Source organism: Ralstonia sp. 25C, from assembly GCF_051904805.1.
Lineage (GTDB): Bacteria > Pseudomonadota > Gammaproteobacteria > Burkholderiales > Burkholderiaceae > Ralstonia.
The window spans coordinates 3123216-3179974 of sequence record NZ_CP196737.1 but is presented as its reverse complement, the minus strand read 5'-3'; the positions used below and the strand labels follow the sequence as shown (position 1 = coordinate 3179974).

At 64.6% G+C, this 56759-nt stretch carries 48 protein-coding genes and 1 pseudogene (2 of these 49 cut by a window edge); 22 read left to right on the top strand and 27 right to left on the bottom strand.

What is annotated here, in order from left to right; all coding sequences use genetic code 11:
* The 5 genes in view from pcaD to ACS7SF_RS14880 are tightly spaced (at most 30 nt apart) and all read right to left on the bottom strand, a layout consistent with a single transcriptional unit that may run on beyond the window.
* A protein-coding gene (pcaD, locus tag ACS7SF_RS14900) for a 3-oxoadipate enol-lactonase (RefSeq protein ID WP_439890491.1) crosses the window boundary here: on the bottom strand, positions 1 to 362 show its beginning. It extends 451 nt beyond the left edge of the window; only the first 362 of its 813 coding nucleotides appear in the window; it begins with the start codon at positions 360 to 362; the stop codon falls past the left edge of the window.
* A 30-nt stretch (positions 363 to 392) separates the two neighbouring features.
* Entirely contained in the window at positions 393 to 1754 is a 1362-nt protein-coding gene (locus ACS7SF_RS14895) for a 3-carboxy-cis,cis-muconate cycloisomerase (protein WP_439890490.1), read from the bottom strand.
* 7 nt (positions 1755 to 1761) lie between these two features.
* Positions 1762 to 2964 (bottom strand): 3-oxoadipyl-CoA thiolase, encoded by a 1203-nt coding sequence (gene pcaF / locus ACS7SF_RS14890; RefSeq protein WP_439890489.1) that lies wholly within the window; start codon positions 2962 to 2964, stop codon positions 1762 to 1764.
* A 23-nt stretch (positions 2965 to 2987) separates the two neighbouring features.
* The gene (locus ACS7SF_RS14885) at positions 2988 to 3662 is read right to left on the bottom strand and encodes a CoA transferase subunit B (protein WP_439890488.1); all 675 of its coding nucleotides are present in this window, start codon (positions 3660 to 3662) and stop codon (positions 2988 to 2990) included.
* On the bottom strand, positions 3659 to 4348 hold the full coding sequence (locus ACS7SF_RS14880; protein WP_439890487.1) for a 3-oxoacid CoA-transferase subunit A: 690 nt from the start codon (positions 4346 to 4348) through the stop codon (positions 3659 to 3661). Before ACS7SF_RS14880 ends, ACS7SF_RS14885 begins: the two co-directional genes overlap by 4 nt.
* Before the next feature lie 334 nt (positions 4349 to 4682).
* On the opposite strand from ACS7SF_RS14880, the gene ACS7SF_RS14875 reads away from it, so the two are divergent.
* From ACS7SF_RS14875 to ACS7SF_RS14850, 6 genes are all read left to right on the top strand, one after another.
* Positions 4683 to 5474 (top strand): IclR family transcriptional regulator, encoded by a 792-nt coding sequence (locus ACS7SF_RS14875; RefSeq protein WP_439890486.1) that lies wholly within the window; start codon positions 4683 to 4685, stop codon positions 5472 to 5474.
* A 98-nt stretch (positions 5475 to 5572) separates the two neighbouring features.
* Positions 5573 to 6160 carry a hypothetical protein gene (locus tag ACS7SF_RS14870; RefSeq protein WP_439890485.1) on the top strand — a complete coding sequence of 196 codons (588 nt, stop codon included), beginning with the start codon at positions 5573 to 5575 and terminating at the stop codon, positions 6158 to 6160.
* A gap of 343 nt (positions 6161 to 6503) precedes the next feature.
* Positions 6504 to 7349 carry an ABC transporter substrate-binding protein gene (locus ACS7SF_RS14865; protein WP_439890484.1) on the top strand — a complete coding sequence of 282 codons (846 nt, stop codon included), beginning with the start codon at positions 6504 to 6506 and terminating at the stop codon, positions 7347 to 7349.
* 56 nt (positions 7350 to 7405) lie between these two features.
* Positions 7406 to 8101, top strand: coding sequence for an amino acid ABC transporter permease (locus tag ACS7SF_RS14860; protein WP_439890483.1), 696 nt, complete (start codon positions 7406 to 7408; stop codon positions 8099 to 8101).
* Positions 8102 to 8103: 2 nt separating this feature from the next.
* A complete protein-coding gene (locus ACS7SF_RS14855) occupies positions 8104 to 8796 on the top strand; it encodes an amino acid ABC transporter permease (protein WP_439890482.1) in 693 nt (230 codons plus the stop codon).
* Positions 8793 to 9542 carry an amino acid ABC transporter ATP-binding protein gene (locus ACS7SF_RS14850; RefSeq protein ID WP_439890481.1) on the top strand — a complete coding sequence of 250 codons (750 nt, stop codon included), beginning with the start codon at positions 8793 to 8795 and terminating at the stop codon, positions 9540 to 9542. The genes ACS7SF_RS14855 and ACS7SF_RS14850 overlap by 4 nt, the downstream gene beginning before the upstream one ends.
* 73 nt (positions 9543 to 9615) lie before the next feature.
* Here the strand turns inward: ACS7SF_RS14850 and ACS7SF_RS14845 are convergent, their stop codons facing one another.
* The 9 genes from ACS7SF_RS14845 to ACS7SF_RS14805 all read right to left on the bottom strand — a co-directional run bounded on the left by ACS7SF_RS14845 (position 9616) and on the right by ACS7SF_RS14805 (position 25122).
* Positions 9616 to 10548, bottom strand: coding sequence for a glutamate/aspartate ABC transporter substrate-binding protein (locus tag ACS7SF_RS14845; protein WP_439890480.1), 933 nt, complete (start codon positions 10546 to 10548; stop codon positions 9616 to 9618).
* 89 nt (positions 10549 to 10637) lie between these two features.
* Entirely contained in the window at positions 10638 to 11906 is a 1269-nt protein-coding gene (locus tag ACS7SF_RS14840) for a D-amino acid dehydrogenase (RefSeq protein ID WP_439890479.1), read from the bottom strand.
* A gap of 224 nt (positions 11907 to 12130) precedes the next feature.
* On the bottom strand, positions 12131 to 13501 hold the full coding sequence (gene pelG / locus ACS7SF_RS14835) for an exopolysaccharide Pel transporter PelG (RefSeq protein ID WP_439890478.1): 1371 nt from the start codon (positions 13499 to 13501) through the stop codon (positions 12131 to 12133).
* Entirely contained in the window at positions 13501 to 15126 is a 1626-nt protein-coding gene (gene pelF, locus ACS7SF_RS14830) for a GT4 family glycosyltransferase PelF (RefSeq protein ID WP_439890477.1), read from the bottom strand. Before pelF ends, pelG begins: the two co-directional genes overlap by 1 nt.
* A gap of 5 nt (positions 15127 to 15131) precedes the next feature.
* Positions 15132 to 16118 (bottom strand): tetratricopeptide repeat protein, encoded by a 987-nt coding sequence (locus tag ACS7SF_RS14825; protein WP_439890476.1) that lies wholly within the window; start codon positions 16116 to 16118, stop codon positions 15132 to 15134.
* A gap of 20 nt (positions 16119 to 16138) precedes the next feature.
* Complete coding sequence (locus ACS7SF_RS14820; RefSeq protein WP_439890475.1) at positions 16139 to 17605, bottom strand: PelD GGDEF domain-containing protein; 1467 nt, start codon at positions 17603 to 17605, stop codon at positions 16139 to 16141.
* Positions 17605 to 18165, bottom strand: a complete 561-nt coding sequence (locus ACS7SF_RS14815) for a penicillin-binding protein activator LpoB (protein WP_439892772.1) — start codon at positions 18163 to 18165, stop codon at positions 17605 to 17607. The genes ACS7SF_RS14820 and ACS7SF_RS14815 overlap by 1 nt, the downstream gene beginning before the upstream one ends.
* Before the next feature lie 95 nt (positions 18166 to 18260).
* Complete coding sequence (locus tag ACS7SF_RS14810; protein ID WP_439890474.1) at positions 18261 to 22313, bottom strand: tetratricopeptide repeat protein; 4053 nt, start codon at positions 22311 to 22313, stop codon at positions 18261 to 18263.
* A complete protein-coding gene (locus ACS7SF_RS14805) occupies positions 22300 to 25122 on the bottom strand; it encodes a bifunctional glycoside hydrolase 114/ polysaccharide deacetylase family protein (protein WP_439892771.1) in 2823 nt (940 codons plus the stop codon). Before ACS7SF_RS14805 ends, ACS7SF_RS14810 begins: the two co-directional genes overlap by 14 nt.
* 486 nt (positions 25123 to 25608) lie before the next feature.
* Between ACS7SF_RS14805 and ACS7SF_RS14800 the strand changes: the two genes are divergently transcribed.
* On the top strand, positions 25609 to 26934 hold the full coding sequence (locus ACS7SF_RS14800; protein ID WP_439892770.1) for a hemolysin family protein: 1326 nt from the start codon (positions 25609 to 25611) through the stop codon (positions 26932 to 26934).
* Here the strand turns inward: ACS7SF_RS14800 and ACS7SF_RS14795 are convergent.
* From ACS7SF_RS14795 to ACS7SF_RS14785, 3 genes are all read right to left on the bottom strand, one after another.
* On the bottom strand, positions 26865 to 27311 hold the full coding sequence (locus ACS7SF_RS14795) for a carboxymuconolactone decarboxylase family protein (RefSeq protein WP_439892769.1): 447 nt from the start codon (positions 27309 to 27311) through the stop codon (positions 26865 to 26867). The genes ACS7SF_RS14800 and ACS7SF_RS14795 overlap by 70 nt on opposite strands.
* A complete protein-coding gene (locus ACS7SF_RS14790; protein ID WP_439890473.1) occupies positions 27289 to 27807 on the bottom strand; it encodes a MerR family transcriptional regulator in 519 nt (172 codons plus the stop codon). The genes ACS7SF_RS14795 and ACS7SF_RS14790 overlap by 23 nt, the downstream gene beginning before the upstream one ends.
* A gap of 147 nt (positions 27808 to 27954) precedes the next feature.
* On the bottom strand, positions 27955 to 28170 hold the full coding sequence (locus tag ACS7SF_RS14785; RefSeq protein ID WP_439890472.1) for a signal peptidase: 216 nt from the start codon (positions 28168 to 28170) through the stop codon (positions 27955 to 27957).
* A 333-nt stretch (positions 28171 to 28503) separates the two neighbouring features.
* Between ACS7SF_RS14785 and ACS7SF_RS14780 the strand changes: the two genes are divergently transcribed.
* Positions 28504 to 28779: a hypothetical protein gene (locus tag ACS7SF_RS14780; protein WP_439890471.1), complete on the top strand. Its 276-nt coding sequence runs from the start codon at positions 28504 to 28506 to the stop codon at positions 28777 to 28779.
* A gap of 64 nt (positions 28780 to 28843) precedes the next feature.
* Here the strand turns inward: ACS7SF_RS14780 and ACS7SF_RS14775 are convergent, their stop codons facing one another.
* Positions 28844 to 30571, bottom strand: coding sequence for an alkaline phosphatase family protein (locus ACS7SF_RS14775; protein WP_439890470.1), 1728 nt, complete (start codon positions 30569 to 30571; stop codon positions 28844 to 28846).
* A gap of 212 nt (positions 30572 to 30783) precedes the next feature.
* On the opposite strand from ACS7SF_RS14775, the gene ACS7SF_RS14770 reads away from it, so the two are divergent.
* Entirely contained in the window at positions 30784 to 31566 is a 783-nt protein-coding gene (locus ACS7SF_RS14770) for a MipA/OmpV family protein (protein WP_439890469.1), read from the top strand.
* A gap of 390 nt (positions 31567 to 31956) precedes the next feature.
* Entirely contained in the window at positions 31957 to 32442 is a 486-nt protein-coding gene (locus ACS7SF_RS14765; RefSeq protein ID WP_439890468.1) for a hypothetical protein, read from the top strand.
* Positions 32443 to 32457: 15 nt separating this feature from the next.
* Here ACS7SF_RS14765 and ACS7SF_RS14760 read toward each other — a convergent pair whose 3' ends face one another.
* On the bottom strand, positions 32458 to 33345 hold the full coding sequence (locus ACS7SF_RS14760) for a substrate-binding periplasmic protein (protein ID WP_439890467.1): 888 nt from the start codon (positions 33343 to 33345) through the stop codon (positions 32458 to 32460).
* A 68-nt stretch (positions 33346 to 33413) separates the two neighbouring features.
* Positions 33414 to 33902 carry a cytochrome c-550 PedF gene (gene pedF, locus ACS7SF_RS14755; protein WP_439890466.1) on the bottom strand — a complete coding sequence of 163 codons (489 nt, stop codon included), beginning with the start codon at positions 33900 to 33902 and terminating at the stop codon, positions 33414 to 33416.
* A 270-nt stretch (positions 33903 to 34172) separates the two neighbouring features.
* On the opposite strand from pedF, the gene ACS7SF_RS14750 reads away from it, so the two are divergent.
* On the top strand, positions 34173 to 36191 hold the full coding sequence (locus tag ACS7SF_RS14750; protein ID WP_439890465.1) for a sigma-54-dependent Fis family transcriptional regulator: 2019 nt from the start codon (positions 34173 to 34175) through the stop codon (positions 36189 to 36191).
* Here the strand turns inward: ACS7SF_RS14750 and ACS7SF_RS14745 are convergent.
* Positions 36132 to 37121, bottom strand: a complete 990-nt coding sequence (locus ACS7SF_RS14745) for an alpha/beta fold hydrolase (RefSeq protein ID WP_439890464.1) — start codon at positions 37119 to 37121, stop codon at positions 36132 to 36134. The two genes, ACS7SF_RS14750 and ACS7SF_RS14745, sit on opposite strands and share 60 nt — an antisense overlap.
* A 106-nt stretch (positions 37122 to 37227) precedes the next feature.
* Here ACS7SF_RS14745 and pqqA point away from each other — a divergent pair, with 106 nt between their 5' ends.
* From pqqA to pqqE, 5 genes are all read left to right on the top strand, one after another.
* Positions 37228 to 37302, top strand: a complete 75-nt coding sequence (pqqA, locus tag ACS7SF_RS14740) for a pyrroloquinoline quinone precursor peptide PqqA (protein WP_012355514.1) — start codon at positions 37228 to 37230, stop codon at positions 37300 to 37302.
* A 133-nt stretch (positions 37303 to 37435) separates the two neighbouring features.
* Positions 37436 to 38353 (top strand): pyrroloquinoline quinone biosynthesis protein PqqB, encoded by a 918-nt coding sequence (gene pqqB / locus ACS7SF_RS14735; protein WP_439890463.1) that lies wholly within the window; start codon positions 37436 to 37438, stop codon positions 38351 to 38353.
* Positions 38350 to 39072, top strand: coding sequence for a pyrroloquinoline-quinone synthase PqqC (pqqC, locus tag ACS7SF_RS14730; protein WP_439890462.1), 723 nt, complete (start codon positions 38350 to 38352; stop codon positions 39070 to 39072). The genes pqqB and pqqC overlap by 4 nt, the downstream gene beginning before the upstream one ends.
* Positions 39053 to 39325 carry a pyrroloquinoline quinone biosynthesis peptide chaperone PqqD gene (pqqD, locus tag ACS7SF_RS14725; protein ID WP_426397605.1) on the top strand — a complete coding sequence of 91 codons (273 nt, stop codon included), beginning with the start codon at positions 39053 to 39055 and terminating at the stop codon, positions 39323 to 39325. The genes pqqC and pqqD overlap by 20 nt, the downstream gene beginning before the upstream one ends.
* On the top strand, positions 39297 to 40499 hold the full coding sequence (gene pqqE / locus ACS7SF_RS14720) for a pyrroloquinoline quinone biosynthesis protein PqqE (RefSeq protein ID WP_439890461.1): 1203 nt from the start codon (positions 39297 to 39299) through the stop codon (positions 40497 to 40499). Before pqqD ends, pqqE begins: the two co-directional genes overlap by 29 nt.
* 63 nt (positions 40500 to 40562) lie before the next feature.
* Here pqqE and ACS7SF_RS14715 read toward each other — a convergent pair whose 3' ends face one another.
* From ACS7SF_RS14715 to exaC, 4 genes are all read right to left on the bottom strand, one after another.
* Complete coding sequence (locus ACS7SF_RS14715) at positions 40563 to 40880, bottom strand: c-type cytochrome (RefSeq protein WP_366171895.1); 318 nt, start codon at positions 40878 to 40880, stop codon at positions 40563 to 40565.
* Between the two features lie 324 nt (positions 40881 to 41204).
* The gene (locus tag ACS7SF_RS14710) at positions 41205 to 42959 is read right to left on the bottom strand and encodes a PQQ-dependent methanol/ethanol family dehydrogenase (RefSeq protein ID WP_439890460.1); all 1755 of its coding nucleotides are present in this window, start codon (positions 42957 to 42959) and stop codon (positions 41205 to 41207) included.
* A gap of 207 nt (positions 42960 to 43166) precedes the next feature.
* Positions 43167 to 45464, bottom strand: a complete 2298-nt coding sequence (locus ACS7SF_RS14705; RefSeq protein ID WP_439890459.1) for a TonB-dependent receptor — start codon at positions 45462 to 45464, stop codon at positions 43167 to 43169.
* 124 nt (positions 45465 to 45588) lie between these two features.
* Positions 45589 to 47109: an acetaldehyde dehydrogenase ExaC gene (gene exaC, locus ACS7SF_RS14700; RefSeq protein ID WP_439890458.1), complete on the bottom strand. Its 1521-nt coding sequence runs from the start codon at positions 47107 to 47109 to the stop codon at positions 45589 to 45591.
* A 247-nt stretch (positions 47110 to 47356) separates the two neighbouring features.
* Between exaC and ACS7SF_RS14695 the strand changes: the two are divergent.
* From ACS7SF_RS14695 to ACS7SF_RS14680, 4 genes and pseudogenes are all read left to right on the top strand, one after another.
* Positions 47357 to 48189 (top strand): annotated as a pseudogene (locus ACS7SF_RS14695) (quinoprotein dehydrogenase-associated SoxYZ-like carrier).
* Positions 48186 to 49124: a quinoprotein relay system zinc metallohydrolase 1 gene (locus tag ACS7SF_RS14690; protein ID WP_439890457.1), complete on the top strand. Its 939-nt coding sequence runs from the start codon at positions 48186 to 48188 to the stop codon at positions 49122 to 49124. Before ACS7SF_RS14695 ends, ACS7SF_RS14690 begins: the two are co-directional and overlap by 4 nt.
* 40 nt (positions 49125 to 49164) lie before the next feature.
* Entirely contained in the window at positions 49165 to 50094 is a 930-nt protein-coding gene (locus ACS7SF_RS14685) for an MBL fold metallo-hydrolase (protein ID WP_439890456.1), read from the top strand.
* A gap of 246 nt (positions 50095 to 50340) precedes the next feature.
* Complete coding sequence (locus ACS7SF_RS14680) at positions 50341 to 51465, top strand: porin (protein ID WP_439890455.1); 1125 nt, start codon at positions 50341 to 50343, stop codon at positions 51463 to 51465.
* Positions 51466 to 51557: 92 nt separating this feature from the next.
* Here ACS7SF_RS14680 and ACS7SF_RS14675 read toward each other — a convergent pair whose 3' ends face one another.
* The gene (locus ACS7SF_RS14675; RefSeq protein WP_439890454.1) at positions 51558 to 52631 is read right to left on the bottom strand and encodes a porin; all 1074 of its coding nucleotides are present in this window, start codon (positions 52629 to 52631) and stop codon (positions 51558 to 51560) included.
* 117 nt (positions 52632 to 52748) lie between these two features.
* Complete coding sequence (locus ACS7SF_RS14670) at positions 52749 to 54656, bottom strand: bifunctional sugar phosphate isomerase/epimerase/4-hydroxyphenylpyruvate dioxygenase family protein (RefSeq protein ID WP_439890453.1); 1908 nt, start codon at positions 54654 to 54656, stop codon at positions 52749 to 52751.
* A 139-nt stretch (positions 54657 to 54795) separates the two neighbouring features.
* Here ACS7SF_RS14670 and ACS7SF_RS14665 point away from each other — a divergent pair, with 139 nt between their 5' ends.
* Both ACS7SF_RS14665 and ACS7SF_RS14660 read left to right on the top strand, forming a co-directional pair.
* Positions 54796 to 55563, top strand: a complete 768-nt coding sequence (locus ACS7SF_RS14665; RefSeq protein ID WP_439890452.1) for an IclR family transcriptional regulator domain-containing protein — start codon at positions 54796 to 54798, stop codon at positions 55561 to 55563.
* A gap of 248 nt (positions 55564 to 55811) precedes the next feature.
* Positions 55812 to 56759 carry the 5' portion of an MFS transporter gene (locus tag ACS7SF_RS14660; protein WP_439890451.1) on the top strand. 435 nt of this gene lie beyond the right edge of the window, so only the first 948 of its 1383 coding nucleotides appear in the window; its start codon is at positions 55812 to 55814; its stop codon lies off the right edge, out of view.

The window sequence follows — 56759 nt, the reverse complement described above, 5'->3', positions numbered from 1 at the left end:
TTGGTGACCACCATGCGCGGGAAGCGCTCGCCGTGATACGCGGCCAGCCACAAACCGGTCAACCCGCCCATCGACAGGCCGCAGAACAGCGCGAGCTCGATGTCGTAGTGATCCAGCAGCGCGAGCACATCGCCGCCGAGCTGCGCCACACCAAACGGCGCAGCCGGCACGCTCGACTGGCCGTGACCACGCTGGTCATAGCGCAGCAGACGGAAGTGCTGGCGTAGCGCATCGAGTTGCGGCGCCCACATACCGAGGTTGGTACCCAGCGAGTTCGACAGCACCAGCACCGGCTTGCCGTTCGCAGGCCCATCGTCGAATTCGTGATACAGGCGGACGTTGTCGTGTTCGAGCCAGGGCATGGTGTCTCCGTGAGTTCGCGTTCTGCGTATTCAGGGGTGGCGGCGAGCGTGTTCCACGAGCACGCGGTCAACAGCGGCGCCCGCATCGCCAAGATAGTGAGTGGGGTCGAGCAGCGCGCTCAGCCGTTGCGGCGTGGCGGTGCCCCAGATGCGCAACACTTCGGCGTCTTGCGCCAGAACGTCGTGCAGCGTTTTGTTCTCTTGCACAGCCTTGCGGCTCGCAGCCTCGACCACGTGGTGCGCCTGCAGGCGGCCGAGGTCTGCACCGAGCGCGAGCATCACGGCTTCACCGAGGATCAGCCCGTGCGTCAAGTCAAGGTTCGCGCGCATGCGTGCGGCATCGACCTGCAGGCCTTCGACGATGTCGCGCATGCGGTCGAGCGCGCCCGCAGTGAGGCACGCCATTTCGCGCAGCGTTGCCCACTGCGCTTGCCAGCCGCCGAGCGCACGTTCGTGCTCCTGCGGCAGTGCGGACAGCAACGTGCTCGCTAGCCCCGGCATACGCGTGGCGGCAGCCAGCACCGTCGCACAGCCAACCGGGTTGCGCTTGTGCGGCATGGTGGAAGACCCGCCCTTGCCCGCGCCCGAGGGCTCGGCGACCTCACCCACCTCGGTCTGCATCATCAGCGAAAGATCGCGCGCGAAGTGCCCGAGCGTGCCGACGAGCAATGCGAGCGTCGTACCGATGTCAGCCACGCGATCCTGCTCGCCATGCCAAGACAGCGTCGGCAATGGCAAATCCAGTTCGTGCGCCAGCGTTTGAGCGACTGCACGTGCGTGTTCGCCGAGGCTCGCCAACGTGCCCGCCGCGCCACCAAACTGCAGCGCCGGCACGTGCGCGCGCAAAGCGGCAAATCGATCCTGCGCGCGATGCACGGCTTCCAGCCACCCCGCCACCTTGCGCCCGAACGTGGTCGGCAAGGCCTGCTGCAACCACGTGCGCGCCACCATTGGCGTATTGCGATGGCGTTGCGCGAGTGCGGCCAGCGCATCGGCGAGCTTCTGCAAATCCGCCTCGATCAATGCCGCCGATTGCCGCCACTGCAGCATCAAGCCGGTGTCGATGATGTCCTGGCTGGTCGCACCCCAATGTACGTAGCGTGCAGCGTTCTCATCGTGCTGCGCGACGGCTGCAGTCAGCTGCTTGACCAGCGGAATGGCGAGGTTGCCCGCACTGGCCGCGGCGTTGCCAAGCGCATCCAGATCAAGCGTGACCTTGGCGCACACCGCGCGAATCGGTGCAACAGCTTCCGCCGGAATCACGCCGACCGCGCCTTCGGCCTGTGCAAGCGCCGCCTCCACGTCGAGCATCGCGCGCACGGTAGCCGCATCGGACCACACCGCCAGCATGGCCGGCGTGGAGAAAGCGCGATCGAGCAATCCGCTGGTCATGGCCGGATCAAACGCGCTCAATGATCAGTGCAATGCCCTGGCCGACGCCGATGCACATCGTGCACAACGCATAGCGGCCGCCGGTGCGGTGCAACTGGTACATCGCCGTCGTCACCAGGCGTGCACCGCTCATACCGAGCGGATGGCCGAGCGCGATCGCGCCGCCATTCGGGTTGACGCGCGGGTCATCGTCGCGCAGACCAAGCTGGCGCATCACCGCCAAACCCTGAGCGGCAAATGCCTCGTTCAACTCGATCACATCCATCTGATCAATCGTCAGGCCGAGTTGCTTCAGCAGCTTTTGCGAAGCCGGCGCCGGGCCGATACCCATCACGCGCGGCGGCACGCCCGCCGTGGCCATGCCGACGATGCGCGCACGCGGCGTCAGGCCAAACCGCTTGGCGGACTCCTCATTGGCAAGCAGCAGCGCGCAAGCGCCGTCATTCACGCCGGATGCATTGCCCGCGGTGACGGTGCCGTCCGGACGCACCACGCCCTTGAGCTTGGCAAGCGCTTCCATGGTGGTCGCGCGCGGATGCTCGTCGCGGCTCACGACAATCGCATCGCCCTTCCTCTGCGGGATCGTGACCGCGGTGATTTCCTGCGCGAGCGTGCCGTCTTCCTGCGCACGCGCGGCGCTGGCCTGGCTGCGCAGTGCGAAGCGGTCCTGGTCTTCGCGGTTGATGTTGTAGTCGGTGGCGACGTTCTCGGCGGTTTCGGGCATCGAGTCGACGCCGTACTGGGCCTTCATCAGCGGGTTGATGAAGCGCCAGCCGATGGTGGTGTCCTGGATGGACGCCTCGCGTGAGAACGCGCTGGTGGCCTTGCCGACCACGAACGGCGCGCGGCTCATGCTTTCCACGCCGCCGGCGATCATCAGCGACGTTTCACCCGAGCGGATGGCACGTGCGGCAGTGCCCGTGGCGTCCATGCCCGAGCCGCACAGGCGGTTGATAGTCGAGCCCGGCACACTGTCCGGCAGGCCCGCCAGCAGCGACGACATGCGCGCCACGTTGCGGTTGTCCTCACCGGCCTGGTTGGCGCAGCCGTAGATGACGTCGTCGATGGCCGACCAGTCGACCTGCGGGTTGCGCGCCATCAGCGCCTTGAGCGGCACGGCGCCCAGGTCGTCCGCACGCACCGAGGACAGGCTGCCGCCGTAGCGGCCGATGGGGGTGCGGATGGCGTCGCAGATAAAGGCTTCAGTCATGGTGTGTCTGTCTCCAACAATCGTTATGCGCGGGGGTTACGCACCTGCAGCGGCGCAGCCGTCAGCGTCTGCAGCGACTCGAAATCCAGGCCCTCGGCCATCTCGCGCACTACCAGCCCTTCGGGCGTGATGTCGATCACGGCGAGATCGGTGTAGATGGTATCGACACAGCCGATGCCCGTCAGCGGATACGTGCACGACTGCACGATCTTGCTGTCGCCCTGCTTGGTCTGGTGCTCCATCATGACGAAGACCCGCTTGGCGCCAATGGCCAGGTCCATCGCCCCGCCCACGGCAGGAATCGCGTCCGGTGCGCCAGTGTGCCAGTTGGCCAGGTCGCCCGTGGCCGACACCTGGAAGGCACCGAGCACGCAATAGTCGAGATGGCCGCCCCGCATCATGGCAAACGAATCGGCATGATGGAAGAACGACGCACCCGGCTTGATGGTGACGGGCTGCTTGCCGGCGTTGATGAGATCTTCGTCTTCCTCGCCGGCCGCAGGCGCGGGGCCCATGCCGAGCAGGCCGTTTTCCGTATGCAGGATGATCTCGCGATCCGCAGGCAACTGGTTGGCCACCAGCGTCGGCAGGCCAATCCCCAGGTTGACGATCGAACCATCGGGGATGTCGCGCGCCACGCGCGTGGCGATCTGATCGCGCGTCCAACGCTGAATCTTGGTGGTAGCTTCGGCGCTCATGCGGCCTCCTTAGCGGGTGTAGCGCTGGCAAGCTGCACGACGCGCTTGACGAAAATGCCGGGGGTGACGATGTGCTCGGGGTCCAGCTCGCCCAACTCCACCGTCTCGCTGACTTGCGCAATGGTGCACTTGGCTGCCATGGCCATCACCGGGCCGAAGTTGCGTGCGGTCTTGCGGTAGACGAGGTTGCCCCAGCGGTCTGCGCGCAGGGCCTTGATGAGGGCGTAGTCGGCCGTCAGCGGCAATTCGAACACATACGGTTTGCCGTCGATGATGCGCGTTTCCTTGCCTTCGGCCAATTGCGTGCCGTAGGCGGTCGGGCAGAAAAACCCGCCAATGCCGGCACCTGCGGCGCGGATGCGCTCGGCCAGGTTGCCTTGCGGCACGAGTTCCAACTCGATATCGCCCGCGCGATAGAGCGCGTCGAACACATACGAATCCGCCTGGCGCGGGAACGAGCACACGATCTTGCGCACGCGGCGCGCCTTGAGCAGCGCGGCAAGACCGGTCTCGCCGTTGCCGGCGTTGTTGTTGATGATGGTGAGTTCGCGTGCGCCGTGCGCGATGAGCCCGTCGATGAGCTCAGACGGCATACCGGCGGTACCGAACCCGCCAATCATGATGGTGGCACCGTCGGGAATGTCGGCCAGTGCGGCCTCCACGGACGGACAGATCTTGTTGATCACGTACTTTCTCCGGCTGGGGGCGCGGGGGCCTTGATGGCTTGGCGCCGCTCGGAGCATCGCGGGGCCGCAAGCGAGCCCAGCCGCGAAAGACGGCCTGCGAGTCTCCTGTTTGACGACTGGATCGACACAGGTCTTTGCAGTCCGCCTATGCTTTCCTTTCCGTGTTTTTGTTCGCGATATGTTCTATACACGAACACACGTTCGATCCAAGAACTAATTTACGCCCCACCTCCGGCAGTGTCAAGGCGTGCGCATGGCGATCTCCCGTTCGAGTAGCGAAATGTAGGGAATGCCAGTAGGCTTGAGTCCACTGCATCGCTTTCGCCTCTTTTGCATGTCTGCTGCCGAACTGCCCACTGAAAAACCCAGCGATTCCTACGTCCAGTCCTTTGCGCGGGGGCTGTCCGTTATCCGTGCGTTCAACGCGGAGCGCCCTGAGCAGACGCTGTCCGAAGTGGCCGAAGCGACCGGCCTCACGCGCGCCGGCGCTCGCCGTATCCTGCTCACACTGGTCAGCCTGGGCTATGTCAGCTTCGAGGGCCGCCTGTTCCGCCTCACCCCCAAGATTCTCGACCTGGGTTTCGCCTACCTGACCTCCATGCCGTTCTGGAACCTCGCCGAGCCGGTCATGGAAGAGCTCGTGCAAACGGTGCATGAAAGTTGCTCCGCCTCAGTGTTGGATGGCACAGAAATCGTCTACGTGCTGCGCGTGCCCACGCAGAAGATCATCGCGCTGAACCTGTCGGTCGGCAGTCGCCTGCCGGCGTTCTGCACATCGATGGGCCGCATGCTGCTGTCGGGCCTGCCCGAAGACCAGCTCGACGTGGTGCTGCGGGAGTCGGATCGCCGCCCCCGCACGCAGCGCACCATTACCGAGGTCGAGGCGCTGAAGGACGTGATTGCGGGCGTGCGCCAACAGGGCTGGGCGCTGGTCGACCAGGAATTGGAGGAGGGGCTGATCTCGTTGTCCGCGCCGATCCGCAACCGTGCGGGCGACATCATCGCCGCCATGAATATCAGCGGGCAGGCCAACCGAACCTCCGCCAAGCAGATGACGAAGCAGTTCCTCGGGCCGTTGCAGCAGGCGGCGGAGCGCATCTCGGCAATGGTGCGCGTGCGGACCTGAGCGGTTGATCTGGGTGAAAGCACGAACGTTCAGGTGTGCTGCGCGCCTCGCATCCCGGCCGTTTTTTCAATAAAATTGTGGCTCCGTGGGCAAAGAGGATGTCTGTGACTCAACACACCGCCATTCGCACCGGTTTGGATGTGAAAGGTCGCCAGCACCGGCAAGCAGTCGCTGCGCGCATCCTGGCGTGTGCCCTGCCCCTGTTGGCCTGCCCCGCCTGGGCGCAATCGCTTCCGGCTGCCGCAGCGACTGCGCTGCAGGGCATGACCCCATTGGCACGCATGCTGGTAGGTGCCGCAACAGGCCGCAGTACCGCAGCGGCCGGCGTACCCGCCCTCACCGGGCCGGCACGCAATACCGACCGCGCCCTCACCCAGGCCTGCGCCGAAATCAACCGCTACACCCCCGTTCCGCTCGACCGGGAAACGGCCCTGGTGCAATGCACGCTGGCGCAGAAGAAGAACCTCATGTTCGTCATCACGCTGACGAACTACGCGGCGCATTCGGCGGCATCGCAGGGATTCCGGCTGAACTTCGTGCCGATCCTGCAGAAGAACATCTGCAATAACGGCGACGTGCGCATCCTGACGCGCCTGGGCCTGGGCCTGGTCTATCGCTATCGGGGCAATGATCACGAGACGGTCGGCGATGTGCCCATCAACGAAACCATCTGCGGCACGCTGTAAAACGCCCGGCTCAGCCCGGAGCGCCCCGGGAATCTCCTGATGGAGCGGCTGGGACTGCCATGTCATTAATGGCAGACAACCCCAGTGCTCCACCACCCTGCCGCGCTACCTTGTCTACGCACCACCCTGTGCAAACCCAACCTCGCGCGACCCGCTCGACTCCGCCCGCCCAGCCAAGCCGGTGCCAGCCTGGCATGGGCTATAGTGGGGCGCTCTGCTCTTCCACCGCCTTCATATGGTTATCCGGTTAGCGAGCAGCCAAACGGGCGGTGCGCCTGTATGCTCGCGGTCGATCTGACTTCACACGCTGTCATTCACCCAAGTCGTCAAGGAGGAAAACTCGATGAAAACAACCCGACGTCTGACGCAATGTGCCGGCGCTGCCGTCCTGGCCGCTGCCACCCTGATCGCCACCACCGCCCATGCCGACCAAGTTGCCGACATCAAGAAGAAAGGCGAACTCGTCTGCGGCGTCCTCGGCACCGACGAGCCGTTCAGCTTCCTGAAGGACCCGATGAGCCGCGAGATCGTCGGCTATGACGTCGACATGTGCGACGCCGTGGCCAAGAGCCTGGGCGTGAAGCCGGTGCTCAAGCAGCTGGCCGTGGCAGCACGTCTGCCCGAACTGCAGCAGGGCCGCGTCGACCTGCTGGCCGCCTCGCTCACGCACAACAAGGAGCGCGAAGCGCAGATCGACTTCTCGGTGTCGACCTTCATCACCGGCCAGAAAGCCATGGTGAAGAAGAGCAGCGGCATCACGTCGCTCGCCCAGCTTGATGGCAAGAAGCTGCTGACGGTGAAGGGTTCGACCATGGAAGCCAACATCGCCAAGGCCATCAAGAACGCCGATGTCGTCTCCTTCGACAACAGCCCGCAGGCGCTGCTGGCCCTGCAGCAAGGCAAGGGCGTCGCCTACGTGAACGACGAAACCACGCTGATCGGCAACATGGCCAAGATGGGGCCGGAAGCCAAGAACTACGCCCTGCTGCCGCAGAACCTGTCAACCGAGCACCTCGCACTGGGCATCCGCAAGGGTGAACCGGCCTTCAAGAAGCAGGTCGACGACGTGCTGCTCGGCATGGAAAAGAGCGGTGAAGCGCAGAAGCTGTTCGACAAGTGGTTCGGCCCGAAGACCAAGATGGCCTTCCCGGAGCGCACCTTCAAGATCTCGACCGACAAGATCGATTAACAACAAGTCGGGCCGCCCGGACCGGGTCAGTACCAGCGTCCGGGCGGTGAATCCCCATGCCCCAATTTGATTTGTCGATCCTGCTCTCGGGGCAGTATCACCAGTGGCTTGTCAGCGGTTTTCTCCTGTCGATCAAGCTCTCGGTGCTGGCCTTCGTGCTGGCGTTGCCGCTGGCCATCGTCGTTGCGCTGCTGCGCCTCGCGCCGGCTGCGCCGTTGCGCGGCATCGGCCAGACCTTCGTCGAGGCCATCCGCAACGTGCCGCTGCTCGCCCACATGCTGTTCTGGTATTTCGGCGCGCCGCAGATCCTGCCGGAGTTCATCCGCGACTGGCTCTACAGCATGAACTACGAGGCCGCGAGTGCCGTCATCGCGCTCGTGCTCTACACCGCCGCCTACATGGCGGAGGACATCCGCAGCGGCATCCGCTCGATCCCGAAGGAACAGCTTGAGGCCAGCCGCGCGCTGGGGCTGTCTTTCCTGCAAGCGATGCGGCTGGTGATCCTGCCGCAATCGCTACGCGTGACGGTCCCGCCGCTGGTCAGCCAAACGTTGAACCTGTGGAAGAACTCGAGCATCGCCATGGTCATCGGCGTGGCGGAGCTGATGTACCAGGCGCAGCAGGTGGAGAGCGCCACCTTCCGCGGCTTTGAGGCATTTGCGTTTGCCACCGCCGCCTATCTGACCATTTCGATTGCGATCACGGTGTTCTCGGCCTGGTATCAGCATCGCTACCCTGTGCGGACGCTGTAGCCATGCTCGACCTCATTCAAACCTACGGCATCTATTACCTGATCGGCCAGTACCCGAATGGGCCGCTGGGCGGTCTGGCGCTGACGTTCCTGCTGGCATCGGCCGGCTTGGTGCTGGCATTGCCGGTGGGCATCCTCCTCGGCCTGTGCCGCGTCAGCCCGATTGCCGTGCTGCGCTGGCCGGCCACGGCGCTGGTCTACGTGGTGCGCGGCACGCCGCTGCTGATGGTGATCTTCTGGGCGTACTTTCTGCTGCCCACCCTGACTGGCCATCGCACCGATCAATTCAGCACCATGCTGACCGCGCTGGTCATCTTTGACGGCGCCTACTTGGCTGAGATCGTGCGCGCCGGCATCCAGGGCTTGCCGCGCGGGCAGATGGAGACAGCCCGCTCGCTCGGCCTGTCGTACATGCAGGCGATGCGGCTGGTGATCCTGCCGCAGGCACTGCGCAACATGCTGCCGTCGCTAGTCAACCAGTTGGTGTCGACCATCAAGGAGACCTCGCTGGGCTACATCATCAGCCTGCCTGAGGTGTCGTTCGTGGCCGGACAGATCAGCACGGCCGTGATGGTCAAATCGGCCGAGGTGTATGGCCTGTTGGGCATCAGCTACTTCGTCATGTGTTTCAGCTTGACGCGCGTTGCGTTCTATCTGGAGCGGCGGCTCGCAGCACGCGCTCCATCCAAACCATGAACATGATCACGATCGAACACGTCGACAAGTGGTATGGCGATTACCACGCGCTGGTCGACGTCAATGAAACCGTTGCCAAGGGCGAAGTGGTGGTGGTGTGCGGGCCATCGGGCTCAGGCAAGTCCACGCTCATCCGCACGCTCAACCGGCTCGAAGCGATTCAGAAAGGCCGCATCACCGTCAACGGGCACGATGTGCACGCGCACGGCGTGGACGTGAACGAACTGCGCAGTGGCATCGGCTTCGTGTTCCAGCAGTTCAACCTGTTTCCGCACCTGACGGTGATGCAGAACTGCACGCTGGCGCCGGTGCGGCTCAAGCGCATGCTGCCGCAGGAGGCGAAGGACTTTTCGATGAGCCTGCTCGAACGCGTAGGCCTGCCACACAAGGCCGACGCCTACCCGAGCGAGCTGTCGGGCGGCCAACAGCAGCGTGTGGCGATTGCCCGCGCGCTAGCGATGAAGCCGCCGGTGATGCTGTTTGACGAACCCACCTCCGCGCTCGACCCCGAGATGGTGAACGAGGTGCTGCAGGTGATGAAGAATCTCGCGCGCGATGGCATGACCATGGTTTGCGTGACGCACGAAATGGGCTTCGCGCGCGAAGTGGCCGACCGCGTGCTCTTCATGGACCAAGGTCAGGTGCTGGAGCGCGCCACACCGGAAGACTTTTTCCAGCGTCCGCAGCACCCGCGCGCGCAGCGCTTCCTGGCGGATATTCGCTCACCGTGGAGCATGCCGACCTGAGTTCGATGCGGTTGCTCAATAAAAAACGGGGGACGATGTGTCCCCCGTTTGCTTTGTTGCGCGACAGCCGAGCTTACTGAATCGCCTTGTCGTTCGGGTGCGCGTACAGGTCCTTCATACCCGCCGTCATTGGGTAGTTCAGGTTCAGACCCTTCGGCGGAATCGGCGACAGGAACCACTTCTTGTACAGCTCGTTCGCCTTGCCCGACTTCATCAAATCAGCAATCACGTCGTCGGCCACTTTTTTGAAGGCCGGATCGTCCTTGCGCATCATGCACGCGTAGGTTTCGGTCTGCAGCGGCGTACCGGCCACCACCCAGTCGGCCTGATTCTTGGCCTTGGTGCGCTCGCCGTACAGCAGCGGCTCGTCCATCACAAACGCTACGGCGCGGCCCGATTCCAGCGTCAGAAACGCCTGCCCATGATCCTTGGCGAGAATCAGGTTCATCTTGTCGCCTTCCTTGGCTTCACCGTTCATCTTCTGCAGGATGCGATCTTCGGTGGTACCGGCAGTGGTCACCACGGTCTTGCCCTTCAGGTCGGGGAAATCCTTGATGCCCGAATCCTTCTTCACCAGCATCAGCATGCCGTAGATGAAGATGTTGTTCGAGAACGCGACCTGCTTTTGGCGCTCTAGGTTGTTGGTGGTCGAGCCGCATTCAAAATCGATAGAACCGTTCTGGAGCAGCGGGATGCGGTTCTGCGATGTGATCGGCGTGAGTTTGACTTGCAGCTTCTTGCCCACCGCCTTCTCCACGCCGGCGACGATCAGGTTGGAGATCTCTTGCGAGTAGCCGGTGATGGTGTTCGCGTCCGCCTGGTACGAAAACGGGATCGACGATTCGCGATAGCCCACCGAGATCACGCCCGATTGCTTGATCTTGGCCAGCGTGTCGTTGGACTGCGCCTGCGCGCCGGTCGACAGGGCTGCCAGCGCGCCGGCAGCGGCCAGCGTCAGGCAACACAGAGTACGTTTGGTCGAGTTGATCGAGTGCAGCGTCTTCATGCTTCCCCTCCTATGGGATGTTCGCTCCGGACTACGTTGGTTACCAATGGGCGCGGGCTGCGCGCTCGGTCTTTTGAATCTGTCTTGTGTCACGCCGCCAGTGCATACGGCACTGGAGAAATCGCGGGCTTGCGACCGGCAATCTGATCGGCCAACAGGCCCGCACTGCCAAGTGCCAAGGTGAAACCCAGCGCGCCATGGCCGACGTTCAACCACAACCCTGCCACCGGCGACGCGCCCACCACCGGCACGCCCGTGGGCGTTGCAGGGCGCATACCGGCCCACGGTGCTGCATCGGCTCCCGCATCGGCGGCACGCATCGCGCCCGGAAACAGCGCGCGGGTTTCGTCATACAACGTCTGCACGCGGCGCGTATCGAGTGCCATCGACCAGCCCACCAGATCGGCCATGCCGGCCACACGCAACGTGCGCCCAATCCGGGCATAAACAATCTTGCGCGCGGCATCCGTCACGCTGATCACCGGTGCGGCATCGCCCTCGCCCAGCGGCAGGCTGATGCTGTAACCCTTGAGCGGATACAGGCCGACATCAATGCCGAGCGGGCTGAGCAGCTTGGCGCTCGTCACGCCTGCGGCCATCACCACCGCGTCGGCGGCAAGCTGTTCGCCATCGGCCAGTTTGAGGCCGCGCACGCGGCGGCCCTGCGTCCACAGCGCATCGACACCGGTGTTGAAGCGCAGTGTCACATTCGACATCTCGCGCAGCCGGTTGAATAGGCCGATGCAGAGCTGGTGGCAATCGGCCACGTCTTCGTCGGGGGTATAGATGGCGCCGACGATCCGATCGCGCACGCCGGCCAGCGCGGGCTCATGGGCGATGGCTTCATCCGCCGACAGCGCATGTTGTTCGCAACCGAGCGTGGCTTGGTAGCCGACCTGGGCGCGAGCCGATTCAAATGCTGTGGCATCGCGGTGCACCACGAGCTTGCCGCGTCGGGCAAAGCTGAACGCCAAGTCCGGCGATGCCTCGCGCAGCGCTTCCATGCGCGTGCGGCTGTAGAACGACAGTGCTAGCAGTTCACGCGTGGTGCGGTCGGCGCGCTCTCGGTTGCACGCCGCGATAAAGCGCAACCCCCAACGCAGCAGAGCCGGGTCCAGCGAGGGCTTCAGGCGCAGCGGCGAATCGCGGCGCAGCAACCAGCCCGGCACATGCGAGAGCACGCCAGGGCCAGCCAGCGGCGCCACATAGCTGTAGCTCAACTGGCCGCCGTTGGCGTAGCTGGTGCCCTCGCCCGGGCCCGGATGGCGTTCGACCAGGGTGACCTGGTGGCCTTCCTGCGCCAGCGCGTGGGCCGTGCTGATGCCGATGATGCCGGCGCCGACTACTGCGATTTGCATGAATACGCTGCCACGTTGAAGTGAATGGATGGCAGCTTACGGATGCGGGAGGCGGTTGCGCAAATGCGGAGTTGTTGGGGGGGATGTTGTGGGGCTATGGGTTGTGGCTTGCTTGTTGGTTTTGGCCCTGGTGGTACATCCCCTGTTTCACCCCCTGCCGGGGCTGAAACAAGGGATGCACCACCAGCGCAAAAAACCAAGGCCCAACAGCCCCCCCCCCTTCATCACTGCAACATAAACGTCTCGTACTCCAACCGATCCAACTTCCGATCCAGAATCACAAGGCTCGCCATCACAACGAGCAGCAGAGACACGGCAAACCCATACCCATACCAAGCCGGCCCAAGCTGTAGGGTGATCCACGTCAGCACACCGTTCAGCACGACAAACGCCGCGGTGAGCGCCAGCACCACGCGCCGCCGGTCGAGGTAGAAGAAGATATTCACCACGCCCAGGAACACCACCTGCAAGCTCGCAGCAATGGTGTCCACGTACAGCAGCGGCAGGTAGAGCTCCGAAATCTGCAACACCCGCAGCACCGAGCCGCCGACAGCAAACAGCACCAGCGCCGCCATGGCCTGGATCTTCACGATTTCGTACAGGCCCGCGCGGATGGTCTGCACCATCGTGTTGCGCATGTCTTCGATGTGCTCGAGCGACGCCCCGCCCCGCACGGCATCGTAGAAGGCGTCGTAGTACTCGACGAAATCCGTCTCGATACGCACCAGGAACACCGCCATGCCGGGGATGATGCCGAGATAGGCCAGAAACACGGGAATGTCATAGATGACCGATGCGTTCAGCGGACCAACCACCTGCTGCCCTGTACCCGGCGCATACCAGAACATGAACTTGTCGAGCCAGATGCCGAGGTTGTACAGCAGCCCGATCATCATGAGCGATGGATAGGCAAACCGCTTGTCGAACACCTCGAACGAAAGGAAGCGCCGTCCGCTGAAGTTGCGGTAGATGAGCCCCGCCATGCCGATCAGCAAACACAGCTGACCCAGCACGAAGCCCAGCAGCAGCCCTTCCAACCCCTCGCGATTGAACAGCAGCGCCAGCAGCACCGTGAGCGTGTAGCCGATCAGGAACAGCCAGACGATGGCCTTGTACTGCTTCATGCCCGACAGAAAGATCACGGCGATCCAGATGTTGGCCATGACCACGAAGCCCGCCAGCATCAGCACACGGTAGATGGCCGACTGCTGCGGGAACGCAAACAGCACAAGGAGGAGCCCCAGCCCACCTGCAATCAGCGTCATCACAAACGACACCGCGTGGTAGTTCGGCAGGACAAGGTCGTCGCGCTTCTCGAACAGGCGGTCCGACGTAAAGCGGGTGAAAGCGAGTTGCAGCGGCCCCGTCAGGATCAGGCTGATGGCAATCAAGTAGGTGACAGACACCTGGAACTGCGTGATGAGCGAGCCCGGAATCACGAAGGGCAGGCTCAGGATACCGATCAGCAGAATCCCGACGATGGACAGAATCCACGGCCCCGAGCTGATGATGCCGGCATAGGTGTAGGCGCGCAGCAGCCCGAGCAGGCTGTCGCGCTTGAGCATCTTGCGCAGTTCAAAACCAATGCCGGCCATCAGCGGGCTCCCTTTTGCTGATTCGGCAGATTTTGCTGACTTTGGTGCGCATGGTGCGGGCAGGCTGCAGCGGCAGTCTTGGCGCCGTGCTCGGTACTCAGGTCGGGCATGTTCTGCAAACGCGTGTACAGCTCGCGGTAGCTGCCGACCATCATCTCTTGCGTGTAGTAGCGCTCCACGCGGGCGATGCCGGCGGACTGGGCTTCGTGCCAGCGCGACTCATCCCGTAGCAGCGTGAGTACTTCAGCGGCCAGCGCCGCCGGGTCGGCTATGCGGACCACAGCACCGGCTGAGCCCAACGCGGCGTCATCGCCATCCAGGCCGAACAGGAGTTGCCGGCACGAACCCACATCGGTGGTGACCGACGGCACACCTGCCGCAAACCCCTCCAGCACCACCAGCGGCAGCGCCTCGCTGATGGAACTCAGCACCAGCACGCCCACCTTCGGCAGGATGTCGTCGATCTTCTGGAAACCGAGGAACTTGATGCGGTCACCCAGGCCCAGGCTTTCGGCCAGGCTGTGGCATTCCTGCGCGTATTCCGGGTCTTCGTCTTCTGGGCCGGCGATCCAGCCTTCGGCGTCGGGCATCTCGCGCGTGATGGTCAGCATGGCGCGGATGAAGGTCTTCACGTCCTTGATCGGCACGACGCGGCCGATCAGGCACATCACGCGCGGCACGCTGGCCGGGCGCTTGTCGCGCAGCGCAGCCAGGCGCGGCAGGTTGATGCCGTTGGGGATGTTGCGGGTCTTCGCTTCCGGCGCGCCGTCGATCACCTGACGCCGCCGGTTGCCCTCGTACAGCGCGATGATGTCTTCGGCGGCGTCATAGCAAACGCGGCCGATGGTTTCAAAAAAGCGCACCCACAGATCGCGGAAGTAGCTGATCTGCGCGATGTCCTTCTCGAAGATGCTGCGGTTGTCACGGATCCACTGGCTCTGGAACAAGTCGATCTTGCGTTCCTTGGTGTAGATGCCGTGCTCCGACACCAGCAGCGGCCGCCCGCGCTTGTAGCGCAGCAGCGCGCCCAGAAAGCCCGCGTAGCCGGTCGAAATGGTGTGGAACACCTTTACCGGGATCAGGTTTTCAGCAATGCGCACGAGCTGCCACAGCGGCTTGTGCATGATGCGCACGGTCCAGAAGTAGTCCGTGAACGACGGGTCGGTGCAGTAGCGCCGGTAGTAGTCCGTCATCATGTTCCACGCGCGATGGCTGTAGAGGAACTGCTCCTCGGCCAGCGGCCCACCGTCGCGCAGGTCGGCAATCGACGCACGGATGAGGTCGGCGGTGTCTTCCTTGTGAGCCGGGTTGCGCAGTGCTTCGTGCAGCTTGTGCGAACGCTCGAAGGCGGCGGCATCCCCGCCACTGGCCTGCACCAGCGGGGGCGGCGGAAAGTCGTACAGGTAGTGGCACTCCAGGTGCACCACGTTGTCGGGCAAGGCGTAAACAGGCTTGCCGTAATCCTCACGGCGGCTGCCGATGAAGACGATGGCAAAGCGGATATCCGGAAACGCCCGGATCATCTGGTTGACCCAGCTCGACACCCCGCCGCTCACGTAAGGGAACGTCCCTTCGAGCAGCAGCGCGACGTCGGCGGATTCAGCGCGTGGAAAGTGGTCGCTCATGACACTTAGGATGTCCAGTAGCGCAGCAGCGGGCGCAGCAGCGGCAACGGCGATCGGCTGGAAAACTGCGCCAGCGCCGCGCGCGCGCCGGCATAGTCGTGGCGCAGGAAGCAGGCTTCGGCCAAGGGCGGCAGCAGGCGGTCACGTGGAAAGCCGAATCGCTCCGCCTCGCGCAGGTGCGCCTCGGCCACGTCGGGCTCGCGGCGTGACAGCGCCAGCCGGCCGCGCATGTACCACAGCGCAGCGTTATCGGGTTGGATGTCCAGCGCAGCGCTGGCGTAGCGCTCGACTTGTTCGGCGGTATAGCGGTACACGTCGCCCTGCACGAGGTTCTGGTAGATCAGTTCCCAGTACAGGTCAGCCAGGCGCTTGTTGATGTCGTAGCGGGCCTCGGGCGTGGCGGCCTCTTCCAGGCGCGGGAGTTCGGCCAGGATCTTCTGCATCAACACCTTCTCAGCGTTGTCGAGCATGCCGTAGGCCAGCAGTCGGATGTCGTCCACCGGGTCGGCCAGCAAGTCGCGCAGCACGGGGCTGGCGGTGCGCGTGGGCATGGATTGCATGGCCACTAGCGCGGTCATGCGGCTTTGCACCGGCGCACGCTCATTGCTGAGCTGCGCGCGCAGCCGTGCCCCGCCACCGTGCGTCACGCGCGAAATCAAATGCGCCACGAACACCGGCAAGCCCACGTCGGCGATGTCTTTGTCGTCTTCGGGCTTGGGGAACAGCTTGGAGAGCAGCAGACCGCCCAGCACCAGCAGCCCACCCGCCACCGGCACGAAAAAGCACAGCGCGGCCAGGTAGCCATACGTCCAGACAAACGGCACGCGGTAACGGCGCGGCAACAAGCGCCACGCGGCCAGGCCGATCAGCGCTGCTGCAGTGCCCTGCAGCAGCAGGCACGACAGCAGCAGCGCCAGGCTGTTGCCGGCATGCAGCACCATCACCACCGCCGCAATCTGCGCCGAGAGTCCGCCGAGCGTGAGCTTGAACATGGTCCCGTGTGCCTCCGCCGTCAGCCGTCCAGATGGCAGCGCGCCAGGAAGCGCACCAGCGCCTCGCCCGGGTGCTCGCCGGTCACGTGCAGCGTCTGCATGCTGATGTGCGCCTGCTCGAAGTCCACGCCAAACTGCGCGCGCAAGCTGTCTTCAATGCGCACCAGATAGGCCGACACGGCACCCGCACCCGACAGCGGCATCAACGTGACGATGGCACGGCGTGCCTTGCCACGCGCCTGCCAGACCACGTCCAGCGCACGGCGGCTGCGCACCACACTCTCGAACAGCGCATCGCTGGCTTCATCTTGATTGAAGATGAGCGCCACCACCGAGGAATCGATGCCCGTATCGCGGTGCAAACGCGCCAGGCGGCCGAGGTCGAGCGCAAATTCGTACGGCGCGTCGGGCACGAGGTCGAGAATCTCGGAGCTGACGGTGAGGTGACGCACGCCGTCGGCGTAGTAGCCGAGCAGCACCAGCAGGAACTGCAGGTTCTCGTACGACAGCGAGAGGAACGGCATCTGCTGCACGACCACGATGCCGATCAGTTCATCCGCCCCCGACAGCACCGGCGCGCACGCCACGTAGCGCGAGCCATCTTCATGGCGCAACTCCGGCGCCTGCGGGTGGCCAAGCGTGTGGGTATCAATGCAATGGCGGATCAACGGGTCATCGGCAACGATCTCGAACGGCGCGCCCACGTGGGCCACCGGCTCGGTGTCGACGTGGTTACCTGTGACACGCACCATGGCGGCCACTTCCAGTTGGCAGGCCTGCGCCGCCCATTGCAGGAACTGCACAGCGCCGGGCAGTTGCGCCACGTCGGGTTGGTTGTCACCGGACCCGTGCTCGCGCGCGGCCAGCGCAATGTTGCGCAGTTGCGTGAGCGTGTCGCGCAGCGTGGTCGGCTTGGCCAGCAGGTCGTTTTCCAGACGCTCGTGCGACAGACGCAGCAGAAAGTGGTTTTTGGTCAGTGCTGCCAGCCGGTCGTTCAGATAGCCGTTGACGGTGCGCGCGCGGGATAGCCGCGCACCCCAGATGTCGCCAAACTGCCCGCCCACCAGCACAAACATCAGGCCACCCAGGAAGTACATGCGCGGGAATCCCCCCGCGGCCTGGCCGTAGAACAACCACCACGCGCCCAGCACCACCAGCGCGGCCAATGCGCCCAGCAGCGTGCCGTAGCGCAACGCCAGAATGAGCGGCACCAGCCAGACCCACGGAAACCCATAGCCCAGCAGCAATGGATTGGCGGGCGAAAACAGCCAGAGAATGCCGATGGCCACTACCGTCGCGCCCAGCGTTTCCAGCACGGCCGTCGGGCTCTGGCCTGCCGATAGGGCCGGCGCCAGCAGACGCCCATACCAAGTCGACGCGCCAATGCCCTGCGCATTGCGCCGACGCTCAGTGCGTCGATCCTGGCTGCGCGAATCGACCGCCTGGGCCCCCGCCGAGCGCTCAGGCTGTGCAGCGTTGGCCTTCATCAATCCCGACCCAGGGGCGACAGCAACTGGCGCAGCAGCTTCTGCGCCACGGCCGACACAGCATCGCGGCTCCAGCCCGTGCGGCTGCCGGTGGCACTCCAGATCACATTGCCGCTCTGCACGTCGATCACCTGCAGCGTGATGCCGACGGCGGGTTCACCATCCACGCCGACCTTGTAGCGCCATTCCTCGACTGCACCGGTCAGGGCGTAGCGCGCCTTCTCGCCGCGCGCCCAGTCGAGTGCGCGGGCCACGGCTTCACGCTCGGCCGGCTCGAACAGCGACTCGCCATTCAGGCTGGCCGGATATTGCTTGAGGTTGGTAAAACCGCGCGCCTTGAGGATGCTCGCCGCGATGGCCTCTGCGCGCAGGCCAGCCTGCGGCGTTTCGGTGTAGTTGACGATGGGCAGCACCACCCACGCATCCGATGCGCTGGTGGCCGGCGCACGGCCGCTGTCCACCACCGCGCAGGCAGACAGGGCCAGCGCCATGCCGATACCGGCGGCAGCCGCCAGCCAGCGACGCCGACCAGCCTTCATCGTGTTGAGCGAGGGTGCCATCGCGTTCTCCGTAGCTTCTTTTGTTGTGTGCTTCATATCGTGTTTCCTTACCCCGTGCGGTGTTCTTGTCCTGCTCTTGTTCTGCCTCAGCGATGTCAGTAAAGCCAGCGGTAGCGCAGGCCGATCTCGGTCATCGGCGACGTGCCGGCGCGCGTGATGGAAGCGTGCTCAAGATACAGTGCCAGATGGTCGTTGCCGAACACGCTGCCGGCCACACCCAACTGAACCTGCGTGCCCATCCCTTCGCGATTGTCGTGCAGCAGGCCGACATCCATGAACGGACGCCACGCCCGCGTATAGCGATCCAGATAATCCATACCAAACCCGAACAGCACCCCGAACTGCGCAAACGAGCCCGGCATGAACTGGTTGATGTTCGGCGCCGCGTCGCCCGGCACCAAGCGGCCAAGCAAGGCGCTCGGGCTGCCCGACGCGTTGTAGCGGGCGTAAGTGCCCACCACGCGGATCGTGTAGTCCGGATATTCCACGCGGAAGCGGTGGCCGATCTCGCCATCAAACACCATACCGCTGCCCAGGAACGAGCGATCCTGCCCATAGAAGCGATCACCCTCCACCCGGGCGCGAACGTACTCACGCTGCGTCAGGCGCCAGTTGCCGCCAATCGACACCAGATCCTTCATCCCGCCCACGCGCAGTTGCGGCGTTTCATTGGCAGGCTGGTTGCGGCCAACCGAGACTTCGGTTCCCAGCGGTCCCGTTTGGCCCAGCAGACCATCGAGCCTAAATGCCGTGAACGACGCCAGCCCTTGGCGCCAGCCGACCGTGCCCTTCCATTGCGTGTTCTGCGTCTGGTATTGCGAGATCCAATCGACGCTGCGGTCTTGGGCGGGCACGCCGGTGAGTTGCGTGTCGTCGATCGAGCGTTGGTTACGCTGGGTGGCGCGCACCAGCATGCTGGTGTGATCGGTGATGCGGATGCCGGCGGCGGCGCTGCTCTCGAAGTACGTGAGCGGCGCCTGCTTGAACCACGTTTCGCGCGGCTCCAGCGCCTGCGCATTGGTCAGCAACGTCTCTCGCACGCGCTCATGAAGCTGTTCGTCATCGGGCGCGGTGGTCAACCCTTCGAACGACAGGCGTTGCGCCTCGCCCAGCCGGTCCGTCACCGTGTTGGCGTCGATGCGGTTGTAGAGTGGGAGGCGGTCTGCGGTGTCGTCCAGCAAGCGGTTGAGCGTTTGCAGATCGCGCTCAGCCAGGGCGATGGAGATTTCGGCGTAGGCCGGGCGCGTCATGCGCCGCGTGTACTGCTGCAGCAGCCATGCGCGCGCCAGGTCGTTTGCTTCGCGCGACAGGGCCCAGCCGAGCGCGGCCTCCTTGGCGACGGCGGAAACGAGCTGGTCGCTCACGCGTGCTTGCTTGCGCGCTTGTTCCCGATGATTGGCGGGCGTTTCCGGCGGCTCAGGGGGTAGGACGTCGAGGTCGCCGAGTTCTGAGGCCGCCACGGAAGCGCGGCCGCCTTCGCGCGCCTGCTTCGTGGCGCGGCGGTCGTCGCGCAACAGCTCGATCAGCAGGCGCTGGGCCAGGTCGCCCGATCCAAAGGTTTGCGCCAGCGACACGCGCCGGGCGCGCAATTCGGTGCGAGCGTCATCGTCCATAGGCACGGCATCGTCATCGCCAATCGTCACGCGGGTACCCGCGCGGCGGTTGTTGGCGGCGGCCGTCTCGTTCTTCCCGCCCTTCTCGTCCTTCCCGCCCTTTGCGTTCTGACCGTCGGCGCGCCAGAGCAGCCACCAGGCTTCGCGGCGCAGGCGCCAGGCGGCATCGGCCTGGCCGGCCATCTCGCGTGCGTCGGCATAGGCGAGCAACCACAGCGGATCGTTCTGCATCGACTTACCCTGGCGACCCAGGAAGCGCAATGCAAGGTTGACATCGGACAACTGCAAACCTGCGGCGGCATAGGCGCCCCAGTAGACGGAGTCGTTCTCGGCCTCGCCGCGCCACAGCGTCAGGGCGCGCTTGAGGTCGTCATGCTTGCCGGAGTCGAGCAGGCCCCACAGGTAGGCAGCCTTCACGTCGCTGCTGGCATCGGGCAGCGAAACGGCGCGGCGCAGGTCGCCCATGGCGGCAGCCCATTGGCCGCTCTGGCGGTAGTACTCGGCGCGGGCACCCAGCACGCCTGGGGATTGCTCCGCCGCGCGGCGCTGCTCCGGCGTGAGCGACGCGAGCAGCCCTTCGATACGACGGAACGCGCGTGCACGCGTGTAGTAAGAGAGCGCCTGCTGCAGGCGGACCATCGTGCCGTCCTTGCGGAAGGCGAGTTCAGCCAGACGGCCGGCATCGATCGGGCTGGCATCGTAGAACTCGATCATCGATGCCAGGTCGTCGGGTTCCGCGTTGCCACCGATCAGCAACTGCCGATACGCCTCGCGCGACAGGTCATCACGCTGGTTCAGCCGTGCCAGCTGCGCGAAGGTGCGCCAGTACAGATCGTCCGTCGGCGAGGCGACCTTGCCGGCCACCTGCATGGCGGTCAGCGCCTGCTCGAACTGGCCGCGCACATACAGCATGTTGGCCAGCTTGAGCGCATAGCGCGGGTTGGGGCCGAATTCCTTCTGCAGGCGCACGTAGGTGTCGTAAGCCTGGTCGTCCTTGCCGGCGCGCTCGGCCAGGATGGCGTAGCGCTCAAGAATCGCCTGACGGTGCGGCCCGCGCGCGATGCTGTTCAGATAGGCAAGCCCTTCCACTGGCTCGCCCAGCCGCTCATACGCCGCGATGACCTGGTCGAGCAGCTTCATGTCGCCGGGCTGGCGGCTGGCCTGGTAACGCAAGCCAGCCAGATAGGCGTGGTCTTCGTTCAGCGCGGGAGCCAGGCGCAGCACGTTCTGCCAGGCCGCGTCGTCGCCGGTGGATTGCGCGTAGGCCAGCCAATAGTTCAGCGCCGCCATCGGCTGATGGTTCCATTCGGCCACCTGGGCGGCGCGCTCGGTCCAGATCTTCAGATCGGGGCGTTGGCGCACGGCGGCCTCAGCCACACGCAGGGCGTCGTTCAAGTTGCCGCTGCCCATAAAGACGCGATAGGCGAGGTCGTAATCGTCTGCATTGAACGGCGCCATGCCGCGCGGGCTGGGCTGCGCGCCGCCGGCTCCACTGCCGTCGGTGCCTTTGTCGGCGACGTGGCGGATGCGCGCGGCGTGGCGCTGGCGGCGGGCGAGCCCTTCGGGGCCGTCCATGAACATCGCGTCGGCGGGGGACGGCAGCGGCTCCGGCCGGCCGGCAAACGCCCAATCGTGGCGCGCCGTGCCGCTGGCCAGGGCGACGCCCTCGCCCGCCTGACGCCACGTCAGATGCAACAGGCGGCGCGCGTACTGGTCCGCCAGGTCGGGCCGGTTGCACGCCATGGCCAAGCGCGTGAGAAAGCGCAGCGTTTCGGTGTCGTCGATCAGCGGGCCGACACGGCGCTGGGCCTCGGTCATGGCCTCATCGAACAGGTTGCCGCCTTGCAGCGCCTGCAGCCCACCAATGAAGTAGCGGCGCTGCTCATCGAGCGATGTGGCCGCCGCCTGGGCGGCAAAGTTGGCCGCTGCGGCGGCGCGGTATTCGCCCACGCCAAGCGCGATTTCCGCCGTGCGGGCCTGCCAGTGAGTGGCGTGGGCCACGTCCTGCTTGGCCAGGCGCTGGTAGAACTGCACGGCGATCGGGCCCAGGTCCAACCCGCGGGCCTTGGTGGCCAGAATCTCCAGCTCGGCCACCGTCCACTTGAACCCCAGCGCCTGCTTCAGCAGGCCGCGCAGGTCGCTCAGCAGCGCCACGCGTTTCGGGTCATTCGGCTGCAGCGCATAGGCGCGCTGTTCGCGGATGGCGATGTCGAGCAGCAGCGCCTCGCGCTCCAGCGACGCATCCTTCAACGCGCGCATGCGGGCAACCATGGCTTCCGCTTCTTCCAGCCGACCGGTGCGCACGTACTGGGCCGCCAGCACGCTCAGGAACTCGCCGTCATTCGGGCGCACACGCAGCCAGGCTTCCAGATACGCCACCGACAGCGCGTCGACCTTGCCGCCCTCGAGCAGGCGCGCTTCCAGACGCTCGCGCGGAAACATCAGGGCGAGCGCCAGCCCGACCAGCGCGCCAAGCGTGCCGATCAACCAGGGCGACAGCAGCCGTTCGCGCGGGGTCAGGTCAGCAGACCACATCGATACGTTGGTAGGTCACGGTTTGGGCGGCGGCGCCGTTCAGGTCGACGCGCACGCTGTTGTCTTGCGCGCGGGCGGTGCGTGCCGGGCTGCCGTTGACCTGCACACGGCAAGCCCCCGCATTGGCCAAGCGCACAAATGGCTTGTGATACCCGCCCGCCTCGAACGACATGCCATTGCCGCTACGCGCAAAGCTGCGCACAAACGCCGCAGCTTCGGCAATATAGGCCGGCTTGGCGGCCTCTGGCGCGGGCGTGATGCCAAAGCGTGCCGCACCGTCGTTTAGGTGAATGTAGATGCCGCCGGCTGCCTTGTCGAAACCGACCACGCCTTGCGCATCGGTCAAGCGCGGCGTGCCGGACGCCATCCAGCGCAGTTCGCGCAAGTCGCCGTTGCCACGCACGGTCCACGCGTTCTGATCGTCGACATCGCGGGCGACGGCCATGTCGCGGAAGTCGAGCACTTTGGACACGTATTCGGTGGAATAGATCGGCATCACCGGCTGCGACAGCGCGTAGTCGTAGACCTTCTTCAAGGCCTTGAGCGACGCAAGCTTGGTGCCCGAATACATGTGGTAGTAGATGTTGATCGGCTTGAAGCGATACGGCGTATCGGTCATCTGCAGCGTTTCAATCAGGCGCTCGAAGCCGTAATACGGCCCCGTCCAGTCATTGGTATAGACGTTTTCGTTCTGATTGGGCGCAAACACCTGGTAAGCGCCCGGCCCTTTGTCGATGCCGATGGAAGCGATGCTTGTCCACGACGGCGAGCTGCGCGTGATGGTGGTATCGCCGCCGTTCATGTTGACGACGCCGGCCTGCCATGCCATGCGGACAGCCACCTCAGGCGGCTGGCAGTCACCCGACCATTGCAGGATCTTCACGCGCTTGCCGGGCGGCGCCAGGCGCTCGTCGATGTAGTGGATGGAGCCGGCAATCTCACGGTCCAGATTGAACTTGTAGCCGGGAATGGTCAGCGCGAAAGCGGTGTCCCCGCCGCCTGCGTCCTTGCCCGGACCGGTCGCGGCGCTCTGCACCGTGCGGCTCCAGTCAAAGGGGTGCGAGTACGTATGCGTGCCAAGCTCGACGTAGGGCAGCGCAAACATCTTGCGGGCAATGCCCTCGAGCCGCGGCGTCAGCTTCGGATACAGCCCGGCCGCCCCCACCTCACCTTCCACCACGGACAGCGTGGTCGGAATGCGGTACTTCTCCCACACCTCTTGCTGCAGCACCTCGCCCGAATATTCGGGGCCGGGGAATTCCGCACGCGAGGCAAAACCGTCGCCATCCACGTGCACGAGCATCAGGCGGCGGCCATTCTCGCTGGTCAAGTCGGGAATGGGCATGTCGGGCAGTGCCAGCGCGCGGCGCAGAAACTCCATTGGCTGCACCACCCAGCGCGCCTGGTCGATCTTGTCCATCGCAAACACCGCATATGGATTCAGCACGTAGCCGCCCCAATCGGTGATGGCGGCGGCGTCGAACTGGAAGTTGCCCGACTTCAAGCGCAGCAGCGATTGCCCATTCGCGCCGACCTGGACCGGCTGGACTTCATAGCGATCTGGCCGGGGGGCCATCTCGAAACCCATGATCCTGTCTTGCGAGACGACTTCCAGCGGCGCCGTGACACGCCCTTGCACAAACTTGAGCTTGAGCAGGTTGGCCATGCTGGCATCCGCCGGCAGCCCGAATTGGTTCATGAAGGCGATGCGCACGCCGTCGTGCATGCGCTGCCTCACCCACGATGTGAGCGCCGCCACGTGGCTGACCGAGCCCGAGTTGACCCACACCACCACGCCGGCATAGCGATCGGGCGGCACGTCGGCAGGCAGCGGCTTGTTGATATCGGCGTACTCCACGTCGTAGCCGAGAAAGTTCAGCGGCATGGCCACGAAGCGCACGCCTTCGCTGGTCTCGATGGCGTAGCGCAGGTCGCGCTCCTGCAGGATCAGCACCTTGCGTGGCAGCACCTCGATGCGGCCCACGCCAATGGTCGACAGCGCCGGGTCGGTCACGTACGGAATCAACCCTTGTGCCTTGATGCGCTTGGCCGTGTCGCGTGCGCAGGCGCGGTCGGCCGGCGGGCAATAGTCGATGGCGATCACGGGCAGGTGGTATTCATCGCGGATCTTGCGCGCCTGGCCCATCAGCCAGTCGCGGTCGGCGTCGCTCACCACCTTGTATTGCTTGGCGCCCTGGTCCCAGCCGCGATACAGCGATTCAAACGCCACCGCATACGCCAGGTCATGCACCTGCGGCAGGATCTCGAAGCCGCGATTGAAGACCAGCTTGGCGTCCGGGTAGCGCGCCTTGATCGCCCGGATCACGCGCACCATGCCCGCTTCCTGCGCCGCGCGCGCCGCGTCATTCTTGGCGATGAGCTGGTACGAATCGAGCGTATCGAGGAAGAAGCCCCGGTAGCCCCGATCCCACAGCGGCTTGATGACATGGTCGACATAGAACGCCGGCCACTCGGGTTGGGCCTGGTCCACCACGCGCGAGGCCCAGGCCTCGTTGCTGCCGGAGAGCCACGCCTTGGGCAGCGCCTTGTACCAGCGGCGCTCGGGCGTGACCTCGCCTACGCTCACATAGGCGAGCCACTGCGTGTTGGGCGTCTTGAATTGGGCGGGATTGAAATCGTGGTCGGGTTCCACCACCACGGCATCGAACGCGCGCAACGGGCCCACGGGCGGTTTGTCGCCGTAGTACCAGGCAATATTCGGCGCGCTGGCCGAGCCCAAAGATGCAACTTCAGACGCACCGGAGCCGGTGGTGGCAGGCGCTTGCTGGGCAAGCGTCATACAAGGCATCGACACGATGGCCGCTGCAAAAAGCGCCGCCAGTCGCGTCACAAGCGGTCCGACCGCCTCTGCCGTATTCCCCCGTTTCCCCCCGGTGCGCCGCTGTAAACGGCTGAGAACCCACATGAACTGCCACTCCGCTGTGCAACTCGGTGCACGATAAGGCCGCTCTGCGTCGGCGCTGAAGATGGGCGCATGAACCTGCGCTAGACCGGAACAGCTGCATTTTCTCTCAATCGCCAACCTGCAAACGCAGGCCCCGCAAGGCGATCGGGGCAGTCTGTCCGAAGCCGCAAGTATCGCCCATGGCACGGGTACACGGCAAACCACTTTTCGGTTCCCTCCCCCCACGGTAGGGCTTAAACAATTGTTTGAGATCACTTCCGCACACGGTGGTTTGACAAAGCGATCGGCGCTGCACCATGATCATCCGAAGCCACTTTCCACGCGGCGCGGCAGTTGCCGCAGCGCAACGGCACGCACCACACCGCCATCATGTCCGCCCTGATCCTCCTCGCGCTCGTCCTGATCAGCGCCTTCTTTTCCGCCTCCGAGATCGCGCTGACCGCCTCGCGCCGGACGCGCCTTCAAACGTTGGCGGACGACGGCGACGCTCGTGCCCTGCGCGTGCTGCAGCTCAAGGACATGCCGGGCAACTTCTTCACCATCGTGCAGATCGGCGTGAATGCGGTGGCCATCCTGGCCGGCATCATCGGGGACAGCCAGATCTCAGGACCCTTGGCCGCCTGGCTGGGCGAGTGGCTGCCCGCCGCCCGCGCCGAGCGCATCGGCAGCATCGCCGGCTTCGTCATCGTGACGGGGTTGTTCATCCTGTTTGCCGATCTGCTGCCCAAGCGCCTGGCTGTGCTCTACCCTGAGCGCAGCGCCTTGGCCGTCATCGGCCCGATGCAGACCTGCCTGCGCGTACTGCGGCCCGTGGTGTGGCTATTCAACGGGGCGGCAGACATGTTCCTGAAGCTCTTCGGCGTACCGACGCACCGTGTGGAGCAGATCACCACCGAAGACATCACCGCCATGGTGGGCGCCGGCGCGGAAGCCGGTGTGCTGCGCAAGCACGAACTGGCTGTCATCGAAAACGTGTTCGAGCTGGAATCCCGCACCATCACCTCGGTGATGACCGTGCGCGATGAAGTGGTCTACTTCACCATTGACGAGCCGCTGGAATCAATCAAGAAGAAGATCATCGCGCAGCCGCATGCCGAATACCTCGTCTGCCGCGAAGACATCGATTCGGTACTCGGCTTCATCGCCTCCAAGGACATCCTGCAGCAGATCCTGTCTGAAGAGTCATCCGCTGTGATCCGGAACCTGGGTAAGCACTACGACAAGAACCTGCTGGTGCTGCCCGACACGCTCAACCTGTCGCAGGCGCTGGCGCGCTTTCGCGAGATGCATGAGAGCTTTGGCGCAGTCGTCAACGAATACGGGCTGGTGGTGGGCGTGGTCACGTTGGACGACATCGTCGGCGCCGTCATGGGCGACATCCTCTACCTGGGCGAAGACGAGCAGATCGTGCGCCGTGACGACGGCTCTTGCCTGATCGACGGCGTCACGCCGCTGGGCGACGTCAAGCGCGCGTTCGACCTGGACGACCTGCCCGGCGAGCACCACGTCGAAACCATTGCCGGGCTGGTCATCTACGCACTCAAGCGCATTCCCAAGAAGAGCGAAAGCGTCGACATCGGGCCCCTGCGTATTGAAGTGCTCGACATCGACAACCACCGCATCGATCAGTTGCTGGTGTCGCGGCGCATCGACCCGCCGGCCGGCGCATCGACCTCGTCGCCCTCGGCATCGTGAGCGGCAAACACTTCCTTGGCGGCAAACATGCCGTTGAGCGCCGCCGGAAAGCCTGCATATAGCGCCATCTGCAGGATCGTCTCGGTAATCTCGTTGCGCGTAAGGCCCACGTTGAGCCCGGCCGCGATGTGCACCTTCAACTGCGGCGCTGCGTTGCCCAGCGCGGTGAGCGCGGCAATGGTGGCGATTTCGCGCTCGCGCAGCGTCAAGCCAGGGCGGCTGTACACATCGCCAAAACCGAATTCGACGACGTAGCGGCCGAGGTCGGGCGAGATGTCGGCCAGCGCCTCGACCACGCGCTCGCCCGCCACATCATCGACTTCCTTCAGCTTTTGCCACCCCCGTACATAACGGTCACTGTTCAGGTCGTTTTGCAGGTTGGCGTGGCTTGCGGCTTGCGGTGCGGCTTGTGTGATCAGCGTCATGAGCATCCTCGTTCGGTTGGCGTTTTGATTTGCGAGTTGAGGAAGCAGAGCCCCGCGCGTTTTCCGCGGCTTCGATCTGTGCCCGGATGCCGTCGTAGACGACAAGCTTGACGCGCAGCGTAGCCAGCGTTTCGGCCCGCGCGCGCAACTCCGCTTCCAGCGCCGCCGCATGCAATTCCAGTATGCGTTGGCGCGCCGACACACTCTCCAGACTGTCGCCCTGCCGCCGCAGCGCGGCGTACTCCTGCATCTGTGCGATCGGCATGCCGGTGTCGCGCAGGCGCAGCAGGAAGGCAAGCCACGTCATGTCTTCAGCACGGAAGACGCGATGGCCGTTGTCGCGCCGCTGCACGGTGTCGAGCAGGCCGATGCGCTCGTAATAGCGCAGCGTATGCGTTGACAGGCCGGTGGCCTCTGCAACTTGGGCGATGGTCAGGAAGGTGGTCATGAACGGAGCTTAGAAGTTAGAGCGCACTCTAAGTCAAGCGACTTTAGCGCGATTCTTTCCACCCTGGCAAAAACAAAACGCCGGCCCCCTTGTGAGGAGCCGGCGCAGTGGTGTGCAGAAAAATTGGCGGACTGCCTAGTAATCAGTTCAGTTGCCTACGCCGTATGCGCTCTTGTCTTGCAGCTTGGGGCGGTGGTCGTGCTTCTTTTTCTTCTTGCTATGCGGCGCTTTCTCGCCAGCGGCCGGAGCCGAGGCAGCTGGCGCGGGCGCTGCGGCGGCGGCCGGTGCAGCCGGCGCAGAAGCTTGCGCGAACGCGCCGGCGCTAAAAAGTGCAGCCACGAGGGTGGCCAAGAGCTTGTTCATCGTGTTGTCCTTACCTTATGAAGAGAAGAGACGGGATGGCGTCATGCGCGGGCACCGCATCGGCATGAACCGCCCATCACCAAGCAGTCTGGTTCAGGCCCCTGCCGTTGTCCAATCTCGTCCTCACGATACGCGTGCGGTGGGCCGGCACCTTGACGTGCCGCAACCCCAGCCCATTGTTACGCGCGCTTACATCGTCAGCAGAACGCTTACAAACAGCGGTGCACGGGCTCGCGATGTGGGGCGTTTTAGGAGGCATGGATCGCAACATGGGACGAGATCCATGTATCTGGAGTCCCAACATCCCGCTTGATGAATCTGAAGGAGTCTCACATGAAAGTCGCTCAATCCCTGGCCGCTCTGATCGTTGCTGGTGCTTTCGCAGCCCCCGTGTTCGCCGCTGGCACCGCCTCCGCACCGGCTGCTGCACCGGCTCCGGCCGCTGCTGCTGCGACGACGGCGACCACCGATGCCGCTTCGGCCCCGAAGGCTGAAGCCAAGCACGAGAAGAAGCACGCGCACAAGAAGGCCCACAAGGCCGCTGCCAAGTCGGAAGCCAAGACCGACGCTGCTCCGGCTGCCAAGGCCGCTGAGCCTGCCAAGCAATAAGGCAGTCGCGCCATGAAGAACGCCGGGAGTTTCCCGGCGTTTTTTTATGCCGCCTAAAGCCCCATCAATGCAGATGCGGCAAGCGCTTCGTCCCTTCAATCTGCACCGCCTGCAACTCGTGCGGTTTCAGACCCAGCACGCTCAGAATGGTCGGCGCGATCTGGTTGGTGTCAACGCGTTCGTCCACCACATCGGCGTCGATCCCTGCACCCCAGACGACGATCGGCACGTGGCGATTTTCCTGGCGGAAACCGCCGTGCTCGGCGATCTTCGATAGCTTGCTGCCGGCCCATACCGTGCCCTGCTGCGCAATGCCGACGACATCCGGGTCGCGGTCATCGTTGGGCTTCACGCCAAAGAAGTCGGCCACTTCCTCGCCCACCACAACTCGCGCAGCACCAGCCTGCGTGAACGGTTTGGCGACAGCATTGCCCGCCGCGTCCGAGCCAATACCCATGCCCGAATAGCCGAGCAGGAACTGCTTCGTGAACTTCAGCGCCGCCAGTGAGCGGTCGTTCAGCCACAGCAGGATGCCGTCGTCGTCCATGGCATGCGCGACGAGGTGCGGCTTGGTCGCGTCCTTGCAGGTGGCGGCGTATTTTTCCCACGCGCAGTTGAGGGCGTCGATCATGTCGCCGTCGTTGATGATGGTGAGGTCGCCACGGCTGTTGGGGGACTGGCCGTGCTTAGCCGACACGATCACCACCGTGTTGGACGGGTCAGCAGCCTTGACCAGGTCACCCAGCTTGTTGTCGACGAAGGTGAGCGCGCTCTGCAGCACCGGGCCCGGTACCGTGCCGTTGTTGGTGTAGCCGCCCAGGCCGCCCGTGACCTTGTTGGCGGTGTTGGATGGATCCGGGTAATACGCCGACTTGTTCAGCTTCTGCGCCGTCGACACGGCCTGGAAGTTCATGCCGAGGATGGCGGGCACACCCGGCGTGCCGTTGCCGGCGTGGTCGTGGCCGGCAAGCCAGTTGAGCACCGCTTGCACCTTGAAGCTGTCGTAGCGCTGGGTGTTGGTGTTGTCCTTGGTCCAGTCGGGGCCGGGGCCGGCCGGCACCGACGGGTCGGTTACCGAGCTGTTGATCTCGGGTGCGAACAAGTCGTCGATGCCCTGCCCGCTTGGGCCGCTGAGGATTTCGTACGCAGCGTGCTTGTCCGACCACGCGGTGTGCAGCCCATGCTTGCGTGCGACCTCGAACACCGTGTTCACCTTCAGATACTGGTGCGGATACACCGGCGCGCACGTCACCGGCGACACCGGCAGGAAGCTCGGATCGATCAGGTCCTGCGCGTGGCCGGTCAGCTGGAAGATCTTCGAAAAATCCGCATAGAGGCCTGGAATGCCCTGACCGCTGTCGAGGCGGTTCATGTCACGGGCGATGACCTCGGCGTAGAAGACCTCTGCACCCGGCTTGGTGGTGTGGCAAGTTGCAGCCGTGGTGCCGGCCGGCAGCAGGGTGCGGCTGTATGCGTCGTCGTAGTAGATGCCGGTGGTCTTCGGGTTGCCGCCGGTCACTTGGCCAACCATGCCGGGAAAGGAATCCGACGGAAACGGCGTGCGCGCATTGCGGTAGCTCACCCCCTGGCGCACTAGGCGCGCCAGCGTGGAGCCCGGATGGTTGCCGACGTACCAGTCGAGATCCGACTGATGCAAACCATCCACCGAGATCAGCAGCACATGCTTGGCGTGCGCATGGCGCGCCTCATCGTCATCGGCATACGCATGTGCGGACAGGCCGCAAGCGAGCGTCGAAAGCACAGCAAGCGCGAGGTGTTTTTGGGGGGACACGGGTTTCTCCTCTGGAATACCGCCATCAGGCGGCCCGGCCACGCTAGCGCCCGCGTATGTCTGCGCGGAGACCTGCGCGTGTCACCCCAATGACAAATGTAACGACGCAACGGCCGCCCACCGGAGCCAACGTCTGCCGCGCGCGCTCCACCCGGCAGTTCCCATAGAATGACGTGCCCGCCGCATTTCCCAGTTCTCACCCACACACGTCCATGTCCGTTTCGCACGCCCTGCCCCGCCTCGTGCTTGCCTGCCTGCTACCCATCGTGGCCACCTGTGCCGCCGCCAACGAGGGGAGCGAGACCAGCGACTGGAGCATCGCCGTTGGCCCGTCCATCTACGTGGCACCGAAATACCCAGGCGCAAAATCGAGCTTCGTGTTTCCGTGGATCGATCAGGAGGTCGAGTACAAGCACCGCTTCTTCTCCAAGGGCATGGACTTCGCGGGTGTGTACCTCGCCAATGACGACACCTGGCAGGTAGGCGGCAACTTTCAATTCGACCCGACCTGGCGCTACGCGCACGACGATGCGCGACTCAATGGTCTGGGCAACGTCAACGCCACGGTGCGCGCCAAGGCGTTCGCGCAATACACGGTGTCGTTCCTCACGCTGTCCACCGATGCGGAACAGGACATCCTCGGCAACCGCCAGGGCTTGATCGTCAATGCTGATGCCTATGCCAGTGCACCGCTCGGCCGCTGGCTGTTCAGCCTGGGCACCGGTGTGTCGTGGACGAATGGCCAGTACATGCGCACGTTCTTTGGCGTGGATGATGGGCAAAGCGCGCGTTCGGGCCTGCCGGTGTTTGCGACACATGCCGGTGTGCGTGACGTCCACGTCAACGCCATCGTCACGTGCAAGCTGGATGACCGCTGGACGGCCAACGGTTCCGTCACCGTCGCACGCCTGCGGGGCGATGCGGCTGACAGCCCGATCACGCAGCGTCGTCAGCAGACTACCGCCATGGCGTCGCTCACGTACCGCTTCCGCTAAGCCGAGCCACGATTAGCAAAGGCACCCTCAACGCCGCGCCAGACCCGACTTTCGGCTGCAACGTAACGAGCCTGAAAGCGTTCGTGCACCAGCTTGGCGCCTAGGCGCGACGCGCAATCGGTTGCGGCCTGTGAGGCCGATTTGCCTTGGCAGGCATTTGCGCACCGGACAATCACCCATCAAACCAGAACTTCGGGGGGAGTGCATCTCACCCAAACGGACCATGCCCCTTTTTCGCAACAGAGACTGCGGCACACGTGCGCAAGCGGTCTAGTTTTTTTGCTAGTCTGTTCGGCAAGCAAAGATTGGTTCTGATCGAAGCGCGCTCAACGCGTGCTGTTTGCGGCAAACCCGCAGCGCACGCGCAGGGCAAAACAGGAGGGCCTTACCATGTTGCGGTGGATTGCAAACTGGGCATTGAACCAAGCCCCCTCTCCCGAAAAGCAGGCCGAGCGCGCACTGGGGGAGTTGCGCATGGAGCTGTATCAGGCCGAACAGCGCGTGCTCGACGCGCAGATGCATGCGGACTACTACCGCGCGCGCATCACCTTCCTGGAAGACGTCATCCGCAAGGGCGTTGAACGCGTCTCCGATCAGCGCAGGGGCAAGCAGGAAAGCGCGCACGCGCTGCGCACGGGGCTCAAGTTCACCGCCGAGTTGTGGCGGGAATCCCAATCCCATCTGCAAACGCCATCGCGCGATGCGCAGTTGCTGCGGCGGCGCACGGCGATGTCGTTCATGGAACAGCACGATGCGCAGGCGGACGGGCATCGTGAGCCCAAGCTCCATCTTTCCGAGATGCCCGCGGGCTCGCACTTTGAGGGCAACGTCAATCCGCTGCCGCAAGCGAAGCACGTGTCGCCGGAAAAGCTCTAGCCCACCGGCGCCAACCTAAGGCGCCACCATCGACACCCCATACCGCGCGAAGATGCGCTGCAGTTCGCCGCTGGCGCGCAGCGCGTTGAGCGCGTTGTCCAGCGCCTGTGCCAGCTCCGCCTGGTCTGCCTTGACCGCCATGCCGATGGCCCATCCGTGCACGGGCAGCAGCGGCGATTGAAGCTCCGTCGCCACAAAGCGCGTCGCAGGCACGCCCTTCGCCTTCAGCGCGTTTTCGTATTCCGAACGCATCACCATCACCGCCACGACATCGCCGGCAAACAGCGCGCGCAGGGCATCGTCGGCGTGCGGGTAGATCTTCACCTTGTCGCGCAGCACCCCTTGCGCGCTGGAGAGCAAGGCGTTGGCGCCAGCCGTACCGCCCTCGGCACCGGTCACCAGGCCTGCGAGGTCTTCAAAGCGATTGACCTGGTGAATGCGTTCCTGGTCATAGACCAGCACGAAGGTTTCGCGGTGGTAGGGCGCGAAGATCAGCACCTCGTGGTTCTGCCGGATGAAAGCCGGGTCGACCGGCACATGCAGCATCACGTCGGCGGGGCCATAGCCGAGGTAGTGCCCGCGCCAGACCATGTTGCGCAGGTCATCCGATACGCTGTCGTCATCCGCATCGAACGGTAGCAACGCTGGCGACAGGCCCATCTGCTTGCTCAGCGCATTGGCCAGCGCCACGTCGATGCCGGCGAATTGACCGCCCACGTTGTCGGAAAACGGTGGCAACCCCTTGTACAGCGCAATCTTCAGGCTGCCGGTCTGGCGGATCTTTGCCATGTCGGCATGCGCGGGCATGGGTGCGGCGCCAAACAGCGCCACTGCCGCAGCGAGCAGAAAGGCGGCAAGGCGGCGGCCAATGCGGACCGTGTCTGGCCAAGGGTGGGCGGTCATGAAAACGCTCCTGATGGATAGGCGCGATAGGCCTGATAGACGTGATGGACTGAACGGCAACCCGCGCGTTACTCCTGCACGCGGCGGGATTCCAGATACGTCTTGATCGACCAAATGGCTTCCTGGCTCAGCACACCTTCAAACGGCGGCATGTAGACACGGCCATCACGCGTGCGGCCCTTGCGGACGGTGGTGGTCACGTACTGCGAGACCTCGGCAAAGCAGGCGTCCTGTTTCTTGCCGGCAGGCATCGTCATGCAATCGGTGTCGAGCTTGCGCAGGTCGGGGGCAATCCCGCCGGAAATCGCCTCCAGCCCGTGGCAGCGCGCGCAGTTCTGGTTGAATGCCGACGTGCCGATGCGCAGCGCCTCGTCATGGTCCTTGCCGGGCGCGCGGTATGGATTGTCCTGACGCCACTCCTCTCCGAGTTGCGGTAAGGTGTGCGTGTCCACGGCCTGTGGTGTGACATCGCCGTGGGCGGTTGCGGTTGCGGGAAGTCCGCCGGCCATGAGCGTACAGGCGGAAAGCAGCGCAACGAGTTGACGGGGCAGTTTCATGGGTGGTCTCCTGTGTCGTTGAAATGTCTTTTGAGGGCATTTCTGCAAGAGCCATACCAAGCGCGGAACCTGCGCCAAATCAAAACGCCATCCCCTGGCTCTGTTGACATGGTGGTACGCCAAGACCTGGAAAAGCGTCGGGATGGTGCTCAGGAATGCAACACCCTGGCAAGCGTTTTGCTTCATGGCGCAACACTTCCGGCGCGCAACTCAACAACAGCGAGCCGGACGACCCGCACATAGATCGCGGGCGACTTCAAGGAGACAACCATGATTTCCCACGCGGCAGCCGCCGTGGGCGCTTCCGAGAGTGCCCGCGCCTCGTCCTCTGCGTCCGGTGACGCCTCGGACAGCGATCAGCCAGAGCTGATTGCCCAATCGCACGAGCGCTCGAAATCGTACGGCCTGCGCCCCTACGAATCGCCCGATTTCTGCCCTGTGCAGCAAAGCGAGCTGAAAACGCAGATCGAGCGTAGCCAGTCGCTGTTTGCGCACGCGCTGCCCGTGATGGAGACGCTCTACAGCCAGATCGTCAACACGCAGAGCATGGTGATCCTGACGGATACCGCCGGCCTGATCCTACATTCGCTGGGCGATGACGATTTTCTGGCCAAGGCCAGCAAGGTGGCCCTGCAGCCGGGCGCGTCGTGGTCAGAAGAGAGCCGGGGCACCAACGCCATCGGCACGGCGCTGGCCGAGGCCCGGCCCACGCTCGTTCACGCCGCTGAACACTACTTGGAAGCCAACCGGTTTCTCACCTGCTCGTGCGCGCCCATCTTCGACCCGTATGGCAAGACCGTCGGCGCGCTGGATGTGACGGGGGATCATCGTGGCTTTCACAAGCACACCATGGCGCTGGTCCGCATGTCGGCGCAGATGATCGAGAACCAGTTGTTCGCCAACACGTTCCAGGACGTGGTCTGCATTCACTTTCACTCGCGGCCCGAGTTCATCGGCACGCTGGTGGAGGGCATTGCAGCGTTCACACCGGCCGGGCGCTTTCTGTCGGCCAACCGCAGCGGGGAGTTCCAGCTCGGGCTGTCGAGCCGGGCGTTGCAGGCGCACACTTTTCCGTCGCTGTTCAACCTATCGATGTCGCAGCTGATCGACACGGAGCGCGGCGCCCCCGCGGGCATCGTGCAGTTGCAGTTGCCCAGCGGCGTGAAAGTCTTCGCCCGCGTGGAATGGAAGCGGCAGGGCGCGATCGCACGCAGCGCCATCGGCAATGAGCCGGCTGGCGAATCCTACGCGGCGCCGGCCAGCCGCGCCTATATCGCCCCACCCCGGCAAGCCGCCAGCCTGGACGCGCTGGACACGGGCGATGCGCAGATCAAGACCGTCATCGGCAAGGTGCGCAAGGTCATCGGCAAGGACATCACCGTGATGGTGTTGGGCGAAACCGGCACCGGCAAGGAACTGCTCGCCCGCGCCATTCATGCGGACAGCCCCCGCCACGCCGGCCCGTTCGTCGCCGTGAATTGCGCGTCGATTCCGGAAGCGCTGATCGAATCGGAGCTGTTTGGCTATGAGGAAGGCGCCTTTACCGGCGCCCGCAAGAAAGGCGGTATCGGCAAGATGGTGCTGGCCAACGGCGGCACGCTGTTCCTGGATGAGATTGGCGACATGCCGCTGCACCTGCAGGCCCGCCTGCTGCGCGCGCTGCAGGAGCGCGCGGTGTCGCCGCTGGGCAGCAACAAGCTGATCCAGGTGGATGTGGCCGTGGTGTGCGCGACCCACCGCAACATGCGCGAGATGGTGGCCAGCGGCCAGTTTCGCGAAGACCTGTACTACCGCCTGAACGGCCTTGTCGTGCGCCTGCCGGCGTTGCGCGAGCGCAGCGATCTGGACGCCGTGGCCAACCGGCTGCTGCGCCAGGAACACGCCGACGCGCCGCCCATCAGCGAACCGGTGGCGCAGATGTTCCGCAGCTACCACTGGCCCGGCAACATCCGCCAGCTCGGCAACCTGCTGCGCACGGCCCGGCTGATGGCCGAAGACGCACCGGAAATCACGGTGGACCACCTCCCCGATGACTTTCTCGAAGACTGGCACGCGCGCCACAGCACCCCGTCAGCCACGGAGAGCGTGAGCACTGCACCCGCACCAATCGCGCAGGCAGCAGTCGACGCGGCCCCCAAGCGGCTTGCCGACGTGGAAGCCATGACCATCCTGGCGGCGGTGAAGGCGCACAACGGCAACATCTCGGCGGCCGCCAAGGCGCTGGGGATTTCACGCAATACCGTCTACCGCAAGATCGACGAAGCCGGCGGCCTGCCCCGCGCCGATTGACCACGCCGCTGCGCGAATCGCATCGCGCAGCGCCTGCGCCATTGCGCCGGTCGCCAGGTGCCCGCCGGGCACCCACACCAGCCGCGCTTGCGGCATCACCGCCTGCAAGCGCAGCGCATTATCGGGTCGGCAAACGTTGTCTTGTCGCCCATGCAGCAGCGTTACCGGCAACCCGCTTGCGTCGATACGTGCTGCCGCCCTGAGCAACGCTGCTTTCCCCAGTCCCGCCCTACCGACGAGGTAATGCGCCTGAAGCGCGTACTTGTGCAGCAACGCCCTCTGCTGCGGCCACGTCTGGCGCTTGCCTGCCAGTGGCAGACCAAGCAATCGACGCTCCGCCCGCTGCCACTGCGTGGCGATGTTCAATTTCTGAACAGGTGTACCAGCCTGCAACATGTCTGTTGCAGCGAGCAGGCGCCCGCGCGCCCCGGGGAGACCCTCGCCACACCGATCGACGCCACGCAGCAGACCCCGCCCGGCGCCACGCGCGTTGAAGAGGGCCTGCACGTCATCGAAGCCGGTCAGGAAGGTGCCGCGCAGCACCAGCGCCACCACCGCATCGGGAAAGCGATCGGCATACGCCAGCGCCAACGCTGCGCCCCACGACCCGCCGACCACGCCCCAGCGCGCAATGCCGAGCGTGGTGCGCAACTGCTCTAGATCCGCCAGCAGCGCCCCCACCGAATTGCGACGCCGAGACCCAGCCGGACGCGATTGGCCGGCGCCGCGCTGGTCCGGCAGCACGACACGGTGCAGTTGCGGATCGAACCAATCAGCCATTGACGGACTGCACCCGCTGCCGGGGCCACCGTGCAGCACCACCCACGGTTCGCCGCTGTCCGGCCCGCACAGTCGCACATGCAAGCGATGGCCATCCGGCGTGCGAAGACGCATGCAAGTCGACGTGTCTGGCCAGGCGGAAGTGGGCATGGATGTTGCCTTTCTTAGCGTACGGCTACGCTCGGCAACACGCCGGTGCCAGCCGCGCAATGACGCACCACACTCACTAACTATGCCAACGCCTCAAGGAGGAGACATGACCTGGACCACGCCCGCCTACACCGAACTGCGCCTGGGCTTCGAGATCACGATGTACATCGCTAACCGCTGACATCTCGCAACGGAACGCACCGTTCTCCTGGGCCCGCCTGCAGTTCACGGCGGGCTTCTTTTTTCGGCTCTCCATTTGGCTCACAAGCTGGCCGGCTTCTTGCTCAATCCGGCCAACACGTTGGGCTCGCATCATGACGATACTCAGGGTTCTTGGTTCGGCCGCTGGCGGCGGCTTCCCGCAGTGGAACTGCAACTGCCGCAACTGCGACGGCGTACGACGCGGCACGCTACGCGCCACGCCGCGCACGCAGTCTTCCATCGCGCTGGGCGATGACCACCAGAACTGGATCATCGTCAACGCATCGCCCGACATCCTGGCGCAGTTGCGCGCGTCGCCGGCACTGCAACCGGCGCGCGCGCCGCGCGACACTGGCATCGTCGGCGTGATCCTGATCGACGCCCAGATCGACCACGTCACCGGCCTGCTGATGCTGCGTGAGCACCGGCAACCGCTACCCGTCTATGCATCGGCAGCGGTGCTCAGTGATTTGTCCACGGCGTTTCCCCTCACGCGCATGCTGTCGCACTACTGCGGGCTCGATACGCGGGTGTTGGCGTTGGATGGCTCCGCATTTTCCGTGGCGCCGCTCGATGCCGTGGAACTCACCGCGGTGCCGCTGGAAAGCAAGGCACCGCCCTACTCGCCGAGCCGCAACGCACACCGCAACGGCGACAACATCGGTCTGCGCATCGTCGATCGCAAGAGCGGGCGACGCGCCTTCTACGCACCGGGCCTCGCGCGCATTGAATCGCACGTATTCGAAGAGCTGAGCACCGCCGATGTCGTACTCGTAGACGGCACCTGCTGGACCGACGACGAGATGCTGGCGCTCGGCTTTTCCACCAAGACCGCCGCCGACATGGGCCACCTGGCGCAGTCCGGCCCCGGCGGCATGATTGAAACGCTCGACCGGCTACCCGCCGCGCGCAAGGTCCTCATCCACATCAACAACACCAACCCGATCCTCGATGAAGACTCGCCGCAACGTCGCGAGCTGGAAGCACATGGCATCGAGGTGGCTTACGACGGCATGGAAATCTCGCTATGACACACTCTGTTGCCTGGACCGCCCAAGAGTTTGAAGCCCGACTGCGCGCCAAGCAGGCGGGCTATCACATCCACCATCCGTTCAACCTGCGCATGCGCGCGGGCGAATGCACGCCGGAAGAGATCCGCACCTGGGTCGCCAACCGCTTCTACTACCAGGTCAATATCCCGCTCAAGGATGCGGCCATCCTTTCCAACTGCCCCGACCGTGACACCCGCCGCGAGTGGATCGTCCGCATCCATGACCACGACGGCGATGGTCATGGCAACGACGGCCGCCCCGGCGGCATCGAGAGCTGGGTACGCCTGGGCGAAGCGGTGGGCCTGAAGCGCAGCGAACTGTGGTCGCACCAGCATCTGTTGCCGGGCGTACGTTTTGCCGTGGATGCGTATGTCAACTTTGCGCGGCGGGCGCCGTGGCAGGAGGCGGTGTGCTCGTCGCTGACGGAGATGTTCGCGCCGGACATCCACAAGGAGCGGCTGGCCGGATGGCCCGAGCAGTATCCGTGGGTGCAGCCGGAAGGGCTGGCGTATTTCCGCTCGCGCATTCCGCTGGCCTCGCGCGATGTCGAACATGGCCTGCGCGTAACGCTCGACTATTTCCGCACTCCGGAGCAGCAACAGCGCGCGCTGGACATCCTGCAGTTCAAGCTGGACATCCTCTGGTCGATCCTTGATGCCATTCAACAGGCCCACGCCCATGACCCCGTCCCTGCCTGATCCAAGCCACCCCACCCTGCACCGGACCTTCCGCCTGCAGTGGGAAGACGCGCAGCAGAGCTGGGTGCTGCTGTACCCCGAGGGCATGGTCACGCTCAACGACAGTGCTGCCGCGATCCTGCAGCGCTGCGACGGCGCCCATACCCTCGACATGCTGATCGACGATCTGCAATCCGCTTTTGGCGTGCAGGGCATCGCGCCGGAGGTCCACGCCTTTGTCAAACATGCACTCGAACGCGGCTGGCTCATTTAACGCCGAGTCCTTGCTCGCACCGGCGGAGCCGCCTGTTCCGGGCCCACCGCTGTGGCTGCTGGCGGAGCTGACGTACCGCTGCCCGCTGCATTGCCCGTTCTGCTCCAACCCGGTGGACTACACCCGGCACGATCGCGAACTGACCACCGAGCAATGGTGCGATGTCTTCACGCAGGCGCGGGCGCTGGGCGCGGTGCAGCTTGGCTTGTCCGGCGGAGAACCGCTGCTGCGCAAAGACCTGGAAGCGCTGGTCGCACATGCGCACAAACTTGGGTTCTACGTGAACCTGGTGACGTCTGGTGTCGGCCTGACCGACGCGCGGCTTGGCGCATTGCGTGCGGCGGGGCTCGATCACATTCAACTGTCGTTCCAGGATTCCACGCGCGAGCTCAACGATTTTCTGTCGAGCACGCGCACCTTTGAGCTGAAGCGCTGCGTGGCGGACCTCATCAAGGCGCACGAGTATCCGATGGTGATGAACTGCGTGATGCACCGGCACAACCTGCCGCACGTGGGCGCCATCATCGACATGGCGTTGGAGATCGGCGCGGAGTATCTGGAGCTGGCCAACACGCAGTACTACGGTTGGGCTTGGGAAAACCGCCTGGCGCTGATGCCCACCATCGAGCAACTGCGCGAAGCCGAAGCTGTGGTGAATGACTACCGCGCGCGCATCGGCAAGCGCTGCCAGTTGCTCTATGTGGTGCCGGACTACTTCGAGCAGCGCCCGAAGAAATGCATGAACGGCTGGGGCACGACCTTTCTGGGTGTCGCGCCCGATGGCGTGGCGCTGCCCTGCCATTCCGCGCGCATGCTGCCGGGGTTGGACTTGCCCAACGTGCTGGAGATGCCGCTGAAAGCCATCTGGCAATCGAGCACGGCGTTTCAGCGCTATCGTGGCACGCAGTGGATGCCCGACCCGTGCCAGTCCTGCGACTCGCGCGAAGCCGACTACGGCGGCTGTCGCTGCCAGTCGTATCTGCTCACGGGCAATGCCGAACGCGCCGACCCCGTCTGCGGCAAATCGCCGGATCACGGCAGGCTGCAGACCGTCGTCCTACAAGGTCGGCTGGCCGCCATGGACCGCTTCGGCCAACTGCGCGATCACCGCGCCGACGAACTATCGATCGTGTTCCGCACGGACGCCAACTCTCGACGATTGACTTCGTCATAGCGAAAGAAAGGGCCGGACATTGCCGGCCCTGTTCTTTTGCGCGCTTCCGCGCTAGACATTGAATCAGCGGCTCAACACCCATGCCACGAGTTGCTGTGCCTCTTCTTCCTTGAGGTTTGGATGCGGTGGCATGGGAATGCGGCCCCATACCCCCTTACCGCCCTCGCGCACCTTTTGTACGAGCCGCGCCGGCGCTTCTGCGTCGCCCTTGTACTTGGCCGCCACGTCGGCAAACGCTGGGCCGACGATCTTGTTCTGCACGCTGTGGCACGAAAAGCAGCCGCTCTTGTCCGCCAGGGCTTGCATGTCTGGGGCAGCATATGCCGCCGCGCTGATGGCCGTTGACGCCAACGTCAACAGCGAAACCATTCCTTTACGCATGATGTCCTTCCAACACTTCGTGATGCTGTCATCGGCCGTGCCGGGCGTTGCGCCGTTGGGGGCACTACCCGGCACGGTGCAACCGAGTCCACTGAATCACTGAAATTGGTTTGGTGCTTGCCACGCCATGCGGGCGCATCGCGTCGTTGCAAATGCTCGCAATAGCCAGCTATTGCTGCGCTTTGCCCTTGCAGGGCGCGCATGTGCTTGCAAGCACATGCCGCTACGCAGGCGGATTGCGGTGCAATCCGAAACCCCTGCTTCGCCCTAGCGCTGCATCCCGCATGGCCTGTCCTTCACCTTCCATTTCAATGATTCAGCGGACTAGTTCTTGTGCAACTTGAACACCCAGACCGAACCACCCTGCTCCAGGAAGTTCACGCGCTTGGCCACTTCACCGCCCCACAGTGGCACAGCGCCGCCCCAACCGGAGACGACGGCCACGAACTGCTCGCCGTTGTCTTCCCACGTGACGGGCGGCGCGACGATGCCGCTGCCGGTCTGGAATTTCCACAGCTCCTTGCCGGTCTTGGCGTCCGCCGCCTTCAGGTAGCCCTCGGGCGTGCCCCAGAACACCAGGCCGCCGGCGGTTGTCATCACACCACCCCACAGCGGCGCGCTGTTCTTGATCTCCCATTCCAGCTTGCCGGTCTTGGGGTTGATCGCGCGCAGTGAGCCGATGTAGTCCTCATTGAGCGGCTTGATGGTGAAGCCGGCGCCCAGGTAAGCCGCGCCCTTCTTGTAGCTGATCGGCTCGTTCCAGATGTCCATGCCCCACTCGTTGGAGGGCACATAGAACAGGCCGGTCTGCGGGCTGTACGCCATCGGCATCTGGTTCTTGCCACCAAGGAAGCCCGGCGCCGCAAACACCGACTGGCCCTTTTTATCGTCACCGGTGGCGGCAGCCGGATCGCCAGGACGGTGGTCCGGCGAGTAGTTCGGGCGACCCGTCTTCAGGTCGATGCTGGTCGCCCAGTTGACCTTCACGAACGGGAACGCGTTGAGCAACTGGCCCGTCTTCGCGTCGTTCACGTAGAAGAAGCCGTTGCGGTCCGCCTTGGCGCCCACGCGCTTGCCGTCCATGTCGAACGTGACGAACTCGTTCACGCCGTCGAAATCCCAGCCGTCGTTCGGGGTGTTCTGGTAGTGCCAGACGATCTTGCCGGTGTCCGGGTCGATGGCGAGCGTGGATGACGAATACAGGTTGTCGCCCTTGCGGATATGGCTGTTCCACGGGCCAGGGTTGCCGGTACCGAAGTACACCAGGCCGGTCTGCGGGTCATACGTGCCGCCCAGCCAGGTCGATGCGCCGCCGGTCTTCCAGGTCTCACCGGGCCAACTGGCGTTGAGCGTGCCGGTGATGCCGTTCTCGGTCTTGTTGCCGTCCTTGTCGTACTTGTAGCCCATGTGGCCTTCGACAGTCGGGCGGGTCCAGATCAGCTCGCCGGTCTTGGCGTCGCGCGCTTCCACGCGACCCACCACACCGAATTCGCCGCCCGACACGCCCGTCAGCACCATGCCCTTCACGATCAGCGGCGCGGCGGTGTACGAATAGCCCGCAGCGTAGTCATCGATCTTCTCTTTCCAGACCACCTTGCCGGTGTCCTGGTTGAGCGCCACCAACTGCGCGTCCAACGTGCCGAAGATGACGAGGTTGTCGTACAGCGCGGCGCCGCGGTTCACCACATCGCAGCACGGCATGATGGCGTCCGGCAGGCGCTGCTCGTACTTCCAAAGCTTCTGCCCTGTCTTCAGGTCGATCGCGTAGATGCGCGAGTACGACGCGGTGACGAACATCTTGCCGTTGTAGATGAGCGGCTGGGCTTCCTGCCCGCGCTGCTTCTCGCCGCCAAACGAGAACGACCACGCCGGCACGAGCCGGTTGACGTTCTTCGTGTTGATCTTGGTGAGCCCCGAAAACCGCTGGCCTTGCGTCCCCATGCCCCAGGTCAGCACGTCGCCGGAAGACTTGGCGTCGTTCTGGATCATGGCGTCTGTCACAGGGGGCGTTGCTGCGGTAGCGGTGAGCGTTGCCGTCAGGCCTGCCGCCGCCAGCGTGATCACGCGTAGTGTCCTCATCGTTGTCTCCTACCTCTCTGTTGTTGTCAAAGTCCGCTGATGCGACAGTCGCACCGCACGGGTCCTTGGCAAGTCCCATGCCATCTGGCAAACGCAGAGGCACCGCGGCATCGCGCGCGTTTGCGCGCCGTGTTGTGCTTCACGCCGCAACACATCCCTGTTCTGTTGCGAAAAAATGGAGCAGGCACGTCACGCTGCTCCAATGCCCTATTGCCACGCATATCGCACTCCAATCCACACGCTGCGCGGCGCACCGGGCGCAACAAATTGCGCGTTAACCGGGTTGGCGCCGTTGAAGGTGTTGTTCGGTCCCGTAAAGGCATTTGCGCCCAGCACACCAAAGCTCTGGTAGCGGCGGTTGAACAGATTCGACACCGTGGCGAACACCTGCAGTTGCTTGGTCACCTGGTACGTCGTATCCAGATCGGCGAGGAAGTAGCCGGAGAGCTTGCCGTTGGCATCGGCGTTGTTCTCATCGCCACGCGCGTAGATGCTGCCGCGCCAGATCAGGTTGGTGCCGATCTTCCATTGGGGCGTGGCGGCGTAGTCAACGCGGAGCTTGATGGTGCTCTCGGGAATGCCGGGGATGCGGTCACCGGCTTTGATGTGGATATTGCCGTTGGCGTCCGCGCTGGAATTGCTGGGGCTGTGCTCGGTCCAGTCGGAGCGATAGGTCGCATTGACATAGCTGTAGCTCGCGCTGATGCCCAGCGGCCCCACTTGCGTGTGGGCCGCCAGCTCAAAGCCCTGCCGGCGCGTACGGCCCACGTTCTGGAAGAAACCCAGCGTGCTGGCCGCGCCGGCGCTCACGAATTGGATGTCGTCGTTGAGCGTCGTGCTGTAGGCGGCAGCGCTCCACGTCGTGGCCTCGCCCGCGCGACCGCGCATGCCAACTTCAAAGGTCTTGGAGATGACGGGCTTAAGCGGCGGATCGGCAATGAAGTTGTTCGGCAACGAACACGGCGCGGCGGGGTCCGCACATGCCAGCTCGATGGCGGTCGGTGCGCGCATGCCTTCGTTGTACGTCGCGTACACGGTCAGTTTGGGTGTCGGGTTCCAGTTCAGCCCGATGGCCGGGTTGAAGCGCGAGAACGTGTGATCGCCATCGAGCAGCGGTTGCGCGCCGCTGGCATCGCGGATGACGGCGCGCGCCCAGTTGTAGCGGCCCGCCAGCGTGAGCGTCCACTGCTTGGTGAGCGACAGCGTGTCGTTGAAATACACACCGAGGTTGCCGTTGCGCGTCTTCGCGTTGGTGGTTTGCGTAAAACCTCCGATGCCGACCGACGCGCGTGCATCGGTAAAGAAAGCGTCCTGCGTGCCCTGCGTAAAACCCGAGTTGGCAAAGTCCGCAGCGGCACCCACCACGAGCTGGTTCTCCATGCCGGCCAGCGTGCCCATGCGCGTCAATTGCACGCTGGCGCCATAGCTGTCGGTGGAGATGACGGACTGCGCGTTGTGCGACTGCACCGTATCGACATTGCCATTCGCATCCACACTGCCGAAGTCCTCGTTCACGTTGCTGCTGAGATTGGCGTTGCGGAAATGCCGGTAGTAGACGTTGCCGCTCAGCTGCAGATCGTCGTTGATGAAGTGGTCGCCCGACAGCGTGATGTACGCCGTGCTGTTCTTGTTCGTGTCGGGAAAGGTGTACGCCTGCGCCGGGTTGCTAAGGAACGAACGCGGAACCGTCTGGCTGCCCTGCAGCGTGTTGTCAGCGCCGCCCATCGACAGCGAAAGCGTGGTGTCCGCGCTGGTGTAGCGCAGCTTGCCGAATGCCTGACGCACGCGGCTGGCATTGTGGTCGGCCCAGCCGTTGTCGTTCAGGGCGCTGGCGCTGACGTAGTAATCCAGGTTGGCGCCGATCATGCCGCCCTGCTCCGCTTGAGCGGATTTGCGCCCCCACGAACCGCCGGACACTTCCGCGGAACCGCCCGGGTTCTGCTTGCCGTTCTTGGTGGCAATGGTGATGGCACCGCCCAGCGTGTTCAGCCCATAGGTCGGGTTCGAGCCCGGGATCAACTGGATGGTGTCGATCGCCATGCGGGGGATCAGGTCCCAGTTCACCACGTCGCCGAAGGGCTCGTTGGCGCGCACGCCATCCACGAACACCGACAAGCCCTGCGGTGTGCCCAGCACCGGCGATGCGGTAAAGCCGCGATAGTGGAGATCCGTCTGATACGGGTTGCCCTGCACCTCGTTGATGTCGACGCTGGGCAGGTTCTTCTCAAAGTCGTCGGTGAGCACCGTGCGGTGCTGGCTGCGCAAATCGCTGCCCCGCAGCGTCTGCACATTGGCGGAGACTTGCGACAGCGGTGTGCCAACGCCAAGCAGCGGCGTGGTGCCGATGACCGTGGTGGTGGCGAGCATCAGGCGAGCGTCGGCGTCGGCGTCGGCGGGTGCCGTCTGCGCGTGCGCGCAAAGCGGGCCGCAGGCCAGCGCACTCGCGTAACACAGGCGCAGCACGGCCTGATACGTCCGGCGCTGCGGCACGTTGGGACGGCGCATAGCCGTGTCTCCGAATGATTTTTTGACCCAGGTTCTTTGACCTGTAAGTCAGCGGGCAGGCGCGCGGTTGTCGCGGTTGTCGATCGCCACGCGCCTGCTGCCTTTGCTGCAGACGACTACACCATCAGAAGAAGCCCAGCGGGTTGACGTCGTAGCTCACCAGCAGGTTCTTGGTCTGCTGGTAGTGGTCGAGCATCATCTTGTGGGTCTCGCGGCCCACGCCCGATTTCTTGTAGCCGCCGAACGCCGCGTGCGCGGGGTACAGGTGGTAGCAGTTCGTCCACACACGGCCCGCCTTGATGGCGCGGCCGACGCGGTACGCGCGGTTGATGTCGCGCGTCCACAGGCCGGCGCCCAGACCGTATTCGGTGTCGTTGGCAATCTGGATGGCCTGCGCTTCGTCCTTGAACGTCGTCACAGCAATCACCGGGCCGAAGATCTCTTCCTGGAACACGCGCATGCTGTTGTTGCCCTTGAGCAGCGTCGGCTTGATGTAGTAGCCCTTCGACAGATTGCCGGGCAGCACTTCCACATCGCCGCCGACCAGGCATTCGGCGCCCTCTTCCTGCGCGATTTCCAGATAGCTGCGGATCTTGTAGAACTGCTGCTCCGAGGCTTGCGCGCCGACCATCGTTTCCGTGTCGAGCGGATCCCCACGCTTGATGGCCGCCACCTTGGTCATCACCGCATCCATGAAGCGGCTGTAGATGGATTCCTGCACCAGCGCGCGCGAGGGGCACGTGCACACCTCACCCTGGTTGAAGAAGCCGAGCACCAGGCCTTCAGCCGCCTTTTCGATAAAGCTCGACTCGGCCTGCATGATGTCTTCGAAGTAGATGTTGGGGGACTTGCCACCCAGCTCCACCGTCGACGGGATGATGTTCTCGGCCGCGCATTTCAGGATGTGCGAACCCACCGGCGTTGACCCCGTGAAGGCGATCTTGGCGATGCGCTTGCTGGTGGCCAGGGCCTCGCCAGCTTCCTTGCCGTAGCCGTGCACGACGTTGAGCACGCCCGCCGGCAGCAGGTCGCCAATCAGCTCCAGCAGCACGTTGATGCCCAGCGGCGTCTGCTCAGCCGGCTTGAGCACGATGCAGTTGCCGGCGGCCAGCGCCGGGGCCAGCTTCCAGGCGGCCATCAGCAGCGGGAAATTCCACGGGATGATCTGACCCACCACGCCCAGCGGCTCGTGGATGTGATACGCCACGGTGAATTCGTTGATCTCCGCAGCGGAACCCTCTTGTGCGCGGATGCAGCCGGCGAAGTAGCGGAAGTGATCGGCGGCCAGCGGGATATCGGCGTTCAGCGTTTCGCGCACGGGCTTGCCGTTGTCCCACGTTTCGGTCACGGCCAGCAGCTCAAGGTTCTGCTCGATGCGGTCGGCAATCTTGAGCAGGATCAGCGAGCGGTCCTGCGCCGAGGTGCGGCCCCATGCGTCGGCCGCGGCGTGGGCGGCGTCGAGCGCGCGCTCAATATCTTCAGCCGTCGAGCGCGGGAACTCGGCAATCGCCTCGCCCGTCACCGGCGTGGTGTTGGTGAAGTACTGGCCCTTGACCGGCGCAACGAACTCGCCGCCGATGAAGTTGCCGTAGCGCGGCTTGAACGAAACGATGGCGCCGGGCGTGCCGGGATGAGCGTAACGCATGGGATGTCTCCTGATGTATGAGTGATGACGTCAGCGTTGCTGTGTGCGGTGTGCGCTGTGTCCGTGCTGACTCTGCAAAAGGTGGGCCATCCCAAGATGTGGGGGTGCTGAGCGCCGGGCAATCGCCGTTTTGCCTTGCGCGCTCGTGGTGGTGCTCCAGAATGCAACACTCACTGTTCCAAAGCGCAACGCTCAAACCGCTTGCGCGCAGGTTCTGGAGCACGCGCCGCGTGGCATGACTTTCGCAATGCCACCGGTTGCCCTGAACCCACAAGAACACAATGAGACCGGCGTATCCCCATGCCACAGCCTTCGCGCGCGGCTGTGCCATTGCCGCCCTGGCCCTTGCTTGGCTGCCATCGCCCACATGGGCTGAGCCCAACGCTGACCCAGCAGGCTCGCCGCTGTGGTCGGCCATCCATCAGGAATTTCTGGGCAACGCGCCGGTCATGTTCGACAACCGTGTCCACGTGACCGGCCCAGCGTTTGCCGAAGACGCCATGCAAGTGCCGATTGCCTTCGATGCCTCGGCGCTCGGCAAGGTGGAGCGCATCGTCGTGGCAGTGGATCGCAATCCGATCCGCCAGGTGCTGGCGTTCGAGCCGATGCGGGCGCGGCCTGCGCTGTCGTTCCGCTTCAAGCTGCAGGAAGCATCGGCGGTGCGCGTGGCGGCGCGCACGCCAGATGGCGTCTGGCACATCGGCACGTTGATGGTGGATGCGACCGGCGGCGGTTGCACGCTGCCCGGTGCCACGCGCCAGAACGCTACCTGGAGCACCACGCTGAACCGGGTCGAATCGCGCGTGTTTCCCGGCTTCAACGGTGCGGGCACGCGCATCCGGTTGCGGGTGATGCATCCGATGGATACGGGCCTCGTCACCGGCATTCCGTCGTTCCATATCGAACGGCTGGAACTGCTGGATGCGAACCGTCAGCCCCTGCTTCGGCTAGCGTTGCACGAACCCGTGGCGGAGAACCCGATCTTCTCGTTCGACTTTGACGGCCCGGCCGAACGGGGTGTCTCGGTGGTGGGCGTTCGACAACAACGGCAACCGCATCCGCGCGCAGGTGACGCCATGAGCCACATGCGTGTTCTGTGGCTATGCCTCTTCATGCTGCCCGTCGGCGTGCTGGCCGAAAGCCTGGATTACCACCTCGTGCCACGCCAGGTGGCACCGGACGTCTGGGTGCTCGAAGGCGCCAATGCCGATTTCGCGCCCGGCAATGGCTGCAACATCATCAACACCGGGTTCATTGATACGGGCGACGGCGTGCTCGTCATCAATACGGGGCCATCCGCGCTGTACGGTGCGCAGCAGCGCCGCGCCATTGGCCAGGTCACCTCGGCGCCGGTGCGCTGGGTGTTCAACCTGAACCTGCATCCGGATTATTTTTTCGGCAACCAGGCCTATGCGGACGTTGGCGCGCAGGCGCTGCCGGGCACCATCACCGGGACGCAACAGGAAGGCGCCGCGTATGCCGACAACCTCTACCGCCTGTGCGGCGACTGGATGCGGGACACCGTGCCCACGCCACCCACCCAACCGTTGACGCCCGGCCAGCGCACCTTCGGCCGCCATCGCATCGATCTCATCCGGCTCGATGGTCATACGGCCGACGACCTCGTGCTGGTGGACCGCACCAGCGGCGTGGTGTTTGCGGGTGGCATCGCCTTTCATGACCGAATTCCGACGACGCCGCATGCGGACCTCGCCCGCTGGCTCGCCAGCCTGGACGCGCTCCAAAGCATCGTTTCGCAGAGCGGTGTGCGCGTGCTGATCCCGAGCCACGGCCCTGCCCTCGGCCACGCCGATGCCATCGCGCAGACGCGCCAATACTTACTGTGGCTGGATGCACGGCTGCGGCGCGCGGCGGAAGACGGACGCGATCTGGCGGAGGTACTCGCGATGCCGGTAGCGCCCGAGTACGCCCGCTGGGGCGGCATGCCCGCCGAGTACGTGCGCAATGTCACGCGCTTCTACCCGCGCTATGAAAGCGCGGCGTTGGCCCGCTGACATGGCCGAGGCGCGTGCTCGTCGACAGTGGATGCAGTTGATGTTTGCCCTCACCGTCAACCCATCGTTCAGCACACTCGCCGCACCGATGCGCGTGTCGCTGGTGCGGCTCCAAGACGGCCTGTACGCGGCCCGCGCCGACAATGCCGAAGCCACCCGCATCAACGCCGGTGAAGTCGTACCGACGCTGGTGCACATCACCGGCAATGGCGTGCTGGTGGTGGACCCAGGGCCACACCTCCATTGGGGCGATCGCTTGATTGCCGCCATCCGCAACCTCACCGCCGAGCCGATCCGCTGGGTGGTCAACACCCACGCGCACCCGGAGCATGTGTTGGCCAACGCCGCGTTTGCACGGCTGCAGCCGCGCCCGGCGTTTCTGGCGTCGGTTGCCACCGCCAACCTGATGCGGCAACGTTGCGACAGCTGCCTCGCGCGGCTGGCCCGCATGCTTGGCGAACGCGCGATGCGCGGCACACAGATCGTCATTCCCGAACCCGCCCTGCGCGACGGCGATTGGCTGCACACCGGCAAGACGGCGTGGCAGGTGCACGTCCACCCTGCGGCGCATAGTGCTTCCGATACCACGCTGTATGCGCCGCAGCGGCGCGTCTTGTGTGCGGGTGGACTCGCGTATCGGCAGCGCGTACCCGATCTGCAGGAGGGTTCGCTGCTTGGCTGGCGGCAAGCGCTGCGGGGCCTCGCGCAGTTGCCGACTGACATCGTGGTCGCCACGGCCATCGGCACGCCTGCGCAGATGCTGCAGCCGACGCTGTCGTATCTCGATGCCCTCAACACGTCGATTGCCGATGCGATCGAAGCCGGTGGAGACGGCGCACGCGCGCTCGACTACGCGCCGGGCCTGGCGTACCGCGACTGGCGCAACTTCCACCCCCGGCATGCGCTGAACGTGGCGCACGCCTGGCGCGAGCTGGAAGACCGCTGGATGGAGAACGCGCCACTGAAGTAGGCGCTGCACGCGCTGCTCCATTGCGGAACAGCCATCGAGACACCTGTTGCACCGAGTGTTGCGTCTCACCACACCGCCAGCATCCCGCCCATAGCGCGCAAACGTTATTCGAATCGCAACAACGCCTGTGAACGCATGGCAATCGGTTGCGAAACCGATGGTATGCATATTGCGCTGCCTCGCCCGGTCCGTGCCCAATCCGCCGGACCGATGACACGACAACCACAAAGACAATACGGAGACGACATGCAGAGCAAACACCTTCGCGACGCGTTCCTGGTGGCGAGCCTAGGCTGCGCGGCAAGCAGCGCCCTGGCGCAGTCCTCAGTCACGATCTACGGCACGATCGATGCCGGGCTGCAATACCGCAACCACAGTGCCGACAACACCGGCAGCCTGACGGAGATGCGCTCCGGCGGCATCAGCCCGAGCATCTGGGGCCTCAAGGGCACGGAAGACCTGGGCGGCGGGCTGAAGGCCACCTTCAACCTCGAAGGTCACTACAGCAGCGACACGGGTACGCTCACCACAGGCCCGGGCTTCAGCTCGGAACTCTTCCGCCGGCAAGCGAACGTGGGGCTCAGCGGCAACTGGGGCACCGTCACGCTCGGCCGCCAGTACAGCCCGGCGCTCATCGGCACCATCGGCACCGAAGCGCGGGGCTTCAAGGAGCAGTTCTCCAACCTGTTCGGCTGGGCCTACAACCAGTTGGCCGCACCCGCCAATGCCTTGGGTGCCGGCACCAACGCCGGCAACGACATCGGCGTGTTCACCGCCAACACGGTGCAGTACTCCAACAACTTCGGGCCGGTGTGGCTGGGCGTGGCGTACTCGCTGGGCGAGGCGGCAGGCAGCTTCAAGAAGGGCAACGAGCTTTCGCTGGGGGCCACGTACACCGGACCTGTGGTGGTCGGCCTGGGGTATCAGTCGATGGCGGACAACAACACCGGCGAGACGCTCAGCCGGTTGTGGAGCGCGGGCGTTGCGGTGCCGTTCAACGCCTTTACGGGCAGGCTCAACTTCATCGGCGTCACCAACAATGCACCGAGCGGTGCGCGTGTGTCCGACGTCAAGTCGATCGGCGCGGGCCTCGACTACAAATGGAGCGCGAGCAACACCGCCACACTCGCGGGCTACTACAGCAAGTACGAAAGCAGCGCGCACAACAGCTCGACCAAATCGATCGTGCTGAGCAACGACTACGCGTTCTCCAAGCGGACCACGCTGTACGCGCAATTGGTGTACGTGGATGCGGGTACGGTGGGCGCGGCGGATCCGCTGGAAAACCTCAAGACCACCATCGTGGCGGGGGGCACGGCGCCGGGCATGAAGACGGTGCTGGCCGGTGTCGGGCTGAAGCACTCGTTCTGATGCACTGATGGTCTGATGTTCTGACGCACGCAAAGCAAAAGCCCCTCGACCGTGAAGCCGAGGGGTCCTCGTACACCCAACCACCTTAGAAATTAGAACTTGTGGCGCACGCCCAGCATCACGCCCAACCGCGAGTTGTTGCCATACGTGTTGCCCGAGTTGTTGAACGCCGCCGCACTGTTCAACGCCACCCACGCGCCCTGCAGGTGCGTGTAGTCGATTTCGGCATACACATCGGTGCGCTTGCTGAACGCGTAGTCGAGCATGCCGGCGCTGGTCACGCGCTTACCGCTGGTGCCGAGGTGCTTCATCCAGTCGTATTGCACCGTGCCGATAAAGCTCAACGCGCCGGTCAGCGGCACCTTTGCGCCAACGTAAGCGGCCTGGTTCTTGTAGTCGGCCACGTCGAGTCGGCTGTTGGTGTAGCCCAGGTACCACGTGGCAATCGACGACTCCAGCTTGCCGCCGAAGCCCCACACCGTCTGCTTGCTGGCCAATGCTGCCGGCACCGCACTGAAGAACGCCGAAGACACATCGCGCGTCACTTGGTACACCGCGCCCACTTCCGCCGGACCCATGCTGTAGACGATCGAGCCCGCGCCCGCAGAGCTCTTGCTGAAGCTGCCCGCGGCCTCGCCAAACGTCCACGCGCCAGCCAGCTGCAGCCCGCCGAACGACTTGATGTACTTGACCGTGTTGTCATAGCGCAGGCCGGTGTAGTTGCCGCCCTGGTAGCCGACAATGGAGTTGTTGGCAAACGCCATCGCCTCGTACGAGGACAACACTTCGTGCGCCAGCGTGTACTGCCGGCCGAGGTAGAGCTTGCCGTAGTCGCTCTCCAGGCCCACCACGGCCGTGCGGCCAAACAAGCGTCCGCCCTGCTGGCTGTTGCCGGTATCGGGCGAGAAACCCGATTCAAGGATGAACATGGCCTTGGTGCCGCCGCCCAGGTCTTCAGTGCCGCGCAAGCCCCAGCGGCTGCCGGTGAGCACGCCGTCGGTCATCTGCAGGTTGTGGTTGCCCGCTGCGTTTTCATGCGTGCTGTAGCGGATAGTGGTGTCGATCAGCCCGTAGAGCGTGACGCCGCTTGTGGCTTGCGCCGCTGCCGGCAGGCTCGTGGCGCCAATCACTAGTGCGGCCAGTGCAGCCAGTGTTGTTTTGTTCATGATTCCTCCGTCTCCTCTTTTGATGTCGTGGTGTTACATGTGCGGCGGCTGCCCGCGCAGCCGGGTTAAGTTGAAGCGGCCCACGGCTGCACCGGCCGGGGTCGCCCGTGATGGTGGTTACCGGTCTGCCGTGGTGGCGCTGCGGCTCAGCTGCGCTTGCACGGCCATGCGCACGGCAGCGTTGGCCGCGCCGTAGCCGAGGTAACCGTTGCGTTGAACGAGTTCAAAGAAGAAGCGCTCGCGAAAGGGTTCGGTGTAGGTGTGCAGAAAATCGCCGTGCGCGTCGCGGTCGTAAAGCAGGCCGTCGTCGTGCAGGCGTGTGAGCAGCGCGTCGTCCAGCCCAAGGCGGGCGGCGACATCGTCGTAATAGTTCTCCGGCACGTGCTGCAGGCGAGCGCCGGCACGATCAATGGCTTCGATGGTCTCGAACAGCCGCTCCGTGCGGAAGGCAACGTGATGCACCCCGGAACCGGCGTACGCGGCAATGAACCGCCCGGTTGCCGTACGCCCGCTTTCCGACACGTTGAGCGGAATCCGCACGTTGCGGTCTGCGCTCACCATGGCGCGGCTTTTCACCAGGCCATACGGATCGGCAATCTCCTGCACCGCCTCGGCCTGCATGCCGAAGATGGCGCGGTAGAACAGCACAAAGCTGTCGAGCCGATGTGCGGGCAGCGCCTGCGCCACGTGGTCGATGGAAACGAGGCCGGTGGCGTCCGCCTGCGCGGTGGGCTGCAAAACGAAATCGCTCTCGTAGATGCTGCGGTCCGCATTACGGTCGTCGATCAGATAGAGCAGCGTGCCATCGGGCGCACGCAGCGCGGGGATGCTGCGCTCGCTGGGGCCCACCGGCCCGCGCCACTCCTGGCAGCACAGCGCCCGCGCGCGTTCCATTGCGCGTTCGGCATCGTCCACCTTCAGGCCGATCGCGCAGACAGACGGGCCATGCAGCTCGAAATGCTCTGACGCCGCGCTGTCCTGCTCCATGTTCAGGATCACGTTGACGCGGCCCTGCCGATACAGGTCCACCGCCTTGGACCGGTGGTGCCCCGCGAAGGCAAACCCGAGCGCACGCAGCCGCCCCTCCAGCTCGCGCCCGGCGGTGGCATCCACGGCAAATTCAAGGAAGTCCACGCCGTCAAAGCGTGCCGGTGCCGGCAGCGCTACCGCGCCGGCTTCCGATTCCAGCCACACGAGCGATCGCATGCCGTCTTGCGCCGTCGGCCGTGCGGGCGCGGAGCGGAACTCATCGTTGAACACTTCGAGCGACAGCGGGCCGGTGTAGCCGACCTCAAGCAAGGTGCGCGCAAATTCCGTCACCGGCAGATCGCCCTGGCCCGGGAAGTTACGGTGATGGCGGCTCCACGACAGCACATCCATCGACAGCTTGGGCGCATCGGCAAGCTGCACGAAGAAGAGCTTGTCCGCCGGCACGTCATGCAGCCCATCCAGCGTGTCGCCCAGCGACAGCGTGTGGAAGCTGTCGAGAATCAGCCCGAGCGCCGGGTGGTCCGCCTGCTTCACGATCTGCCACGCCTGGCGCCACGTCCGCGTGTGCCGGCCCCAGGCCAGCGCTTCATAGCCCACGCGCACCCCGCGCGGCGCGGCAAGCTCGGCCATCTGGCGCAGATCATCGGCGGCGCGTGCGGGATCGTCCACGGAGATGTCTTGCACGTTGCTGCAGACGAGGATGTCCTGCACACCCAGCTGCGCCATGACGTCGAACTTGCGTTCGGCGCGCGCCAGGTTGCGGGCAAGCTGCTCGCGCGGCATCGCCTCGAAATCACGAAACGGCTGGTACAGCATGATCGCCAGCCCCAGGTCTGATGCCATTTGGCGCACGCTGGCCGGCGAGCCGTCGAAATTCAGCAGGTCGTTCTCGAAGATCTCGACGCCGTCAAACCCGGCCGCGGCGGCGGCTTCCAGCTTTTCGGGCAGCGTGCCGGACAGGCACACGGTGGCGATGCATTTAGGACGGGGTCCCAGGTTGAGCGAACTCAGGGGCGAACTCGGGCGCGAACTCATGGCGATGCAGTGATGCGGCGTTCAATCGATGCCCGCAGCGTAGGTGGGCACCCCGTCCACTCACAAGCGTCATTCGCGCAACAACGTGCGATGATCGTACAATCACGCGCACATATCGTTCGTTTCTAGGGTTATCGCCATGAAGAAAGAACCGTTGGATCGGCGCGACTGGATTGCCGGCTTGGAAAAAGGGCTCGCCATTCTGGAGGCGTTCGACCACGAACACCCCCGGCTGACCCCCACCCAGGCGGCCGAATTGACCGGCCTCACCCGCACCGCCGCGCGCCGCTACCTGCTGACCCTGGAACACCTCGGCTACCTCACCAGCGAAGGCACGCTCTTCAGCCTGACGCCGCGCGTACTGAAGGTGGGCTGGTCGTACTTCGATTCCGCCCGGCTGCCGCGCACGGTGCAGCCGTTCCTGCAGCAGGTGACGGCCGCTGTGGGCGAAGTGGCCTACCTCAGCGTGCTCGACGATTGGGAACTGGTGTTCATCTCGCGCACCAGCACCAGTCGCGTCATGAGCACGGGCTTCGTGCTCGGCGCCCGCGTGCCGGCACCGCTGGCGTCGGCCGGCGTGTTGATGCTGGCCGCACAGCCCGAAGACGACGTCAAAACCTGGCTGGAAACCTGCGTGCTGACGCCCTATACGCCATACACCATCCTGCAGCGCGAACGCCTGCTCGATGAGATCCGCAAGGCCGGCCGCCAGGACTACGCCGTGGTTGAGCAGCAATTGCAGATCGGCGTGCGCGGCGTGGCCGTGCCGCTGCGCGATCGCCATGGCAACGTCGTGGCGGCATTGAGCGTGAACATGCAGATCGGCGAGGAAACCAGCGAGCAGGCCGTGCAGCGCGTGCTACGGGTGCTCCAAGACACGGCGCTTTCGATCATGCGCGTCCTGTAATCGACTGCGCACCCCCAACTCGGCCAGCCGCCTCCCCTTTTTCACAGCCCTCGGACTCGGAAGACTCGGAAAAACCCTTGAGTCGTGCGTTATTCGCACAGCGTTGTGCGATCATCGATCAATCCCCGCCGCGATTCGCTTGTGCCCCCCTTGGGTGGCGGACTACGCTGCGGTGCGTGTAACAGACACAGAGACACAGACGGCCCTTCAACACCGATAGGCCGCACAGATACCACTTGGAGACCACCATGACGGCAGCCGCCCACGAGCCCCAGGGCAAGCATCAGTCGAAGAAAGCCGCCGCCAGCGGCTGGATCGGCTCGGCGCTCGAATACTACGACTTCTTCATCTACGCCACCGCAGCGGCGCTGATCTTCCCGCAGATCTTCTTTCCGAAGGGCGATCCGAAGACAGCCATCATCGCTTCGCTGGCGACGTACGGCGTGGGCTATGTGGCGCGGCCGATCGGCGCGTTCGTGCTGGGGCATCTGGGCGACACGCACGGGCGCAAGAACGTGCTGCTGTGGTGCATGTTCCTGATGGGCATCTCGACGATCGGCGTAGGCCTGCTGCCGACCTACGATCAAGTCGGCCTGCTGGCGCCAACGCTGCTGGTAGTCATGCGCTTGATCCAGGGCTTTGCCGTGGCCGGTGAAATCTCCGGCGCCAGCTCGATGATCCTGGAGCACGCACCGTTTGGCCGACGGGGCTTCTTTGCCAGCTTTACGCTGCAAGGCGTGCAGGCGGGGCAGATTCTGGCGGCTGCCGTCTTCCTGCCGCTGGCGCACTACATGCCCGTCGAACAGTTCAACAGCTGGGGCTGGCGCATTCCGTTCCTGCTGAGCTTCGTGGTCATCATCGCCGGCTACGTCATTCGCCGTGAGGTGCACGAAACGCCGGCCTTTACCGCCGAGCAAAAGCAACAGGGCCGTCCCCGCTCCCCGGTGCTCGACGCCTTCAAGTACAGCTCGCCCGACATGCTGCGCGTGGTCTGCATGGCGCTGATGAACGTGATTCCGGTGGTGGCGACCATCTTCGGCGCGGCCTATGCAGTGCAACCAGCGTACGGCATCGGCTTCGCCAAGGACATCTATCTGTGGATCCCCGTGGTGGGCAATATCGTCGCGGTGCTGGTGATTCCGTACGTGGGTGACCTGTCTGACCGCGTCGGCCGCAAGCCGCCCATCATCATCGGC

Excerpts from the sequence above, each read along its gene's own strand:
- ACS7SF_RS14800 (WP_439892770.1), top strand. The coding sequence starts at position 25,609 with ATGTCCGCCCTGATCCTCCTCGCGCTCGTCCTGATCAGCGCCTTCTTT.
- ACS7SF_RS14710 (WP_439890460.1), bottom strand. The coding sequence starts at position 42,959 with ATGAGGACACTACGCGTGATCACGCTGGCGGCGGCAGGCCTGACGGCA.
- pqqB (WP_439890463.1), top strand. The coding sequence starts at position 37,436 with ATGACGATACTCAGGGTTCTTGGTTCGGCCGCTGGCGGCGGCTTCCCG.
- pelG (WP_439890478.1), bottom strand. The coding sequence starts at position 13,501 with ATGGCCGGCATTGGTTTTGAACTGCGCAAGATGCTCAAGCGCGACAGC.
- ACS7SF_RS14865 (WP_439890484.1), top strand. The coding sequence starts at position 6,504 with ATGAAAACAACCCGACGTCTGACGCAATGTGCCGGCGCTGCCGTCCTG.
- ACS7SF_RS14855 (WP_439890482.1), top strand. The coding sequence starts at position 8,104 with ATGCTCGACCTCATTCAAACCTACGGCATCTATTACCTGATCGGCCAG.
- ACS7SF_RS14760 (WP_439890467.1), bottom strand. The coding sequence starts at position 33,345 with ATGACCGCCCACCCTTGGCCAGACACGGTCCGCATTGGCCGCCGCCTT.
- ACS7SF_RS14860 (WP_439890483.1), top strand. The coding sequence starts at position 7,406 with ATGCCCCAATTTGATTTGTCGATCCTGCTCTCGGGGCAGTATCACCAG.
- pqqD (WP_426397605.1), top strand. The coding sequence starts at position 39,053 with ATGACCCCGTCCCTGCCTGATCCAAGCCACCCCACCCTGCACCGGACC.
- exaC (WP_439890458.1), bottom strand. The coding sequence starts at position 47,109 with ATGCGTTACGCTCATCCCGGCACGCCCGGCGCCATCGTTTCGTTCAAG.
- ACS7SF_RS14805 (WP_439892771.1), bottom strand. The coding sequence starts at position 25,122 with ATGCCTTGTATGACGCTTGCCCAGCAAGCGCCTGCCACCACCGGCTCC.
- ACS7SF_RS14670 (WP_439890453.1), bottom strand. The coding sequence starts at position 54,656 with ATGAGTTCGCGCCCGAGTTCGCCCCTGAGTTCGCTCAACCTGGGACCC.
- ACS7SF_RS14750 (WP_439890465.1), top strand. The coding sequence starts at position 34,173 with ATGATTTCCCACGCGGCAGCCGCCGTGGGCGCTTCCGAGAGTGCCCGC.
- ACS7SF_RS14815 (WP_439892772.1), bottom strand. The coding sequence starts at position 18,165 with ATGGCACCCTCGCTCAACACGATGAAGGCTGGTCGGCGTCGCTGGCTG.
- ACS7SF_RS14885 (WP_439890488.1), bottom strand. The coding sequence starts at position 3,662 with ATGAGCGCCGAAGCTACCACCAAGATTCAGCGTTGGACGCGCGATCAG.
- ACS7SF_RS14690 (WP_439890457.1), top strand. The coding sequence starts at position 48,186 with ATGAGCCACATGCGTGTTCTGTGGCTATGCCTCTTCATGCTGCCCGTC.
- pedF (WP_439890466.1), bottom strand. The coding sequence starts at position 33,902 with ATGAAACTGCCCCGTCAACTCGTTGCGCTGCTTTCCGCCTGTACGCTC.
- ACS7SF_RS14850 (WP_439890481.1), top strand. The coding sequence starts at position 8,793 with ATGAACATGATCACGATCGAACACGTCGACAAGTGGTATGGCGATTAC.
- ACS7SF_RS14715 (WP_366171895.1), bottom strand. The coding sequence starts at position 40,880 with ATGCGTAAAGGAATGGTTTCGCTGTTGACGTTGGCGTCAACGGCCATC.
- ACS7SF_RS14845 (WP_439890480.1), bottom strand. The coding sequence starts at position 10,548 with ATGAAGACGCTGCACTCGATCAACTCGACCAAACGTACTCTGTGTTGC.
- ACS7SF_RS14705 (WP_439890459.1), bottom strand. The coding sequence starts at position 45,464 with ATGCGCCGTCCCAACGTGCCGCAGCGCCGGACGTATCAGGCCGTGCTG.
- ACS7SF_RS14785 (WP_439890472.1), bottom strand. The coding sequence starts at position 28,170 with ATGAACAAGCTCTTGGCCACCCTCGTGGCTGCACTTTTTAGCGCCGGC.
- ACS7SF_RS14870 (WP_439890485.1), top strand. The coding sequence starts at position 5,573 with ATGTCTGTGACTCAACACACCGCCATTCGCACCGGTTTGGATGTGAAA.
- ACS7SF_RS14825 (WP_439890476.1), bottom strand. The coding sequence starts at position 16,118 with ATGTTCAAGCTCACGCTCGGCGGACTCTCGGCGCAGATTGCGGCGGTG.
- ACS7SF_RS14765 (WP_439890468.1), top strand. The coding sequence starts at position 31,957 with ATGTTGCGGTGGATTGCAAACTGGGCATTGAACCAAGCCCCCTCTCCC.
- ACS7SF_RS14685 (WP_439890456.1), top strand. The coding sequence starts at position 49,165 with ATGTTTGCCCTCACCGTCAACCCATCGTTCAGCACACTCGCCGCACCG.
- ACS7SF_RS14810 (WP_439890474.1), bottom strand. The coding sequence starts at position 22,313 with ATGTGGTCTGCTGACCTGACCCCGCGCGAACGGCTGCTGTCGCCCTGG.
- ACS7SF_RS14790 (WP_439890473.1), bottom strand. The coding sequence starts at position 27,807 with ATGACCACCTTCCTGACCATCGCCCAAGTTGCAGAGGCCACCGGCCTG.
- ACS7SF_RS14675 (WP_439890454.1), bottom strand. The coding sequence starts at position 52,631 with ATGAACAAAACAACACTGGCTGCACTGGCCGCACTAGTGATTGGCGCC.
- ACS7SF_RS14895 (WP_439890490.1), bottom strand. The coding sequence starts at position 1,754 with ATGACCAGCGGATTGCTCGATCGCGCTTTCTCCACGCCGGCCATGCTG.
- pqqE (WP_439890461.1), top strand. The coding sequence starts at position 39,297 with ATGCACTCGAACGCGGCTGGCTCATTTAACGCCGAGTCCTTGCTCGCA.
- pqqC (WP_439890462.1), top strand. The coding sequence starts at position 38,350 with ATGACACACTCTGTTGCCTGGACCGCCCAAGAGTTTGAAGCCCGACTG.
- ACS7SF_RS14680 (WP_439890455.1), top strand. The coding sequence starts at position 50,341 with ATGCAGAGCAAACACCTTCGCGACGCGTTCCTGGTGGCGAGCCTAGGC.
- ACS7SF_RS14665 (WP_439890452.1), top strand. The coding sequence starts at position 54,796 with ATGAAGAAAGAACCGTTGGATCGGCGCGACTGGATTGCCGGCTTGGAA.
- ACS7SF_RS14820 (WP_439890475.1), bottom strand. The coding sequence starts at position 17,605 with ATGAAGGCCAACGCTGCACAGCCTGAGCGCTCGGCGGGGGCCCAGGCG.
- ACS7SF_RS14875 (WP_439890486.1), top strand. The coding sequence starts at position 4,683 with ATGTCTGCTGCCGAACTGCCCACTGAAAAACCCAGCGATTCCTACGTC.
- ACS7SF_RS14840 (WP_439890479.1), bottom strand. The coding sequence starts at position 11,906 with ATGCAAATCGCAGTAGTCGGCGCCGGCATCATCGGCATCAGCACGGCC.
- ACS7SF_RS14745 (WP_439890464.1), bottom strand. The coding sequence starts at position 37,121 with ATGCCCACTTCCGCCTGGCCAGACACGTCGACTTGCATGCGTCTTCGC.
- pelF (WP_439890477.1), bottom strand. The coding sequence starts at position 15,126 with ATGAGCGACCACTTTCCACGCGCTGAATCCGCCGACGTCGCGCTGCTG.
- pcaF (WP_439890489.1), bottom strand. The coding sequence starts at position 2,964 with ATGACTGAAGCCTTTATCTGCGACGCCATCCGCACCCCCATCGGCCGC.
- ACS7SF_RS14780 (WP_439890471.1), top strand. The coding sequence starts at position 28,504 with ATGAAAGTCGCTCAATCCCTGGCCGCTCTGATCGTTGCTGGTGCTTTC.
- ACS7SF_RS14770 (WP_439890469.1), top strand. The coding sequence starts at position 30,784 with ATGTCCGTTTCGCACGCCCTGCCCCGCCTCGTGCTTGCCTGCCTGCTA.